The 46,735-nt window shown below is 59.5% G+C and carries 56 protein-coding genes, 1 tRNA gene and 4 pseudogenes; 27 read left to right on the top strand and 34 right to left on the bottom strand.

All coding sequences use genetic code 11. The annotated features are described in order from the left end of the window. Both AC0L3D_RS27095 and AC0L3D_RS27090 read right to left on the bottom strand, forming a co-directional pair. Window positions 1-257 (bottom strand): hypothetical protein (locus tag AC0L3D_RS27095; RefSeq protein ID WP_473630586.1); only part of this gene is annotated, 257 nt, incomplete at its 3' end. Between the two features lie 362 nt (window positions 258-619). Continuing rightward, window positions 620-1,413 (bottom strand): annotated as a pseudogene (locus tag AC0L3D_RS27090) (ATP-dependent DNA ligase). 517 nt (window positions 1,414-1,930) lie between these two features. Here AC0L3D_RS27090 and AC0L3D_RS27085 point away from each other — a divergent pair. After that, window positions 1,931-2,170: a hypothetical protein gene (locus tag AC0L3D_RS27085; RefSeq protein WP_473646359.1), complete on the top strand. Its 240-nt coding sequence runs from the start codon at window positions 1,931-1,933 to the stop codon at window positions 2,168-2,170. Window positions 2,171-2,227: 57 nt separating this feature from the next. Here AC0L3D_RS27085 and AC0L3D_RS27080 read toward each other — a convergent pair whose 3' ends face one another. From AC0L3D_RS27080 to AC0L3D_RS27065, 4 genes are all read right to left on the bottom strand, one after another. Then, a complete protein-coding gene (locus AC0L3D_RS27080; protein WP_473646357.1) occupies window positions 2,228-2,524 on the bottom strand; it encodes a DUF982 domain-containing protein in 297 nt (98 codons plus the stop codon). Window positions 2,525-2,608: 84 nt separating this feature from the next. Further along, window positions 2,609-2,800, bottom strand: coding sequence for a hypothetical protein (locus AC0L3D_RS27075; protein ID WP_353682799.1), 192 nt, complete (start codon window positions 2,798-2,800; stop codon window positions 2,609-2,611). 360 nt (window positions 2,801-3,160) lie between these two features. Next, complete coding sequence (locus AC0L3D_RS27070) at window positions 3,161-3,466, bottom strand: hypothetical protein (RefSeq protein ID WP_473646356.1); 306 nt, start codon at window positions 3,464-3,466, stop codon at window positions 3,161-3,163. A 217-nt stretch (window positions 3,467-3,683) separates the two neighbouring features. Continuing rightward, window positions 3,684-3,905, bottom strand: a complete 222-nt coding sequence (locus AC0L3D_RS27065; RefSeq protein WP_127206711.1) for a DUF768 domain-containing protein — start codon at window positions 3,903-3,905, stop codon at window positions 3,684-3,686. A gap of 1,162 nt (window positions 3,906-5,067) precedes the next feature. Between AC0L3D_RS27065 and AC0L3D_RS27060 the strand changes: the two genes are divergently transcribed. Both AC0L3D_RS27060 and AC0L3D_RS27055 read left to right on the top strand, forming a co-directional pair. After that, window positions 5,068-5,769 carry a Crp/Fnr family transcriptional regulator gene (locus tag AC0L3D_RS27060; RefSeq protein WP_473646354.1) on the top strand — a complete coding sequence of 234 codons (702 nt, stop codon included), beginning with the start codon at window positions 5,068-5,070 and terminating at the stop codon, window positions 5,767-5,769. Window positions 5,770-5,849: 80 nt separating this feature from the next. Further along, the gene (locus AC0L3D_RS27055; RefSeq protein ID WP_473646353.1) at window positions 5,850-6,095 is read left to right on the top strand and encodes a hypothetical protein; all 246 of its coding nucleotides are present in this window, start codon (window positions 5,850-5,852) and stop codon (window positions 6,093-6,095) included. Between the two features lie 244 nt (window positions 6,096-6,339). Here AC0L3D_RS27055 and AC0L3D_RS27050 read toward each other — a convergent pair. The 4 genes and pseudogenes from AC0L3D_RS27050 to AC0L3D_RS27035 form a co-directional block, all read right to left on the bottom strand. Next, window positions 6,340-6,567 (bottom strand): annotated as a pseudogene (locus tag AC0L3D_RS27050) (transposase); the annotation flags it as partial. 159 nt (window positions 6,568-6,726) lie between these two features. After that, a complete protein-coding gene (locus tag AC0L3D_RS27045) occupies window positions 6,727-6,942 on the bottom strand; it encodes a hypothetical protein (RefSeq protein WP_473646351.1) in 216 nt (71 codons plus the stop codon). Between the two features lie 674 nt (window positions 6,943-7,616). Beyond that, window positions 7,617-7,955: a hypothetical protein gene (locus AC0L3D_RS27040; protein ID WP_473630162.1), complete on the bottom strand. Its 339-nt coding sequence runs from the start codon at window positions 7,953-7,955 to the stop codon at window positions 7,617-7,619. 117 nt (window positions 7,956-8,072) lie between these two features. Next, on the bottom strand, window positions 8,073-8,420 hold the full coding sequence (locus AC0L3D_RS27035) for a cupin domain-containing protein (RefSeq protein WP_473646350.1): 348 nt from the start codon (window positions 8,418-8,420) through the stop codon (window positions 8,073-8,075). Window positions 8,421-8,524: 104 nt separating this feature from the next. On the opposite strand from AC0L3D_RS27035, the gene AC0L3D_RS27030 reads away from it, so the two are divergent. Continuing rightward, complete coding sequence (locus AC0L3D_RS27030) at window positions 8,525-9,022, top strand: SAM domain-containing protein (RefSeq protein ID WP_473630160.1); 498 nt, start codon at window positions 8,525-8,527, stop codon at window positions 9,020-9,022. A 136-nt stretch (window positions 9,023-9,158) separates the two neighbouring features. Further along, the gene (locus AC0L3D_RS27025) at window positions 9,159-9,395 is read left to right on the top strand and encodes a hypothetical protein (protein ID WP_473630159.1); all 237 of its coding nucleotides are present in this window, start codon (window positions 9,159-9,161) and stop codon (window positions 9,393-9,395) included. Between the two features lie 173 nt (window positions 9,396-9,568). Here AC0L3D_RS27025 and AC0L3D_RS27020 read toward each other — a convergent pair whose 3' ends face one another. Together AC0L3D_RS27020 and AC0L3D_RS27015 are read right to left on the bottom strand one after the other, a co-directional pair. Continuing rightward, entirely contained in the window at window positions 9,569-9,868 is a 300-nt protein-coding gene (locus AC0L3D_RS27020; protein WP_473630158.1) for a DUF1236 domain-containing protein, read from the bottom strand. Window positions 9,869-10,328: 460 nt separating this feature from the next. Further along, window positions 10,329-10,520 carry a hypothetical protein gene (locus AC0L3D_RS27015; protein WP_473630157.1) on the bottom strand — a complete coding sequence of 64 codons (192 nt, stop codon included), beginning with the start codon at window positions 10,518-10,520 and terminating at the stop codon, window positions 10,329-10,331. A 530-nt stretch (window positions 10,521-11,050) separates the two neighbouring features. Here AC0L3D_RS27015 and AC0L3D_RS27010 point away from each other — a divergent pair. Beyond that, a complete protein-coding gene (locus AC0L3D_RS27010) occupies window positions 11,051-11,281 on the top strand; it encodes a DUF3606 domain-containing protein (protein WP_473630156.1) in 231 nt (76 codons plus the stop codon). Window positions 11,282-11,350: 69 nt separating this feature from the next. Here AC0L3D_RS27010 and AC0L3D_RS27005 read toward each other — a convergent pair whose 3' ends face one another. Next, entirely contained in the window at window positions 11,351-11,560 is a 210-nt protein-coding gene (locus AC0L3D_RS27005; protein ID WP_473630155.1) for a hypothetical protein, read from the bottom strand. A gap of 213 nt (window positions 11,561-11,773) precedes the next feature. Beyond that, on the bottom strand, window positions 11,774-12,187 hold the full coding sequence (locus AC0L3D_RS27000) for a DUF982 domain-containing protein (RefSeq protein ID WP_473630154.1): 414 nt from the start codon (window positions 12,185-12,187) through the stop codon (window positions 11,774-11,776). A 413-nt stretch (window positions 12,188-12,600) separates the two neighbouring features. Here AC0L3D_RS27000 and AC0L3D_RS26995 point away from each other — a divergent pair, with 413 nt between their 5' ends. Next, window positions 12,601-13,263 (top strand): thermonuclease family protein, encoded by a 663-nt coding sequence (locus tag AC0L3D_RS26995; RefSeq protein WP_473646348.1) that lies wholly within the window; start codon window positions 12,601-12,603, stop codon window positions 13,261-13,263. Beyond that, a complete protein-coding gene (locus AC0L3D_RS26990; RefSeq protein ID WP_473630152.1) occupies window positions 13,200-13,361 on the top strand; it encodes an excalibur calcium-binding domain-containing protein in 162 nt (53 codons plus the stop codon). Before AC0L3D_RS26995 ends, AC0L3D_RS26990 begins: the two co-directional genes overlap by 64 nt. Window positions 13,362-13,395: 34 nt before the next feature. Here the strand turns inward: AC0L3D_RS26990 and AC0L3D_RS26985 are convergent, their stop codons facing one another. The 6 genes from AC0L3D_RS26985 to AC0L3D_RS26960 all read right to left on the bottom strand — a co-directional run bounded on the left by AC0L3D_RS26985 (window position 13,396) and on the right by AC0L3D_RS26960 (window position 16,415). After that, window positions 13,396-13,824: a hypothetical protein gene (locus tag AC0L3D_RS26985; protein WP_473630151.1), complete on the bottom strand. Its 429-nt coding sequence runs from the start codon at window positions 13,822-13,824 to the stop codon at window positions 13,396-13,398. A gap of 2 nt (window positions 13,825-13,826) precedes the next feature. Beyond that, window positions 13,827-14,042: a hypothetical protein gene (locus AC0L3D_RS26980; RefSeq protein ID WP_473646347.1), complete on the bottom strand. Its 216-nt coding sequence runs from the start codon at window positions 14,040-14,042 to the stop codon at window positions 13,827-13,829. A gap of 246 nt (window positions 14,043-14,288) precedes the next feature. Continuing rightward, on the bottom strand, window positions 14,289-14,963 hold the full coding sequence (locus AC0L3D_RS26975) for a recombinase family protein (protein WP_473646362.1): 675 nt from the start codon (window positions 14,961-14,963) through the stop codon (window positions 14,289-14,291). A 93-nt stretch (window positions 14,964-15,056) separates the two neighbouring features. Further along, window positions 15,057-15,305, bottom strand: a complete 249-nt coding sequence (locus AC0L3D_RS26970; protein ID WP_473630149.1) for a hypothetical protein — start codon at window positions 15,303-15,305, stop codon at window positions 15,057-15,059. 42 nt (window positions 15,306-15,347) lie between these two features. Then, window positions 15,348-15,521 carry a hypothetical protein gene (locus tag AC0L3D_RS26965; RefSeq protein ID WP_473630148.1) on the bottom strand — a complete coding sequence of 58 codons (174 nt, stop codon included), beginning with the start codon at window positions 15,519-15,521 and terminating at the stop codon, window positions 15,348-15,350. 504 nt (window positions 15,522-16,025) lie between these two features. Further along, window positions 16,026-16,415 carry a hypothetical protein gene (locus AC0L3D_RS26960; protein ID WP_143744454.1) on the bottom strand — a complete coding sequence of 130 codons (390 nt, stop codon included), beginning with the start codon at window positions 16,413-16,415 and terminating at the stop codon, window positions 16,026-16,028. A gap of 602 nt (window positions 16,416-17,017) precedes the next feature. Here AC0L3D_RS26960 and AC0L3D_RS26955 point away from each other — a divergent pair. The 3 genes from AC0L3D_RS26955 (at window position 17,018) to AC0L3D_RS26945 (ending at window position 17,929) form a co-directional block, all read left to right on the top strand. Beyond that, window positions 17,018-17,455, top strand: coding sequence for a GFA family protein (locus AC0L3D_RS26955; RefSeq protein ID WP_473630147.1), 438 nt, complete (start codon window positions 17,018-17,020; stop codon window positions 17,453-17,455). 80 nt (window positions 17,456-17,535) lie between these two features. Beyond that, complete coding sequence (locus AC0L3D_RS26950) at window positions 17,536-17,766, top strand: tyrosine-type recombinase/integrase (RefSeq protein WP_473630165.1); 231 nt, start codon at window positions 17,536-17,538, stop codon at window positions 17,764-17,766. Between the two features lie 73 nt (window positions 17,767-17,839). Beyond that, window positions 17,840-17,929: transfer RNA gene (locus AC0L3D_RS26945), tRNA-Ser, on the top strand. Between the two features lie 568 nt (window positions 17,930-18,497). Here AC0L3D_RS26945 and AC0L3D_RS26940 read toward each other — a convergent pair. The 3 genes and pseudogenes from AC0L3D_RS26940 to AC0L3D_RS26930 all read right to left on the bottom strand — a co-directional run. Next, window positions 18,498-18,872 (bottom strand): annotated as a pseudogene (locus tag AC0L3D_RS26940) (DUF3604 domain-containing protein); the annotation flags it as partial. A gap of 118 nt (window positions 18,873-18,990) precedes the next feature. After that, complete coding sequence (locus AC0L3D_RS26935; protein ID WP_473585981.1) at window positions 18,991-19,593, bottom strand: HdeD family acid-resistance protein; 603 nt, start codon at window positions 19,591-19,593, stop codon at window positions 18,991-18,993. Between the two features lie 225 nt (window positions 19,594-19,818). After that, a pseudogene (locus AC0L3D_RS26930) lies at window positions 19,819-20,197 on the bottom strand (transposase); the annotation flags it as partial. 35 nt (window positions 20,198-20,232) lie between these two features. Between AC0L3D_RS26930 and AC0L3D_RS26925 the strand changes: the two are divergent. Both AC0L3D_RS26925 and AC0L3D_RS26920 read left to right on the top strand, forming a co-directional pair. Beyond that, a complete protein-coding gene (locus tag AC0L3D_RS26925; protein WP_473630146.1) occupies window positions 20,233-20,838 on the top strand; it encodes a hypothetical protein in 606 nt (201 codons plus the stop codon). 48 nt (window positions 20,839-20,886) lie between these two features. Further along, the gene (locus tag AC0L3D_RS26920; protein WP_077376813.1) at window positions 20,887-21,087 is read left to right on the top strand and encodes a hypothetical protein; all 201 of its coding nucleotides are present in this window, start codon (window positions 20,887-20,889) and stop codon (window positions 21,085-21,087) included. Window positions 21,088-21,291: 204 nt separating this feature from the next. Here the strand turns inward: AC0L3D_RS26920 and AC0L3D_RS26915 are convergent, their stop codons facing one another. The 4 genes from AC0L3D_RS26915 to AC0L3D_RS26900 are packed head-to-tail and all read right to left on the bottom strand — an operon-like array spanning window position 21,292 to window position 23,541. Next, complete coding sequence (locus AC0L3D_RS26915; RefSeq protein ID WP_473630145.1) at window positions 21,292-21,696, bottom strand: hypothetical protein; 405 nt, start codon at window positions 21,694-21,696, stop codon at window positions 21,292-21,294. Further along, window positions 21,696-23,021, bottom strand: a complete 1,326-nt coding sequence (locus AC0L3D_RS26910; RefSeq protein WP_473630144.1) for a recombinase family protein — start codon at window positions 23,019-23,021, stop codon at window positions 21,696-21,698. Before AC0L3D_RS26910 ends, AC0L3D_RS26915 begins: the two co-directional genes overlap by 1 nt. Then, window positions 23,018-23,335: a DUF2924 domain-containing protein gene (locus AC0L3D_RS26905; RefSeq protein WP_473646360.1), complete on the bottom strand. Its 318-nt coding sequence runs from the start codon at window positions 23,333-23,335 to the stop codon at window positions 23,018-23,020. The genes AC0L3D_RS26910 and AC0L3D_RS26905 overlap by 4 nt, the downstream gene beginning before the upstream one ends. Further along, complete coding sequence (locus tag AC0L3D_RS26900; protein ID WP_473646345.1) at window positions 23,308-23,541, bottom strand: hypothetical protein; 234 nt, start codon at window positions 23,539-23,541, stop codon at window positions 23,308-23,310. The genes AC0L3D_RS26905 and AC0L3D_RS26900 overlap by 28 nt, the downstream gene beginning before the upstream one ends. 430 nt (window positions 23,542-23,971) lie before the next feature. Here AC0L3D_RS26900 and AC0L3D_RS26895 point away from each other — a divergent pair, with 430 nt between their 5' ends. From AC0L3D_RS26895 to AC0L3D_RS26875, 5 genes are all read left to right on the top strand, one after another. Then, window positions 23,972-24,763, top strand: coding sequence for a hypothetical protein (locus tag AC0L3D_RS26895; RefSeq protein ID WP_473630142.1), 792 nt, complete (start codon window positions 23,972-23,974; stop codon window positions 24,761-24,763). Beyond that, window positions 24,760-26,631: a 7-cyano-7-deazaguanine synthase gene (locus tag AC0L3D_RS26890; RefSeq protein WP_473646343.1), complete on the top strand. Its 1,872-nt coding sequence runs from the start codon at window positions 24,760-24,762 to the stop codon at window positions 26,629-26,631. The genes AC0L3D_RS26895 and AC0L3D_RS26890 overlap by 4 nt, the downstream gene beginning before the upstream one ends. A 597-nt stretch (window positions 26,632-27,228) precedes the next feature. Continuing rightward, a complete protein-coding gene (locus AC0L3D_RS26885; RefSeq protein WP_473630140.1) occupies window positions 27,229-27,537 on the top strand; it encodes a hypothetical protein in 309 nt (102 codons plus the stop codon). Next, window positions 27,534-28,448, top strand: coding sequence for a DUF7146 domain-containing protein (locus tag AC0L3D_RS26880; RefSeq protein WP_473630139.1), 915 nt, complete (start codon window positions 27,534-27,536; stop codon window positions 28,446-28,448). The genes AC0L3D_RS26885 and AC0L3D_RS26880 overlap by 4 nt, the downstream gene beginning before the upstream one ends. Continuing rightward, complete coding sequence (locus AC0L3D_RS26875; RefSeq protein WP_473630138.1) at window positions 28,445-29,413, top strand: AAA family ATPase; 969 nt, start codon at window positions 28,445-28,447, stop codon at window positions 29,411-29,413. Before AC0L3D_RS26880 ends, AC0L3D_RS26875 begins: the two co-directional genes overlap by 4 nt. A gap of 67 nt (window positions 29,414-29,480) precedes the next feature. Here the strand turns inward: AC0L3D_RS26875 and AC0L3D_RS26870 are convergent, their stop codons facing one another. The 3 genes from AC0L3D_RS26870 to AC0L3D_RS26860 all read right to left on the bottom strand — a co-directional run bounded on the left by AC0L3D_RS26870 (window position 29,481) and on the right by AC0L3D_RS26860 (window position 32,015). Continuing rightward, entirely contained in the window at window positions 29,481-29,771 is a 291-nt protein-coding gene (locus tag AC0L3D_RS26870; RefSeq protein ID WP_473630137.1) for a hypothetical protein, read from the bottom strand. A gap of 474 nt (window positions 29,772-30,245) precedes the next feature. Further along, entirely contained in the window at window positions 30,246-30,404 is a 159-nt protein-coding gene (locus tag AC0L3D_RS26865) for a hypothetical protein (RefSeq protein WP_473630136.1), read from the bottom strand. Window positions 30,405-30,737: 333 nt separating this feature from the next. Next, window positions 30,738-32,015: a phospholipase D-like domain-containing protein gene (locus tag AC0L3D_RS26860; protein WP_473630135.1), complete on the bottom strand. Its 1,278-nt coding sequence runs from the start codon at window positions 32,013-32,015 to the stop codon at window positions 30,738-30,740. A 328-nt stretch (window positions 32,016-32,343) separates the two neighbouring features. Between AC0L3D_RS26860 and AC0L3D_RS26855 the strand changes: the two genes are divergently transcribed. The 4 genes from AC0L3D_RS26855 to AC0L3D_RS26840 all read left to right on the top strand — a co-directional run bounded on the left by AC0L3D_RS26855 (window position 32,344) and on the right by AC0L3D_RS26840 (window position 35,185). After that, window positions 32,344-33,684: a site-specific DNA-methyltransferase gene (locus tag AC0L3D_RS26855; protein ID WP_473630134.1), complete on the top strand. Its 1,341-nt coding sequence runs from the start codon at window positions 32,344-32,346 to the stop codon at window positions 33,682-33,684. A gap of 1 nt (window position 33,685) precedes the next feature. Further along, on the top strand, window positions 33,686-34,132 hold the full coding sequence (locus tag AC0L3D_RS26850; protein WP_473646342.1) for a hypothetical protein: 447 nt from the start codon (window positions 33,686-33,688) through the stop codon (window positions 34,130-34,132). After that, window positions 34,129-34,485 carry a hypothetical protein gene (locus tag AC0L3D_RS26845; protein ID WP_473646341.1) on the top strand — a complete coding sequence of 119 codons (357 nt, stop codon included), beginning with the start codon at window positions 34,129-34,131 and terminating at the stop codon, window positions 34,483-34,485. Before AC0L3D_RS26850 ends, AC0L3D_RS26845 begins: the two co-directional genes overlap by 4 nt. Window positions 34,486-34,708: 223 nt before the next feature. Continuing rightward, window positions 34,709-35,185 carry a phage terminase small subunit P27 family gene (locus AC0L3D_RS26840; protein WP_473630131.1) on the top strand — a complete coding sequence of 159 codons (477 nt, stop codon included), beginning with the start codon at window positions 34,709-34,711 and terminating at the stop codon, window positions 35,183-35,185. 185 nt (window positions 35,186-35,370) lie between these two features. Here the strand turns inward: AC0L3D_RS26840 and AC0L3D_RS26835 are convergent, their stop codons facing one another. Beyond that, complete coding sequence (locus AC0L3D_RS26835; RefSeq protein ID WP_473646339.1) at window positions 35,371-37,290, bottom strand: adenylate/guanylate cyclase domain-containing protein; 1,920 nt, start codon at window positions 37,288-37,290, stop codon at window positions 35,371-35,373. Between the two features lie 474 nt (window positions 37,291-37,764). On the opposite strand from AC0L3D_RS26835, the gene AC0L3D_RS26830 reads away from it, so the two are divergent. Then, window positions 37,765-38,454, top strand: a complete 690-nt coding sequence (locus AC0L3D_RS26830; protein ID WP_473646338.1) for a recombinase family protein — start codon at window positions 37,765-37,767, stop codon at window positions 38,452-38,454. Between the two features lie 102 nt (window positions 38,455-38,556). Then, window positions 38,557-40,275 (top strand): monovalent cation:proton antiporter-2 (CPA2) family protein, encoded by a 1,719-nt coding sequence (locus AC0L3D_RS26825; protein ID WP_473630128.1) that lies wholly within the window; start codon window positions 38,557-38,559, stop codon window positions 40,273-40,275. Between the two features lie 148 nt (window positions 40,276-40,423). On the opposite strand, the gene AC0L3D_RS26820 is transcribed toward AC0L3D_RS26825, so the two are convergent. The 3 genes from AC0L3D_RS26820 to AC0L3D_RS26810 all read right to left on the bottom strand — a co-directional run bounded on the left by AC0L3D_RS26820 (window position 40,424) and on the right by AC0L3D_RS26810 (window position 43,345). Then, window positions 40,424-40,672, bottom strand: coding sequence for a hypothetical protein (locus tag AC0L3D_RS26820; RefSeq protein ID WP_473630127.1), 249 nt, complete (start codon window positions 40,670-40,672; stop codon window positions 40,424-40,426). Window positions 40,673-41,223: 551 nt separating this feature from the next. Further along, the gene (locus tag AC0L3D_RS26815; protein WP_473646337.1) at window positions 41,224-42,174 is read right to left on the bottom strand and encodes a cytochrome P450; all 951 of its coding nucleotides are present in this window, start codon (window positions 42,172-42,174) and stop codon (window positions 41,224-41,226) included. Window positions 42,175-42,580: 406 nt separating this feature from the next. Beyond that, complete coding sequence (locus AC0L3D_RS26810; RefSeq protein WP_473630125.1) at window positions 42,581-43,345, bottom strand: class I SAM-dependent methyltransferase; 765 nt, start codon at window positions 43,343-43,345, stop codon at window positions 42,581-42,583. A 348-nt stretch (window positions 43,346-43,693) separates the two neighbouring features. Here AC0L3D_RS26810 and nhaA point away from each other — a divergent pair, with 348 nt between their 5' ends. The 3 genes from nhaA (at window position 43,694) to AC0L3D_RS26795 (ending at window position 46,703) form a co-directional block, all read left to right on the top strand. Then, complete coding sequence (gene nhaA, locus AC0L3D_RS26805; RefSeq protein ID WP_473630164.1) at window positions 43,694-44,884, top strand: Na+/H+ antiporter NhaA; 1,191 nt, start codon at window positions 43,694-43,696, stop codon at window positions 44,882-44,884. A 265-nt stretch (window positions 44,885-45,149) separates the two neighbouring features. After that, the gene (locus AC0L3D_RS26800) at window positions 45,150-45,803 is read left to right on the top strand and encodes a gamma-glutamylcyclotransferase (protein ID WP_473646336.1); all 654 of its coding nucleotides are present in this window, start codon (window positions 45,150-45,152) and stop codon (window positions 45,801-45,803) included. Window positions 45,804-45,992: 189 nt separating this feature from the next. Further along, window positions 45,993-46,703 carry a cyclic nucleotide-binding domain-containing protein gene (locus AC0L3D_RS26795; protein ID WP_473646334.1) on the top strand — a complete coding sequence of 237 codons (711 nt, stop codon included), beginning with the start codon at window positions 45,993-45,995 and terminating at the stop codon, window positions 46,701-46,703. Window positions 46,704-46,735: the final 32 nt, after the last annotated feature.

Here is a 46,735-nt window from a genome sequence, read left to right as displayed (position 1 = left end):
ATGCTGCCGCTGCCGCCGACGCTGCCGGTGCCGTGGTCGCCGACGCTGCCGCTGCCGGCGATGGTGTCCCTACTAGCCGTGCCTGTCGGATGGCCCTCGCCATTGATGAGCGGCGGGCACAAGCGCCCGATCTCGGCGGGGAAGCAATGTCGCTCAATCGCCTGCGCAAATGCTGGAACGGTCGCCGTTGAGCCGAAAAATGCACTTGAAATCAGCACCATACCGGTGCCGGCGAGGAGATGATGGATGGTTTTCATCCCTAAGACTTTCACCTTGGGTTAACATTGAAACTCAGAGCTTGTTAAATCGGTTCCCTGCCGTGTCGTTCTTAGGCGGGCCGTGGCCGGAAACTGGCCGTTTGGCAAGCGGCCATGCCATCTAGGCGCTATAGCGGAATATTCAGACCTGATCTGGAGTTGCTCCAGCGAGTGTTTGACCAGTTGTGCGCCGAGCGCCGCCTAGCCCGAAAAGACAAGGACCAACGGAACATCTCGCCTGCGAAGTCATCGAGGCTTTCGAGAACGGGTTCAGCGACGAAGCGGAGTTGTGGCGGGCGCTTTCGAAGCGCCTCATGGCTCGGGGGTGAATAGAAAAGCCCGCCGCCTATTCGGAGCGCTGGCTAACTCTCATTCCAGAAATCCTGCAGCGAGGCGTGCCGAAGGTCTTCCTCGCCACGTAGGTGCTTGACGCGGGCTTTGATGCCCGGCTTGACCCACTGCGTTGCCGGCCGCTTTGGCATTTCCTTAGGCGGTGGCCCGGCGTGTTCCTGCACTCGTTTCCAAAGCCGCTCCCGCATCTCGCGATTGACGCTGACAAACGCGCTGCCGACATACTTGCGGGTGCCTGGCTCAGCCATCAGAGCAAACGCCGGCTTACCCCTCTCGCGTTCGACGCCAAGGAGCTCGAACTCGCTTTCGGTGAAGGACTTGGTTTTCAGCCAATTGGTGGTCGGGCCGCTGCGATATTTGCTGTCCCGACGCTTCGATACTATCCCTTCAAGGCCGGCGGCGTCGATCAGATGATAGATCGCGTTGGCTTCGCCTGGCATCGTCTCACTGAACTGAATGCGGCTGTCAGTCCCAATAAGGCCGGCCAGGATTTCCCGCCGATCCTCTAGCACCATGTCGCGCAAGTCGTGGCCGTTGAGATGCAGCAGATCAAACGCGACGAAATAGAGGTCGTGCTGGCGCCTCGTGATTGCCTTGCGCAGCGCGGCAAAATCCGAAAGGCCAGCGTCATTCAAGACGACGACTTCGCCGTCGATGATGGCATTCTCGACGTCCAGCGTCGCGCCGCCGCAGCTAGATCGCGGTACTTCGATGTCCAGTCTAGGCCGCGGCGGGTGAAGATCCGCACACCGCCGGCGTCGATGATGATTTGGGAGCGGTAGCCGTCGAATTTGGCTTCATGCATCCAGTCATCGCCTTGGGGCGGCTTGGATACCAAGGTCGGCATCATCGGAGGAATAAACTCAAGCCGGACGCCGGCACTCACTCTTTTAGGCACCAAATTGACTCTAGGCTCATCCGATTTGATGGCTAGGAGAACGGACCATGACCATTTTTGTAAATTAGCAATGATGCATGTAGTGCCATATAGTTCGCCAGCCGGCGACCCCAACGCCCCCCGCCCGCTGGCTAGGCCAGGCGGCCCGATAGTCACCCCGAACTGCTATCGGGCCGTCCCCCTAGAAATCGCACGGTAGCGGCCGACCTGAGCCGAGGTAGAACCAATAGGCGCGATGGCTTCGGCCGACGGAGTCCGCTCGACTTTGGAGGCCGCGCCACTAGCATCCTCCTTGACGGGATCTCGGGTCAAAAGTGTAGTAATACTGTTCCTGAAATGTACCTTGATGGCGCCTTGTTTTCACGAGACGCATATGTCAGCCTATGGCGTTAGAGTTGTTATTCACGGGCCAGGAGTATATTCGATGAGTAGCGGGAAGTCTTCGAAAGGAAAGACACAGAAACTTGTCCCGGAAGAACAGGCACGTCGTGAATTTCTAAAGAATGCCGGGCGTTTTGCTGTTATAACATCTCCATCCATTGCTCTGTTGCTTGGAACGAGCTTGAACTCGCAAGCTATTGCCGCATCGCATGGCGCACGTCGCGGACATGGATGGGGCGGCAAGAAGGGCATCCACTCTGGTCCTCCTGGCCGCAAGCGTTAGAATGTTCCTTTGGTCGTTCTGGCCGATCATAGATGACGCGTATAGCAGGCGGCCTCATCATGAGGAGCGTAGCAACCCTTCCTCCTCGGCAGCAGCCTCGAACGCTTTTCTTACATCGTCGGGCGTGCGCTCGCCTTTAATGAGAGCGACGCAGGCCTCGATGGCCTCCTTCCACTTAGGTCCCCGCTTGGTCCACTTCATGAGTTCCGCCGCGGCACCCTCGACATTGGTACATGCGTAGGTGAACCCAGGTCGGTCGGTTCCGATGTAGATCGGAGGGTGAAACCAATGGATACCCATGAGGGTGCCGCCGCTATTTTCGCCTGGGTTAAGAACGGTTGGATCGCCAGCCATGGCTGCCTCTCCTACCTCTGAATTATCATTGGCCGGCAAAGGGGACGGGGAGAATAGGTTGAGAGAGAGGGACATTGCAGCGCGTCACTTTCTGGAGAGATTGAAGCCGGGCTGGTTGTCCAGCGCCTCGACGACAAAGGATACGGCAATCAAATCATCGGCAGGGATTCTGCCCTTGCCGTCCTCCATGACGGCTGCGACCTTTTGAAAGGTCTTCAGTTCACTTTCGGTAATCCGGGCGCCGCGCATCCTCTCATTGAGGTCGGCCACGCGCATCCGCAGCGCCTGGGATGCTCCAATCTCACGGTTCGACATGATGATAACATTCCTCCCTTGATGGCTTCCCACAGCACCTTTCGGACCGCGGGCGAGACCTCGCTGAACCAGCACTGATGACCCCATCGCAACCTGTGTCGGTTCCTGAGCAATGTTCGGAATGGGGCCCAAAGCACCAATGGACATCGTGGCATGGCACAAACACCATCGGCGGAAACTGGGCCCTAAGGCATCATCTAAATGGCCGATGAACGCGCCAAACGCCGGCTTGCCGCCATCGCCGTCGCCGACGAGGTCGGCTACTCGCGCCTCATATTAGGAATCGCTCGGCTTGTTGCGGGCGGCTGGCGCAACGGAAACTCAAGCACGCCATAGAAAATACCAACGAGCAAGGGCGTACCCCGCCAAGCCCAACATTGAGAGCGCATACAGAACCAGGAAAAGCGGAACCACGGACGATTGGCTGTCGAGGGCGGCGTCAGCTTCTTCCCATTCCCCAACCAGATTGCGATCCCCCCTGGCCTCCGTGACCGCCAAACCGTCCGGCCCAATTTTACCGTCGATCTCTCTCGAAATTCTTTGCTTGATATCGGCTAGGATCACTGGATCCTCGGGCAGGTTGCCCGGAAACCCCTCAGGAAGATTGTCGCCATCGTTCTTGTCCACGGCGCCAACAATGTTCTCTGCCTCACTTATGTTCCAACTTCTAATGTAAAATTTTGACCAAGACCCGATCCAACGGCGCCGGGAAGGGAAAGCGCGGCTGTCGGGGACCAACACAATCGACCGTCAACCAGCCACCAAGACCAGCAGTGCGACGCCCGATGGCATAAGGAAAGCGCGACCCTCGCGCGCTTCAGGCGGGCGCTCGTGGATAAAACCATTACTCCGACAATCCCGGATCGAAATGCACAATGGCATTAAGGATGGTGCGGTAGAGACTGTCGACTTCCTCGTCGATCTCTTCACGCCTGATGCCCACTGACTTCGCGTCGGCAAACAGCTTGTGCGTCAGCTCATTGATCGAAATTACATCCGGCCGGGCCGTTTTAGGAACGCTGTTCGCAATCCACTTGTGCAGGAAAGTGATGCCGCGTGCGCTCATCTGGGCATAAGCTACCGAACGGACATTAGTTCCAGCTTGAACACGAACAACAAAGCGGACGAACGAATTTCGGAACAAGAGGAACAAGGCGCTATGTCGCAAGTTGGGTTCCGTAGTGGGAAGGAACATCTACTCATGGCGAAGATAGAAAAAGTGAACCCGAGCGGCAAAAGGAACTCCAGGCGCAGGCGCTCGCAAGTGAAACCGGGATCACCCGGGATCAGGCTCTCACGCTCATAGAATTGCTCGGAACGGACGATCATCACTGCTGCCCGAGGCCAACATACTGAAGAATCGAAAGCCCGGCAGTGCACCATGACGAACCACAAGACGGGCAGCTGCCCTCTGAATGACCTGCCAATCGTTTGCCGAAGAGCTTGAAAGCGCCGCCGACCGCACCGCCGATATGTCGCGCGCGGATCTGCAGATTATCCTAGGTCGCGCTGCATTGACCTGAGAGGTCTCACCGGACATGACCGGGCCGCTGCGAAGATGCGGCTGGATTTGGGCATCTAGGTCAGAGTTCCCGGGCGGGGCACCTCTAAGCCCTAAGCTCAGGCCCTGCCCGGGCCTTTCCGTCAAACACCACCGGAACACCCAGCGGTTTGACCGTGGGGCGGCTTCAGGCCCCTCCCCGGGAGAATCCACCTTCCGCGCTTCCACCATGCAAATACGGAGAATATGCAACAGATTGAATTGAGCGGGTCATACACTGCCGTCACAACGCTGTCGGGCGAGGAAATCAGGATCACCACCACGCGCAAGGACCTAGTTCCGGTCCCGTGTCGGGAATTGGTTAAGCGAGGGGTCGACCCTAGCGAGCCTGTCAGGGTCACCATCGGCGGCGTGCCAATGTGGAAGGCAGATCGGACCACTGGCGCTTGGGCGGGGATCGATGTCACGGAATACGACCTGAGAAGCACCGGTCGGTCGGATGAGGCATAGCCCGCAGAGGTTTGACCTTCGCAGGCGGTCGTCAACGGCTGAGATTGGTGGCGAGCCGTCATCCTGTAGCGCCAGAACCTGTCATAGCTCTGCGAACGGCGAGCGCCGGATTTGCCATTCGCGTATTTGAGCCTATGCTTCGATATCGGCTGCCACACATGTTCGGATGCAGCCGACAGTGAGAGGGTACGTGCTCTTGCCCGTCAGGGAGAGAGCCATGCCCCAATCTCTTTTTCGCAACCTTGTATTGAAAGCCCTCTCCTCAGAGGATTTTGCGCTTTTGCAGCCGGCAATGCGTCACGTCGAACTGGGCATCAAAGCCCAGCTGGAAGTCCCATATCAGCCGATTGAGCAAGTGTATTTTCCAGAGGCGGGTATCGCTTCGGTGGTCGCCACCATGACCGGAGGGCGACAAAGCGAGGTTGGCATCATCGGCTACGACGGCATGACCGGAGTTGCCGTCATTCTCGGCCAAGACAGGTCTTCCAATGAAACCTATATCCAGGTCGCCAGTAATGGCTGGAGCCTGCCTGTTGAAAGTCTTCGCTCTGCGATTAGAGAAAGCCCGTCCCTTCGCGAGTCACTGCTCCGGTATGCCCACGCCTTCCTTGTCCAGTCGTCCCGGACGGCACTGGTCAATGGCCATTCGAAAATCGAGGAGCGGCTGGCCCGCTGGTTGCTCATGGTCCACGACCGTGCTGAAGGAAATAAGATCTACCTGACACGTGAATTTCTAGCGACCATGCTTGGCTCTCGGCGCCCGGGGGTTACCACTGCCCTCCAAATGCTTGAATATCGGGGGCTGGTTCACGCCAAGCGCGGCGAGATCACCATCGTCGACCGTGCCGGAATGATAAAGCTCACGCATGGTGCCTACGGCGACGACGATCACCGTCACTTCGGCCTGGCCTCCGCCTGATTGTCCGGTATCGGACATATGCTTGAACGCCGCCGCATATAGCCCGAATGTCGTACTGGTTGAGCAGGGAGGCACTGTCGATGACCAACACTTTTCACACCATCACGGTTGAAAGTGCGGCAGAGGCCTATGTCCTCTCCAGGGGCAAGGCCCGGTTCCTCTCCATCTCACAGGCAATCCGCGCCATTCGAACACTAATGCCGGCTTGCAAGGCCACCGACGCCGAATTGGAGGCGATGCTGGCGGCGACATGCATCGTTCACAGTGTTCCCGTCGCTTTCGACGCAACAGCGGTCGACGGCTCAGAAATGCGGCTCCATTCGTAGGCCGGAAATGTCCGCGCCGCTGCAGAAGCCAAATTCATTGGATGTTCGGCAAGCGATTGTCTGCTACCTGATCGATAACGTCGACAGCCCGAGCGTTTCGATACTCGAAGTGATGAGCGCAGTGAGGAAAATGTTTCCACATTGCGAACTCACGGATTGGCAAATTGGCGATTTCATTGCGCGAAGCGCGATCGACGCGGGATTTGCCATTGAGTTCGACGCGACCAGTCGCTAGGCTAGCATCTTTCTTGTCCAAGGACAGATCGGCCACCAGCTTCCTGAGCTTGCCGTTCTCGTCCTCAAGCTGCTTCAGCCGCTTCATCTCGGTCGGCAGCAGTCCGTCGTACTTCTTCTTCCAGTTGAAGTACGTTGCTTGGCTGATCCCCGCCCGACGACAAATCTCCGCGACTGGGATTCCGTCCGCCCCCTGCTTCAGAATGAACGCCAGAGTGAACAGAACGTGATTCCGCACAGCGTGCTCTGCCGAGGCCTTCACACCTTCGCCTTGCGCCAGCCCGCCCACCAGGCCTCCCACTGGGAGCAGAACCAGCGCTCCCCTCGAGCCGGATTTATCTGCGTAGCCAGGTAATACTCCTGGCCCGGCACGTGAAAGATGTGCTCGCCCCGCTGGTTAGATGTTGCCCTTGATGTCGCAGCCTGCTTTGTGGAAAACAGCGTTGCCGGTCGACGAACGGTGAACGCGCGGCAGTTCGTGCCGCTCGTCAACAGCGACGTAAGCCGCGGAAGAGATCCCAAGTAATCCCAGAACCGTCAAAAGGCGGCTGCGGAGAAGCGAACGCCACCAGGGCCTTCGTCTCCAGGTTCCTGCATGAACAATCTTGCCCATGGCCCTTCCCCGGAGGAAGAATGCTTCCTTTGCGGGCGGGAGTCAAAGCTCGGCCGGCGGCAACGAATTCTGCTTGCCGGCGTTGCCGTTGATCCAAAGCTCATCAGGAGAACGACATGGCTGACGACAAGAGCAAGCGAGACTTTCGCGATCGCAATCGCGTGTCCGCCGACGAAGGTTATGAGGTGGAATAATTCGCCCGCGAAAATGGCGTGACGATCGACCGGGCCGCGAGCTCATCAAGGCCAACGGCAACGATCGTGAAGCCCTGATAAAAGCGGCGAGGGTATTGCGGGAGCGGAAATGAGATATCAGACCAACAACGAAGGCACCGGATTTCGGGCCTGGACCACGACCAGCCAATCAAGTCCGAGGCGGAGCATGCATTGTCCAGTGTGCGGGCAGGAGTTCGACATGCGCGATCTCGGCCAGGCGCTCCATCATGCGAAGGCGGAGCACCAGCCGCTGCAAGCTGTGAGTTAATGAGAGAAGCCCGCGCCTCCTGACAGACGCGGTCGATCGGTGCATCTCCCGATCTGCAGCCCATCGTCGGGAGGGACAAGATTGCTGCACTTCCCGAACTTTCATCTCAAGCATGTGTTCCAGAGAAAGCGAAATATGCCTGAAAGTTTGCGCCACTGATCGCAACAAAACCCTAGAACCGGCGTTCCGGTTCAATCTGAGGGCTGAAAAGGCTCACCATGGGCGAGGAAGAAAAGTCCGACCGCGATCGAATGACGGATTTCCAGGCGCAGTTCCTTGCCAAGGAAGCCGGAATAACTGAGCTCAAGCGCGCGAGCTGATCGAGTTGATCGGCACCGATCGGGCATCACTACTTCGGGAAGCTCGGCTGAAGGCCCGGCTGAAGCCGCCGGACGCTTAGGAGCATTCCCATGCAATCCACATGGGACAATTTTGATGTAGAAGCCGCTCGATTGAATGAGAGTCGCACGCGAGCAGATATTGATGATCTTCGCCAGACGATAAACGATACCCGCCGCTGATACTGGCATCCCGTAAGCTGTTGGAGCGCATTGCCGCGGACTATACGCTGAGCAAGTAGTCAACCGCCTAGGCACTGGGTCAGTTTGAAATCTCAGCCGAGCCAGCGCCGAACAGGCTCGCGATCATCAAACGTAGCCTCGAAAAATGATGACGCGAGCACCGCATATATATATATGCAGAGTTTCGGAGCCGATGTTTCGGAAACCGTGCTTTCGGTTCGCCGGAACAACAAGAGATTGCCCGCCGATCAAAACGGCTGACTCGTCATCGATCCAAATCTCGGCTTCGCCAGTGACGACAGAAAGCACTTCCTCGACCGAGTGACTGTGAGCAGGAGCGCCCATAGCCGGCGCTACCCATTGCCCGAAGATGCACAATTCAAGCGCACCGTTGGTGGCCGACACCAGCATACGGGTTTCTACTCCCGCTCGCCATTCTTCGCGCGGTTGTTGCGCATGTGAGATTGTCTTCATGATGCTCTCACTATCCATGTCTAGCCGGGCGCTAGCGCCCCAGGGGTAGTTTGGAAGTCGAGACGAGTTCTTCCTCGTCCGTGATACCAGCCGAGTAGTTTGCAATGATCCGGGATGCGAGCGCCTCGCGCCCCTTCGAGCAATACGAGCAGGCGTTTTGTGAGAACGCGATCGACGCTGACGTTCTGCCCGAGTTGACTGATGCCGACCTTGAGAAGCTCGGCATGCTGCTAGGTCATCGCAAGCGACTCCTGGCACTGTCGCACCCCGCGTGGAACAAGGAGGAGTGTGTCCATCACCTGGCAGGCCGGAACCGCTCCTCAATCTCGGGCGCCGTGGGTTTGGCCGGCGCTGTGTTTGCGGGTCCGACTGCGTCGCCCTTGGTGACGGCAAGGCAACGTGGAGACGCGGCAGGCGCCGATCAAATGCGAATTGAACGCGACAGGAGGCGTGATCGGGCTGACATAGCGGGCAAGCCCGCATCGGACCAGCCACCAAGGAAACCTTATCGAGAATATAGGCATGCCGAGGCAGCACTCGGATCGGCCTATGGTCCATGGTGCAGTAAGACTGAAGTCTTTGCGTTAAAGACAGAAGGCTGAGGCTGGCAACCAAGACCTTACCAACGGATTGGTATTGGGCCGCCGAGCAAAGTCCCTTCATCGGTGGTTCACCGGGTGCCCGCTGTACCCCTCATCGGCGGGCACCCGATGTGACACCCTAACGGCGGAAAGAACTGTGACCCTTATCCAGAGCAGACAGAATGTCGATGAGGTCGCAAGCCGACCCGCAAACGACAATCAAACTCCTGACCTGACAGATTTCTCGGTGCTTGATCTCATTTCGTCGAGCGACGATGAGGTCGCTGCCCTTGTCAGGCGAACAGAGAACCTGGCCCTTGCCGTTATTATAATAATGGCGATCTTCCTGATCCTTGCACCGGTGGTCTTCATTGCCCTGGTGTATGGGATCTGAGACGTCCCCGGTTAGCGCCGGTAAGTTCCGGCGGCGGCATGGCCGGCGCCGCGCATCCTCTCGCTGAGGTCAGCCACGCGCGTTCGCAGCGCCTGCGACGCTCCATGGTCATCATTCCTCCCTTGCTTGGCAGCTCGTTTTGGCACGGCGGGCTGTCCTCCCAGTCGCTTACGTCATTCGATGATCTTGATGATCTTGCGTGTGCCTGGGTCAACGACAACGGTCCGGTTGTCGACGACAACGGTGCGGTATTTGGTGTTGGGGACTTCATGAAGTTCGACAGTCTCGGGCAGGGTTGAGCCGATATTGAGCTCCACTCCAGGGATTTTCACCGATGCGAGCGGCTGCTTTTTCACGTATTCCCTAATGACCGTCTCCTGTTCAGGCTCGATGACTACGTCCTGAGCGGCAGCGGCACCGAGGCCCGCCAGCAGCAGAAATCCCGCGGCTGCAGTGGAAATATGCATTCTCATAAGTGCCTCCTTTGTTTAGCTCTGTTCCGCTGAACGCGTCTTCGCGCCAGGCTCACCAAACCTCAGGCAGCTGCAAATGTTCCTTGGGGGCTTCGGTCTGCTCAAAGGTAGGACGTAAGTCTGACCTTGCTGTCGCAAAGGACGACGCGGGGGTGCAGCCCGGAACCGCAACTGCCGGCCACTCGTTGCTCGCCATGTGCTCACAGGAGGAGACCATGGAGAATAGTGTCCACCAAGCTCGCTGGCTACTCGCCCCGGTGTTCGCGGTATCGATCACGTTCCTGGCGTTAGGAATCATCGTTAGCTAGGGACCACCCCCCCTTGAGATCTGCGCAGCTAAGTCCCTTCCTGCGCTGATAAGCGACCACCCGCCATTTCCTCCATTTGGCGGGTGCTCCGCAGAAAAGAACGGTTGACCAAGTCCGCCAACTGCTGAAGGGCTGACGCGGTAGCCGGACGGCTAGGAGGACGAGACGAGTTCTTCCTCGTCCGTAATACCAGCCCAGTAGTTTGCAATGATCCGGGATGCGAGCGCTTCGCGCCGCTGTTCGGAGTCGCCCTCACGCTTGAGCCGGTCGAACACACGGCCCAGAGTAGCTACTTCGGATGCACTGAAGACGCCAAATTCTTTAGCTTTTCGATAAATCGGCATACCACCCCCCCTCCGGCTAAAACATAATACGATTCAGGACATCTCGGACAACCAAAAAAACCGCCGCGCGTTTCGGCGGGCGAGACGCTTAGTCTTTCACTAGGGCGGCGATTACCCTACCGCTTGGCAGCTAGGGCCTTTGCTCCCCGGAGCAGCGATGCCCAATGGAGCCCGAGGAAGACGATAAGCTCTCGGGCTGTTCTTCGGTAATACCGGTTTCTTTGACCAACCGTCGAACGGCTATTTCAATGTTGTTCCGCGCTCTATCCTGTTCCTCAGCCATAGGAGAACTCCGTACGCTGCTAACATCTCTATCTGGCGCTTGTTCCCGAGCGCGTGACTAAAAAGACCGAGCTATCGGCGTGCTCCTCTCACTGTGCACGACGAAGCCAGCCCCATGAGGGGATTCGGTCTGATCCTCCACCGGACCTAAGTCTTATCTGTTCGCCACTCGGAACCGCGGCTGCGCGCAGTCGTTGCTATGGTCCTTTCAACGTGCCGTTCGCTTGAACCCTGGTAGGAATACGGAAATGGAAGACAATCAGAATCGTTTGTCGGTCGACGAATATTACGAGGTAGAACATTTTGCGCGAGAGAATGGCATCTCGCCAAGCCAGGTCAGCAGGCTGATCAAAAAGATCGGCAACGATCGGGAAGCCCTGACAAAAGCCGCGATGGCGCTCCGGGGAACTGAAGTGAGATACCGGACGAATAACGAAGCCACCGGTTGCAACGGCAAGGACCAAGCGAAGCCCTGCTAGAGATCCTGGCCGAGAATTTGGCCGAGGCCCCCCGCTCCCTCGATCGCGTGACGCGCAGTCATCACTAGCTCACCGCCCAAGTGGCAGTTTGGAAACCGAGACAAGCTCGTCCTCATCCGTGATACCAGCCGAGTAGTTTGCAATGATCCGGGATGCGAGCGATTCACGTTGCTGTTCGGATTGGCCCTCGATCTTGAGCCGATCGAACACGCGGCCAAGCAAGGCGACATCGGACGGATTGAAGACGCCAGCTTCTTTAGCTTTTCGATAGATCGGCATGGCACTCCCACCCTTCGCAAGCCGGTTGTGCGCCCAAGATAGGTTCACTTGAGGGGCTCCCCGGACAGAACCCAAGCGCCCATTTGTTGGTCGAATGAAGGAAATATCAAGAACGATCCGTGCGGAGATAATTGGCTCAGAATGCTTGGCATCTGAGCGGGGATCGGATCACAGGCACGCGCGGCAACCCGGTGTTGGGGTCCGATCCGCAACCTAATCAGAGGAACGAAGCACCCCTTCCTCCTCAGCAGCTGCCAGGAATGCCTTACGGGCCTCCTCAGCTTCCATCTTGTCGGCAATCACGACGAGGCAAACGCGCAGCGCGAGGTTCCACTTGGGGCCTCGCTCAGTCCAGTCCAGGAGTTCCTCAACTGCTACCTCAGCGGTGTCGACGCTGCGCGTCTCACCGGGCGGTTCGGTCCTCACGTTGACCGAGGAGCTGAACAAATGCGGTGCGGTGCTGTGAACTAGGGCAGCCGCAGTCTCATCAGCCCATTGTTGCTCTCGCCGCCCAAGCTCCTCCTGAAGCTCCCGCGCCAGCGCGGCAAGCTTCGGTGGCAGAGGTTGGTCATCCCCCAGACGCAGTTGCTTGAGCAACTTCCGACGATAGTCTTCCGAGCCGATCAACTCTCGGAATGCGCCATTCCTACCTCGGGTTACCATAACGGTCCACCTAGTTTCAGACGCAACTCTTCGCCTGATAAAGGGTTCCACGAGGGTCGGAATGTTTGGTAAATTTCTGAGCAACGGCCCGGTCAAACCCAACCGGATTGCTGCCCCCGCCAGCGTGCTGCCAAGCAAGGGCCGTTGTGCAGCTCTATGGTCCCGAGCCGATCCATGAGGGCGAAGCAATGGCCAAAGCCCTAACGGTGAACCGTTGTCCGCCGCGTTGATCCGCTGACGGCCGGCTACGGCAGCTTCTGGACTCTCGTCCGGAATGGCGGCATTCTCTATTTCGGGGAGAGCGGGCGTGGGCAAAGGCCACCGTTTATCAAGGCGCCAATCAGGCTGACCGCTGGCGAAGGCGCGCCGGCAGAAGAATGCCGGCCCGGCGGCTGTCGCGACCGCTCTTGGGGCTGATCTTCCTCAGCGTGGGTACGCTTGCCGCCACAATCACCCAATTCGTAATGCAGAGCACCGCAAGCATTCAGGGCAAGGTAACAAATTGGACCGAGCCGCTGCCCGGTTCGATGGAAGGCCGCGCCTCCATGATCGATGGCGACACCGTAGAGATTTCAGGCCAAAGGATTCGATTCAACGGCATCGACGCACCTGAGAGCCGGCAGTATTGCGATGACGCCAAGGGATTCGAATATCCCTGTGGGCGCCGCGCTGCCGCCGCGTTGGACATCTTCCTTGCCGCATCACGACCCCTGCACTGTACCTTTGTCGACCGGGATCGTTACGGTCGGCTCGTCGGTGATTGTGAGCGTGCTGACGGTCGCGGCGTCCAGCAGTGGCTTGTAGAGCAAGGTCTGGCACTCGACTGGCCGAATACAGCAGCGGCATCTATGCGAGCCTGCAGGCAGCGGCAAAGGCGGGCAAGCGCGGAATCTGGGCCGGATCCTTTCAGGAGCCTTGGGACTGGCGCGCAGAGCCCCATGGCCAAGGACATTCGACAGGCAAACCCCTTGGCCTGGTGTCGCCGAGTGCTCTTGTTCAAGGCTGGACCTGCCAGCCTCGCCGAACGTGCTCTCAGATAAACTCTTGCGACGAAGCCCGATGGTACCTCGGCAACTGCTCGTGGGGCGGCAGGCTGGACCGCGATGGCGACGGAAAGGCGTGCGAGACGCTGTGTTAGTGAAAAGCGCGGGCCACGAAGGATCTTGCGTGGTTCACTTTAGGCTTTCCGCCAGTTTTGTCAGACATACCAAAAAGCTATCTTTTGCTTTCTCGGAGCGCTTCCGCTCGCCGGTATTTGTCACAGCAACCACATCGAGTTCGAGGGGTAGCTGCATATCTGTTCCGCCATCGCGGCTATTGAAAGCGACAGTCAGGATATTCCGGGCGATGCCTTCCGTCACCATTTCGAAAGTAGGTGAGAACTGGAAGACCGAGAATAGCGCGCCAGGTGTGTCCGACTCCGCTGCCTGGACAAGAGATTCCAAATTCGTGGCCAAGGCATCGTTCACCAGATACGCGCGTGAAGGTGGCGAGAGAGTCATTCTGAGCTGCGGTATTGATGCGTCTATTTCGTGAACGACAACTTTGAGATTGGCACCGACGTTACCATCGAAAGCAGCAAAGCCGACGTTCCCGGCCACTTTCAGATACCGGCCTCCCCTGTAGGTCCAACCTGATAAAGCGCGTCATAGACAAGGGTGCAGCCTGTCAGTTTCCCTCCATTTAGGGTTGGTTGCGATGCCACACTCAGCGTTCCTCGCATTGAGGAAAGCAGCGCCTCGATTGGACTGGTTTCTTGCGCCGTCGCCGGCTCCACAAACACCGAAACCGCCAACACAGCAATCCAACTATGCTTCATCAACTGCCCCTCCCGCCAAAAGACTGAGGGACGGTATCACAGTTTAACCAAAAAACCCCGGCGCGGCGGTAAGATCTGCCGCTCCGCTAAGGCTGGGAAGCGTTCCGGGCCCGGAACGTATGTTGAACGCAGAACTAGGCAACTCGGCCATCGCGCTGTGCTTCGAGCCGCTCGATGCGCTCCCAGTAAATTCGCTCCTGTCCAATAGCTTTCCGCTGCGCTTCGGCATGAACTTGGCATGCGCCTTCAGACCACGCTACGCTTTAAAATATCGCTGATCTGCGTTGCCGCCCATGTGCCACCGCGAGCCGTCGGGATACCCCGCGCATTGAGGGCGGCGGCCGTTTTCCGCATGGATGCGCCCGTTGCCTGAATTTCTCTGATAATGGGCAGGACGTTGGATGCGAAGCCGTCGGCAATGGCCGTACGGCGCTCTGCAGCGGCTTCCTGAGCCTTGCGGATCTGCGGATTGCCGAGCTTTACGCCACGGGCCTTGACGGCTGCGAGCGCGTCTTTCGTGCGCTGTGAAATCATTGCGCGTTCCTGTTCCGCAACGGCTGCATAGATGTGCAGCATGAAAGGCGATACGTCCGCGCCCAGCTCTGCGACAATGAACGGCGTCCGCTTCGCCATAAGAGCCGAGATAAAGGCCACATCACGGGACAGCCGATCGAGCTTGGCGACGACGACCGCGCAATCGTTGCGCTTGGCATCAGACAAGGCAGCTGCGAGTTGGGGGCGCTTATTCAAAGCATCCGCGCCTTTGCCTGTCTCGACTTCCTGAAATTCGGCGATCAGCTCTAAGCCTTCGGCTTCAGCAAATTTCGCAATCGCAGCCCGCTGCGCTTCGAGGCCAAGACCCGACTTGCCCTGCTGTGCTGTCGAAACGCGGATGTAAGCGACGGCCCGTTTGCAGTCAATCAGCGATTTGACCAGCGCGGCGTCGGCTGTGTCCCATCGTTTCGCCTGCACAATGCGCTGCGCAGTCTCTCGGTTGACGGGCTGCCTTCCGCCTCATGCTTCAGGATCAGCCGGTAGAGCTCGCCCTTCCGAAAGGGAGGGTTTACGCTTCAATGCCGGTATCAGCGCCGGGTCGCCCTTGTAGCCAAGAATGAGCAGCACGGCGTCAATGTGCTGAAGCTCGTCGGCCAGGTCCGCTCCCTTGAAGCGGATAGCACCGGAAACCTCCGTACGCTTCGCGACCAGCGTGTTTATCGCGTGTTCGTATCGGCTGGAACGGACGATGGGGGCAACTCTCGGCATCCCCGGATTTTATGGGAGAGTGTCGATATTTTCACCTTCCTCCTAGGGACGCAGCCACAACGCCAGAATGAAGGCGGCGGCGAGCAGCATGGCGACTAGTCCCCAGTTAATCCGATAGATCATCGATCGTCTGCCGACATATCCGCGCCATTGGCTGGACAACCGCCAAGGCTGCCATTGTGCGTTTGGTCCTGCCTCCGTTGCGATAGTGGCCATTCCGGTTGCCTTCAGGTGCGCCGCCGCCGGCACCGTGCATGCGACAGACTGCGCTGCCCCTCACCGCTGGCGATCGACACTGGCAACCCGTCCACTTCGACCGAGCATGACACCGAGGCGCCATAGGGAGGTCCATTAATGCAGCGTCGAAACTCAGTGCGTCTACATGAGCGTCAACAGCTTTCGTACCCGCTGCATATTGTCTGACCTATGGTGGACGAAACTCACTGCAAGCAGCACCAGCATTTGCCCGAGCTGCCGGCAAAGTCGCAACACGACCACGCGGCGACCAGTTCTCGTCCAGGTTTTCCGCTCAAGGCTCGGGGCTCTGCAGGTCCCGTCCTCGACAACAGCACCAATCCTGGTGCTAAATGTCTGCTAATGATCCGTCCCGCCAATAACCGGAAATGGCGCGACCAAGACCGGTTCTGGCAACTGGGCCAAACGGTGTGAAAGCCACGTGCGCCGCGAGTAGGACATCAATTCGTGCCAGTCGTTTTGCGGTCATTGTCCTATTCTCAACACCACTTTGCGCCCGTCGGAAAGGGTTCCCGTTCCTGTGCCAACCGGGGGTTGTCTGCTGGTCAGCGAGAACACGAATCGGGTTGAGAGTTGCCCGCAAACCATCGTTCCTTCTCCACGCGAGAAGGTAAGATTGGCAGTGGTCGTGCCTCGGCATTCGACCCCAGTGTTGGTCTGTCCGCGAATAGTACCGCGCCGTGTAATACTGTTGACGAAAGCCGTCCCGGAAAAGGAGAGCGTCCCATCAACAGTCTGACCGGAGACTGGTGCGGTGATGGTGAGCAGATTTTGCGCCTGCGCGTAGCCGGCAGCGTCTGCGACACCACAGGCAATCAACATTGTCGCCAAGATTCCCCGGAAAGTACGGTGCATATGGACGGTTCCTTTGAGACCGCTCCTGCGAGGCTAAAGCAAATCCGCCTTCAAATCCGCAAATGCCGTTCAAAAATTGCAGACTGCTGCAGCGCCTTGCGAGCGTTCGGCATTAGGCATGAACGGTAGTGGTTTTCTGCCCTTTTTCACGGCGGTAACAGGGGTTCGATTCCCTTGGGCGTACCAGAAAATCAAGCACTCAGCTGAAAGCCTCCCCTCCCTGTCCAACATTTGGACGGGAGCGGTAGCCGTCGAGCTTGATTTCGTGAATCCAGTCCTCGCCACCGGGCGGCTTGGCGACCAGCTTGGGCTCCATCGGCGGAATGAACTCGAGCCGGCGGGCGCCGGTACTTACAATTTTACGCACTCATTCGATGTGGAGACGTTCCAGGACCAGCGCATCGGCCAAACAGATGAAGCCGGCGTTGGGTTCGCTCCGCCAACGCAAACGCTTGCAAATTCCTGGACTTGCCGATGTCTTGATCAGCGTTCGCAATAAGCGCCGACGGAAGGAGCCGGGTTGAGAGACCGGTCGGCGGCCCCTTTGGGGAAGGTGGAACGTTTTCGCCCTCCTTGCCGTTGAAGCGGTCGGGAGAACGCTCGTGGTGGACCAAGTCGCGCAAGTTCGAACTGGTAGCTGCATTTGCCGCGGCGTAACGTTTCGCGTGACCGGCGATCCGCTTCGGGTTGGCATTTGCCACTGCAGCGACTGCCGCAAAGCCAGCGGGTCGATTTTCTCTGCGTTTGCAGTGTGGCCCCGAGGGGCATTTGAGCAAATGACGGGTTTCACCAGTACGTACGCGGGCAGAAGCTTCTGCTCGACTTGCGGCGGACGCGTGCCGTCGATCCGCGACGACGAAGTGGAGGTTATGATCGGGGCCCTCGACGAGGTACCATCGGACCTGACACCCGAATTAGAACTCTGGACCGTACGTCGCGAAAGCTGGCTTAGTCCTCTGCCATCCGCAACGCAGTTCGAAAAGGACGCAGAACCCCCCGGCAATGAAGCCGAGATAGAACCACCTGAGCCCGCAAGCTAAGGACGCAGGCACAACGCCAGAATGAAAGCCGCGGCGAGCAGCCATGGCGACTACTTCCCAGTTAATCCGGTAGATCATCGATCGTCTGCCGACATATCCGCGCCTTTCATGACCTTCGGCACACCCACGCCACGCAGATGCTATCGGCCGGCGTTCATCCAAAGGTCGCCAGCGAACGCCTCGGGCATTCGACCATCGGAATCACGCTCGACCTTTATTCGCATGTCATGCCGGGGATGCAGGCCGATGCCGCCGAGCAAGTTGACGCGGCGTTGCAGCACGCTATAAGCGCAAGTCGAAAAACAATATAGTTGCAAAGTGCGTAGCAAACGACCTTTTGAGCAAACCACAAAGAGGCAGAAAGCACTTTAAAGACAATTACTTGGAGGGATGGCCGAGCGGTTTAAGGCACCGGTCTTGAAAACCGGCGTGGGTGCAAGCCCACCGTGGGTTCGAATCCCACTCCCTCCGCCAATGCACCCTTCCCCAACATTCTCTGTGTCCATTTAGAGCTGCAGGAAACCCGCAGAACTGCGGGCTTTCAAGGAAAGCTGGCAACCGCACCGCCGGCTATCCCCGTTGAATGAGCGCTCTCTCGGCCGATATTCTCCGGACCTGGCAACCTCGCTCTTTTGGTTCACAGATTTCGATACCAATAGTCTCAACAGGTTACCGGTTTCGTGATCGTGCGAAGTTGGGCGGATCGCTCGCTAGGCGAATGCAATTGAGTTCCAGCCTGTATGTCGTAAGCGTCGCATGACGCGAACTGAACGCCAGTAGCGGCCGTCAGAGCGAGTGGCATTAAAAGACCGAAATGGGCCGGAAGCGGAATGGCGGCTTTTGGCGTCCGAAGAACGATAGCGGACGTTCAGCCCAGTGGGACCAAGGTCTGAAGCTGACCCTGACCGGACCTTCCTGCCGCCAATAAGCATCTCGGAAACGAACGTTCAGCCGAACCAGCACTCATGACCCAAGCCAGGCCTTCCTGTTTTGTTGGAAGAAGGTCTGGAAAGGGGTGAATTGCGACACCGCGCGAGGTCAGCGGCGTGTACCAGATCGGCGATGTGTAGGCTCGCTCGGTGATCGTCATTGCTGTCCCCGGCAAAGAGTCGACCCCATATCGCTTGGCATCGTAGGCAGTCCGGCGCGGCGTCGGAATCTCGATCACTCGGTCGCAGTAGAGGGCGGGCAACCTCGGTTCGAACTCCGGGTCTTTCCACACCTTGATGAGCTCGGGCGCGCCGATCGTATTCGTCCAGGTCGCATTCTCCACATCGACGGTGCTGCCTACCGAACGAAATTTGCCGTCGCCGCCTGGCTTGCGGTCGCCCGACCATGCGACGTCGTAGATTTTCTCGTGCAGATTGCCATTCTTGTCGAGCCAACCTTTGACGATCTGGTAGCGGTCAAGGTTGGCGCGATGCGTTCGGCCGGCGGCACGCAGTCCGGGCCGCCGTCCTTCGTCACCCTCGCGACAAAGTCGCGGACGGCCGACTTCGCCACGCCTTCGTTCCGGGAGGGAAGCGGGTCCGGCATTATGCGGCCGCCCCATGGGCGTGGCCCTCATGGCTGTGCCTGCGCAGCCGGAACGCCAGCCCGACCAGCATCACGCCGAAGACGATGGCATAGGCGCCGATGACCCAGAGCAGACCGAGCGCCCCGGCGCCCGGAGCTATCGCGATGATCGCGCCGACCAGCACGGATAGCGCTCCCGCCGCGACCAGCCACCACTCGTTGTCGATCTCCTTCCTGAGCCGGATCGCGCCGATGATCTGCATGACGCCGGTGGCGATCATCCAGCCGGCTATAAACAAGACAAGCACGATCGCGGTCATGCCCGGCAAGGCCATCGCGACCAGACCCGCAAGGATGCCGAGCACGCCGACCAGCGCCATCCACCATCGCGGCGCCGGCGCCCCGCCCTTGATGGCTGCAATGAGCGCCAGCACGCCGTCGACGAGCGCATAGGCGCCGTAGAGCAGGACGAGCGTCACAAGCGAGATACCCGGCCAGATGAAGGTCAGCACGCCGAACAGAATCCCACAGATGCCGCGCAGCAGGATCAGCCACCAGTTCCGCGCCAGCGCATGAAGCATCATTCTGCCGGCTATTGGCCCGGCTGGACGTGTCGTGCTCATTGTTCACCTCCGTTCAGTTGCGATCGGTCGATGCGCCGGCGTAGCGAGGTATGCTCGTCGCCCGCAGCGTGGTTTAGTGCTCGCTTGTGCTGGCCTCTGCCAGTGCCTTCAACGCGTCGTGACCTGACGTTGACTATCTGGGCGGCTTTCCCCCGCCGCGATCAAGCCACGCGGAGACGACGAACAATCCTGCGCTTGGTCACGGACTTTTTCAACGGTATCGGCGACGGTTTCGAACAGTTCGCGCAGCAGATCGGCATCGCGGAAGCGTCCGTGGCGGGTCTTGGAGAAGGTTGAGTGGTCCGGCACATCACCCTCGAGGCCAAGCCGGCAGAACCACCGATAGGCCAGGTTCAGATGTACCTCCTCGCACAGCCGGCGCTCCGAGCGGATGCCGAAGCAATAGCCGACGATCAGCATGCGGATCAGCAGCTCAGGGTCGATCGAGGGACGGCCGATCGGGCTGTAGCGCCAGATGCTGGCGGATGGCGGACAGATCGACGAAGCGGTCGATCGCTCTGAGCAGGTGGTCCGCCGGCACATGCCGCTGCAGGCTGAAGCCATAGAACAGCTCCTCCTGCATCACACTTTGCTCGCCCATCATCGACTCAATCTCCTCTTACAACGAAGATTGAATCAGTGCTTCAGGACCGCTGCAACCCGGACTTTTTCAACACTATCGACCCAATCCCGACCTTCCTGCGTTGGAATCTTTCTCAAAAGCCGACGTTGGGTGCGACCGGCGCTCATGACGCGATCCGCATCTTGCCACACGCGCCCGGCCTCGTTTTTGAATTTGCCACGCGTGTGAGAATTCTCACAGACGAACCTACCCACTCCTCATATGCTTTGCGCACCGATCTTGTTCTGACCTGTTCGGTTGGGGAGGAAAATATCATGTACAGATACACGGTCCTTGCAGCGCTTTGCGTGACGACGGGCTACGCCTCTGCAGGTGAACTGGACCCCCTACAAGGAGGGAGTATCGATCTCGGCGGTTTTCAAGGCGTCGTCTATTATACGGAAGCCGATAACAGCTTCCGGGTGGTCACCACGATCGCTGAAGGAGAGGCGGGCTTGCCTGTGCGCTTCGAGGCAACCCTCGATGAAGGCCAAAGCCTCACGATCTCGGTTCCAGGCAGGTTGGACGAGCGCAGCCAAACCGTCGAGATTTCGCGGGCCGGCGGCAAACTCTTCGTGGCAGGAGCCGAGCCCCCTCCCGAACTCGTTCGTGCCGGCCATTGAATCTGTCGCCTCCGAGGACGAACTCGATCTCCGCGAAGGAACAAGACAATGCTTTATACGCTCGTCATTCTGGCTTGCCTGACATCCGCTCCGGAGGCCTGCGAGTCGCGCGAGTTGATCGTCGGCGATTTGGCCATCCATCCCGGGGCCGCTTTTATACAGGCGCAACCACTTGTCGCCCAGTGGACCGAAACGCATCCCGCCTTTTTCGTACAACGTTGGCGACTGCTACCTGGTCGTGGGACATGAATGCTGCACTCGTCTGCAGTTCCGTGCCGGCACAGGGCACGACCGCACAGCCGATTCGGCGGTCGGGCGTAGGTCGGGATTGCCAACGCTCCGTGAATGTCGGCAAATGGCGCAATCGCGACTTCCAGAGTGGTCCCCGGCTATGTCCGATTCCAGGCGGTGGCAAAGCTGACCTTAACGGCCGAAACGCGGCGCAAAGCGGCCCTAGCCGCGCAACGTATGCTGCTGTGCGCGCCACTCAATCGGCACCGGCTGAAGCAGTTCAGCGGTGGTCATCGTCGCGGGTTGGTGTCCGTTAAGGACCATCTCGACGATTGCCGGAGAAAGCAGCGTCAGTTGCAAGAGACGATTGACGTATGAGGCGCTGATTTTCTCTGCCTTGGCGATATCCTCGGCGCTCGCGTAGGCGCCCTGCTTCAGCATCTGATGCCAGCGATAGGCGCGGGCAATTGCTTTAACGAGCGTGTTGTCAACGCGGGGCCGAGCAGAGGCCCATTGCTCCTGGCCAATCGGCGCGACGATCAGATTGCGCCCTCCCCGCTTGCGAAGCGTCAGCGGAACGTCAATGGTGATGATGCTTGCGTTGCCGCTGACCTCTGCATCGGACATCACGCGGCGCTCCTGACATCCTGACGCTGGTTGAGATCGGCCGCAAGACCCGCCAATCCCTCGGTGCGCAGGCGGATGGAAAGGCTGTCCATTGTCACGTCCACGCGTTCGACCAGCAGCTGGACAATGCGCGCTTGCTCCGCCGGGAAGAGTTCGTTCCAGAGCGGATCGAGGTCGAGCAATGCTGACCTCACCTCGCCTTCACCGATGTGAGCATCCGTGAGGCGCGCTGCCTTCCAGGTGGCGACGATGATTTCTGGCGAGCGGATAAGGACACGCAGCTGATCGATGACGGCGGCCTCGATCTCGGCTGCTGGCAGGCGCCCGACCGGGCATGTGTTCGGTCCGCGCTTCAGTACCGATTGGCTGACATAGTAGCGGTAGAGCTTGCCTGCCTTGCGCGTATGTGTCGGCGACATCGCACATCCCGTCGGCCCAAATAGGAGACCCTTCAAAAGAGCCGGTGTCTGCGCTCTTGTTTTAGCGCCACGCTGCCTTGAACCATCGGACAGGATAGCCTGCGCCTTGTCCCAGATGGCGCGAGTGATGATGGCCTCATGCTCGCCAGCATAGGAGGTACCCTTGTGCACGGCTTCGCCGACATAGACAGGGTTGTTGAGCAGCTTGTAGATCACGCCCTTGTCCAATGGCCGGCCGCGGCGGGTCAAAATCCCTTCGGCCGTCAGAATCCTGGACAGGGTTGTTGCCGAGCCTGTCGAGATAAACCGCTCGAATACCATGCGGACATTTGCAGCCTCGGCTTCGTTGATGACCAGCTTGCGGTCCTTGATGTCATAGCCGAGCGGCGTCCAGCCACCCATCCACATGCCGCGCTTCCGCGAGGCTGCGAACTTGTCGCGGATGCGCTCGCCAATCACCTCGCGTTCGAACTGGGCGAAGGACAACAGGATGTTGAGCGTCAGCCGGCCCATCGAGGTGGTGGTGTTAAAACTCTGGGTCACCGAGACGAATGTGACTTCGTTGGCATCAAAGGCCTCGACCAGCCGCGAGAAATCCATGAGCGAGCGTGACAGGCGGTCGATCTTGTAGACCACCACCACGTCGACTAGGCCGACTTCCATGTCGGTCAGCAGGCGCTTCAAGGCAGGGCGTTCCAGCGTTGCGCCAGAGATCCCGCCATCGTCGTAGCGATCGGGCACCAGAACCCACCCAAGGGCCTTCTGACTGGCCACAAAGGCCTCACAGGCCTCGCGCTGGGCATCGAGCGAGTTGAACTCCATGTCGAGCCCCTCCTCGCTGGATTTGCGCGTGTAGACCGCGCAGCGCAGCTTGCGGACGATAGTCTTTGCATCAGCAATGTTCATGACCGTCCCCTCGCCTTGCTGCGATGGTTCTTCAGCCCGAAAAACAGCCAGCCATTCCAGCGCGTACCGGTGATCGCGCGCGCGACTGAGGACAGCGACTGGTATGGCCTGCCCTGCCATTCATATCCATCGGCCAGCACCGTCACGCTCTGCTCTATGCCCTGCCATTCTCGGAGGAGCTGTGTGCCGGCAATCGGACGATCTTCACCGCGGATGCGTCGCACCGCGATGTTGCCGCCGTCGAAGTCTTCTCCCAATGCTTTCAACCGTTCGACTGTTTCCGGCTTCAGGCCACCGAAGGCGAGTTCCTGGATGCGATAGGCCAGCCGGCTTTCGAGGAACGTCGGTTGTATGGCGGCGCCTCGCGGTCGAAGAGGTCGCGCCAGTGCGCCTTCAACTCCGGTGTAGGCATCGTCTTCAAAGCTGCCACACGAGCGAGCACGTTCGGATCGTCGTATCGATCGGGTGCGAGCGCCCTGCCCGCGACCTTGATGCTGTCTTCAGTAGAGAATTTTGTCATCGGAACTCCCCTTGCGAGTGGTCCCGACACACGCTCTCCGTGGTCGCGAAGTCGACTGAAGTCTTTTCTCGCTGCGCAAATAGTCTGCTTGACTGTCGCGCCCGAAGACGCACCAGACCCGCGGACAGGATCGAGGCGATTTCGGCAAGGCGCTCGGCTGTCGAGAGCCGGTCGGGAGATAGCGCGCTCGGGCCGAACCGCGATAATGAATGTGTCGGTCGTGCTTGCATCCACAAGCGTATAGGCCAGCGGAAAACGCGGCTCCATGGGGGCCGGAAATCAAAGGAGACGGGTCGAAGAAGAAGTGATCAACGCGCAGGAAAGCGAAAACTGCACGACCTCCGGCAAGTAAGCCTTAACTACGCCGGCAAGGTACCTTTCGGCCAGGCGACCGAAGCGCATAGTGCGCTTGAATGCAAGGGTCGCAGACATGGGTCATATTCGTCTCGGGAACCTGCCCACCACCAAGAAGTGGAAAGAAGTCGTAGCGCTCCTCGACGAAAGCGACTTCCGCATCGCCCGTATTGCCCAGGCCGTGGAGCGAGCGGCCGACAGGTCACTTGCGGAAGCAGTGAAGGACCCTGCTTTTGTTGAAGGCTTCTGGCTCCTGCTCAAAATTCCGCAGGCAGCCAAGGACGCAGATTTCCAGGCCGCCCTCGCGGAGATCGGTATTCAGGTTCCTCCTGATCCGTCCCTGACAGATATCCTTTCAGGGTTTAACGACGCGGTGGAGCGGGCGCGTCGCAAAAACGGGCGAGACATTACCGATTTCAGTCTTATTGCCCGCAATGCTGCGATCTCCGCACTGAATAGCCTCACACTCGACAGGTCCCCTTCGCTGTGGAAGGCTTCGCTGGAAGATGAGCGGGTTACAATCGCGACCTTCGCCTCAACCGAGCGATTTGGCGAGCTTGCGCAGCGCTTCTTCACCAATCTGCTCGAGGGCCATATTCAATATTTTCTGGAGAGGGAAATATCACGACACATCGGACCTGGCAGCCCGATGCGGTCCGTCGCTGACGTACGCCACTTCGAGGGCGCCATCCACCGCCATTGCAAGGAGACCACGATAATCATGCGGGCCTTCGCCAAAGACTGGCTCGGCAACAATCGTTTCCATCTCGATAAGGATCTCACCCGACATGACGCGACTGGGTTCGCGGCTCATGCCTTTACCAAAGTCCGCAACGAACTGTCTCGCCGCAGTGGACTGGCCGCATGAGGCAGTTCGAGTTTCTTTGCGGCGCGACTGAAGCTTCTCCAGCGCCGCCGGAGACACGCCGCTTCGAGATGGACGTCCAGGGCAAGCGGACCGTCAATCTGCGTATTTCCGACATCAGTCAGGCGATGGTGAGCAACCTTCCCGAGCTGCTGCTCGATCTTCTGGAAATAGCCGCATACGTCTACTGCGGGGATCAGCGGGCCACTCGCGGCAGCGAAAAACTTGCGCAAGCTGGCCGCCTCTGGACGCGCGGCATGCGTTTCATAATTCCAGTGCGCTGCCCCGAGGTCTGGTCGGGCTTCCAACTGCGCGACCTGCTGGAGAGCACGCTCGGCTTCCTTTCCGACGACACTTACGAGTTCGAGTTCGTCGAAGCTGTGAACCCGCTTGGCGAGCCGGCCATGTACTTTCCCGACATGTCCGAGGGTTCGTTCACCCCAGACGAGGTGGCGCTCTTTTCCGGCGGAATTGACTCATTCGCCGGCGCCCTGGACAGCATCGTCGGCGAAGGACGACGCACAGCGCTGGTTGGGCATCACTCCGCATCCAAAGTGTTCGCGGTCCAGAAGGAATTGGTTGCTGCACTAAGGGGGGCTGGCTACGGCGCGCGGCTCTTTTACGTCCCGGTCAACGTCACCAACGCGAATGTCGACCCGGCGGAACCCACGCAGCGCTCACGATCGTTCCTCTTCGCCAGCTTGGCGTTTGTCCTAGCGCAGATGTTCGGCAAGGACCGGTTCACCTTCTATGAGAATGGCGTTGTCAGCTTGAACCTGCCTATCGCCAAAGATGTGTTGGGCTCGCGGGCGACTAAGACGACGCATCCGAAGGTCATTCGCGGCTTCGAGCGCATCTTCTCTCATCTTGCCGACCGGCAGGTGGAAATCAACACTCCGTATCTATGGCTTACCAAGAAGGAGGTCGTTGAGCGGATCCTCTTCCACGATTTCGGACCCCTCCTGCCGCGGACGGTGAGTTGCGTCCATCCCATGGTCTGGAGCACGGACGTGCGGCATTGCGGTCGCTGCTCCCAGTGCATCGACCGCCGCTTTGCCGTGCTCGCCGCTGGCGCAGGGGAGCTTGAGCCTGCAGACGGGTACGGTATCGATCTCCTCTTCGGGCGAAGGGATGCCGACGATGACGTTCGACTGGCCGTCAGCTATGTAAAATTCAACAGCGGGATTCTGAACTCGACGCGTCAGCGGTTTCCGATAGACAACCCAGACGTCTACTCGGCCGTGCAGCACATTTCTGACCTCTCTTCCGAGCAGGCGCTTGACCAGATGTGGGAGTTGTACAGGCGGCATGCGGACGCCGTATTCGCAGTCCTGGAAGGCGGCTTGAGGGATCATACGTCTCCCCTGGTTCACGGCACACTTCCCCGCGGCGCTCTGCTCAATTTATGCGTCAGCCGCGATCGGATCGAAGCGCCTCCTATAGCCGATCACCTTGTTGAGGTGGCCGCTTTCATGGACCAGCTGCAGCAACCTGTCTGCGATTTTGCTGTAGACGCAAAGGAGCGTCGGATCTTGTTTCGGGGCGGCTACCACCTTGAAGGCGCAGATTATTGCGTCGTTGAGGCACTGCTGCCTTTTCATCGGCTGGCAAAATCAAATGGGGAAGATGTGCCGTACTTCCCGTCCAGCGATCTCGCCCTTAAGCTTGGAGTGCAGGAGCCGACTATGCGCGCGCGGATAATGCGCATCAGAGAAGCAGTGGCCGAGCGGCTCGCTGTCGATCAGGGAATCGTTCTCCCGGAAAGCCTCATCGAGAACCTGCACGGGCAAGGCTATCGCCTCGCACCCGTGCTTCGGGAGGTAACCCGAGCTGATTTGAAATCGGCATATGCCGACGTGTCACGATCTTAATAATGGAATGTCACAATCGGCTTTGTCCCGGCCGCAACTTGCCTAGCCATTTATGTCCTGCCCGTCACAAAAGAAATCCTCAGCCAACATATAAACTGCAGCGCCCGGCGGCGATCCTGCTCACGGTCTTCTTAAGACTGAACGAGCAACAAAAGGATGCGTTATGGTCGTCAGGCACCTCAATCAAGTTGAACTTTCTCGCCGCTGGAGCCTGAGCCCCCGCACTCTCGAAAGGTGGCGATGGCTGCAACAAGGTCCCCATTACCTCAAGGTTGGCGGGCGCGTTGTTTACCGCCTGGAGGACGTGGAGGCCTTTGAGGCTCGCGGACTTCATCGAATCGAAAAGACCGGGTGCCGCTGATGGGCCGCATCGGAGGGCGGACTACTGAGCAAGCATGTATTCCTTCGCGCCGCTGCTCGCGGTCACGCACCGCTCATTTTGTTTGCGATGACCTTCGCACCACCTCGCTATCGTGGCGGAGCGCAGGAGTTCGTAATGCCGGTCCGGACTCGCTCCGGTACTCAATCCCGAAAGGACTTTCGTCCGCGAAAGTCGAAAGGAGCGAGAGGCACGCGATGAGAAATTATCCCACTTCTGTGTTCACCGCCGGCGACGATGCCGAGTTCACCACCTGGCTAAGCAATGCGGCCGCCGGCCAGATAGCCGAATATCACTGCGGCTTTCTCATCCTGGACATTGATCCTCAGATCTCCGAACTGGCCAAAACTGAGCGCCTGGAGCTGGCGCGTCTTGCCCGGCGGGCTTATCGGGCGGCGCAACAGCGGCTCGTCCATCTCGTACAGCGCAGGCTGGCGTGTGGTCAGTTTTCTTATCTGGCGATCATGCGCCCCGGCGCCCGTGTGCCGGCTGAGCATTTGCCGGCGCTGCTCGAGCGCGCAGCATGAACACGCCGCCAACCATAAACGTCGAGTTGGCAGCCAAGTTGCTCGGCGGCGAAGTCGCCGGCCGGTCGAAGATCGTGGCGCCTGGCCCCGGCCATTCCGCCCGGGACCGATCGATGTCCATCCTCCTGACGCCAGCCGCACCCGACGGATTCGCGGTCACCAGCTTTGCCAATGATGACTGGCGCGACTGTCGGGATCATATCCGGCGAGTCCTTGGCTTACACAGCGGCAGGAGACCCTCCAACCAACGGCAGGCCACGCTCAAGGCGCCGAGCGGCGATCGGGTCCGCATCGCTGCCCGACTATGGGAAGAAACCACGCCGATCCGCATGACGGTTGCCGAGGCTTATCTAACCAATCGTGGGCTCGAATTGCATTCAGAGGCTTATGACGCGGACGCGCTTCGTTTTCACGAAACCTGCCCGTTCCGGCTTGCCGACCGCGTGGTGATGCGCCTGCCAGCGCTGGTAGCAAAGATGGTCGACATCCACTCCGGCCAATTCCGCGGTATCCACCGTACCGCGCTGGCGCCCAATGGCTTCGGCAAGGCTGACATACCCGGCCTCGGCAATCAGAAGAAAATGCTCGGACCGGTCTCGGGTGCCTGCGTCAAGCTCTCGCCCGACGAGGAGGTGACCTCCGGCCTGCATATCGCCGAAGGGATCGAGACTGCCCTCGCCTGTATCGCGATGGGCTTCCGCCCGACCTGGGCAGCCTTGTCGGCCGGCGGCATAGCGAACTTCCCCGTTCTGGCCGGCATTGAGGCGCTGACGATCTTCACCGATCATGACGACGCCGGCCGAGGTGCAGCGCGAGCATGCGGTGAGCGTTGGACGTCGGCTGGACGTGAAGTCACAACAGTATTGCCAAGGCTCGCGCACACAGATTTTGCAGATAGAGGCCGGCCATGATCCTGTCTCCCGAGCAAGCACTCGACGCCATAGGGGCCAGCCGCTCGGTATCGCCTGGAACTGACCTGGCGCGGGCGGCAGCTTTGAAATGCTTTTCGTCCAACGAATTTACATCGATGAGGCTCAGGCCTCGGGAGCACATCCTTGAACCGATCCTTCGCACGCGCAGTCTCGTGATGCTCTCGGCGTTTCGTGGCGTCGGCAAAACTCAGGTCGCAATCGGCATTGCTCACGCGGTTGCAACGGGGGGGACCTTCTTGCGTTGGACAGCACCGGTTGCTCGCCATGTCCTCTACGTGGATGGCGAAATGCCTGGTGCCGATCTTCAGGAGCGGTTGCGCATGTTCAGCCCGGTAACATCTGGACGACTGCGAATCCTGTCGATGGACGAGCAGGAGATTGGCGTCGGCCTCAATCTCGCGCAGAAGGAATCGCAAGAGCGCCTGGAGGCCCTGCTCGGCGCAACTGAGCTGTTGATCCTCGACAACCGTTCGACGCTAGTCACCGGCGGTCGCGAGAATGAGGCTGAGAGTTGGGACACGATGCAGAGCTGGCTACTCAGGCTGCGCCGTCAAGGCGTAAGCGTTCTGTTGGTCGAACATGAAGGCCGCGGAGGCAACCCCAGAGGGACCAGCAAACGTGAGGACGTGCTGGACACGCTCGTCACGTTGAAGCACCCCGGCGACTACCAGGTCGAAGACGGCGCGCGTTTCGAAGTTCACTTGGCGAAGGCACGTGGCGTGTTTGGCGAGGCCGCAGCACCGTTCGAAGCCAAACTGGAGGTCCGTGATGCCCACGCTCATTGGACAGTCATGCCGATTAACGATCTTGAGGCCGACCTCGTCCTGAGCATGTCGCTCACCGGGGATAGCGTCCGGGACATCGCCAAGAAGACAGGCCTCAGCAAATCCAAAGTGAATCGCATTCAGAGCAAATTGCGGGCCGAAGGAAAATTGCCCGGATGACCTGAGCGCCTGTCCTACTGTCCCACGCCCTTAAGAGTCGGACTGTGGGACAGCAGAATTCGGTGCGTCAAACCAGCTCCGAGATATCGGGATAGATATGAATGATGTACCGGCTTAGCTCATGCCGCTTGCGCACGCCCATAGCATGTTCGACGACTTGATAGGCGGCCTGCCACTCCCGTTCGCCTCCTGGCCCTCCCATCTCAGTGTCGCCCGTGAAATTGATCAGCACCAGCCAGGCGTCCACCCCGTTCCTTCGCAGAAAATGGAGATGGGCTATCCTGTTGGCGAGTTGGTAGAATGCCTGTCGCCAAGGGGCTTTTGGTTCCGCGCCAATGAACGCAATGGTTTCGGCCAAAGCGAGGTCTATCTGCGCCGCTGATCTCGCGCCTGCCTGAGACGCTGGCGAGCAAATCTCTCCAACATGGGCTTTAGCTTCCACAAGAAGGATACTACCGGTGTCGGAACGACCGAGGGCGTCCCATTGGGGGCCTCGCTTGGCCAGAATTCAGCGAGCGGACCAATGAAACGTTCGAGCCCGAGACGCTGGAGGAAATCGGAGTCTCGATATTCGGCGAATTCGTCAGTGCGTAATGGAGACAGCCAATTCAGTGACCCCTTGATCTGGCTTGCCTCGAGAATGAGCCTGTCAAGAACCTGCGGACACGTGTTCACAGCTTGTTGGATCCAGCGCAAGCTGCCGCGACTTCCAGTTGGCTGAATAAATCTGCCCATCGTCCCCCCATTCCAAGAACTCCCGTCCCACTGTCCCACACTCCTAAGGAATGGGACAGTGGGACGCCTTCTGGACCTTGCCTGGACAAAGATTCTTTCAGCGGACCTCGTCCGCGCCTCCGTGGAAGAAGGATTGAATTTCCTCTATGTCGACGCTGTCATCGCCGCTCTCGTCAACGGCGTTGAAGATCCCGCCAATCAAATCCTGAACCTCGGTCAGCGAAAGCGCACCATCGCAGTGGGCGAGTTCGAGCAAGCCATAGCCGTCCTCCTGGAACAAAACGAACTTGCCGTCGAGAATTTCGGGCCACCGTCAAAGCGCCGGCAGACTCATTGTCATTTCTGCGAAAAAGGCGGCCGGTCAATGATTTCCATCGGTGCTTCCAACGGGTGTGCGCCAACGGTTTTCCAACGGGTGCCGACCCAGCAATTCCGCCTTCCAACGGGTGTGTTGCTCCAACCTAATCTAAAGATATGGCCGCGGCGGGCGGCCAATCCCGATAACCGGAGGAAAAGGGCTGCGGAATACCGTGGCTTTCCCGCCGATGACTCTATGCGGCGTTGGACGCATGTCCCGACGCGGGTCGTCCTAGAGTTGAGCTCTCAACCAGCTCGCGATCCAGTCGGTGAATTTTTCACTTGGCGGCCGGCTTTGCCATTCCTGAAGACTGATCTGCCGCGACCGTTTCAGGTCGTCCTGAAAGATCGCAATCTGCTCGGCGGCGAACTCCTCTCCGTAAATGTTGAGGTTCGCCTCGTCGTTGAGCCGCAGCGAACGCTCGTCAAGATTGGCCGATCCCATTGTTACCCAAGCATCGTCTACGATCAGGAGCTTGGGGTGATACATGGTCTGCTGGAATTCATGTATCCGCACTCCAGATCGCAGAAGGTCGCCCCAAAAATAACGTGAGCTCTTTCGCACGATTGGCACATCGGTATTCTCGCTGGGAACTATGATGTCGATCTCGACGCCGCGTGCCCGAGCCGCAAGCAACTGGGCGAGAGCAACATCGTCGGGCACGAAATAGGCCATGCCGATCCGTATATGGCGTTTAGCCGCCGCCAAGGCCATCAGCATCATCTGATGCATGGATACCGAACCTTCGGGCGGCGACGAAATAACGACCTGGGCGCCCAGAGGGCCGCTCTCGTCCTCGGCTGGGTAGAATGGGCTGCCACTCAAGACCTCACCCGTCCCCTCCAGCCAGTTATCGGCAAACGCTGCCTGCATTGCAGACACTGCCGGGCCGGTGACGCGATAGTGAGTATCACGCCATTCGTCGGCGTTGCGTGCGTCGCCCAGCCACTCGTCGCCTATCCCAACACCGCCGGTAAATCCGACTGATCCATCAACGATGAGGAGCTTGCGGTGGGTGCGATTGTTCACCCGGTCCAGGGTGTACCAGTGCAGCGGCCGAAAGCGGTGAAACGAAACCCCGGCCTGCTGCATGATGTCGATGAGGCGCTGGTCGAAGGGAATGCTCCCAACCCAATCGACGAGGACGCGGACTGGTACTCCCTCCCGCGCCTTATCGGCGAGAGTGTTGGCGAAGCGCAGAGCGATCTCTCCGGACCAATAGATGTAGGTTTCAAAATTTACCGAAGACCGCGCTTCCCTGATTGCGCCAAGCATGGCCGGGTATATTTCAACGCCGTTTACAAGGGTTTCAACGACATGTCCCCGGCGTACTTCGCCGCCGTAAACGGCCTCCATGGTCTCAAGGAACTGCGGGTCGGAAATACCATAGGCGTGTGGAATGGCTTGGCGTACTGCATGCTGCTCGGGAATGAGGTTGAGCGTGACGACCAGCAACACGAAACCCAGGACGACCCCTATGTGAAGGCGGATGTCGAGCAGCCGTTTCACCTATCCCCCTTGGCTGCACGTGCGCCCGCCGAGGAGCGCGGTGAGGCGCGCCTGCCTGCCATTTGGTCGACCTCTCCTGTCCTGCAAAATTCCCCGCTTCGAGCAACAATTGATGCCGGGGTGAGAATGTAGAAGAGGCGACTTCGTTCCCCGGCCCTCTATTCGCCAATCGCAAGCACTGCCAGTACGGAACCAGCGAAGCAGCTCGCAAACAATCGTAGCCAAGCGAAAAACAGAAGCGACTACAATCACATAAGGCCATGTTATAATCAATACTGAAGCAGGCGGACATTCACCACCCACTCCGCCTGTGCGGAAAGGAACTCTGATGCAGGCGGAGCAAGAAGCGGTTCTCGGTTGGGCAACTGCGGCTGATACGGACGATGCCATTCCGGCCGTCGCTGGTCAGAACGGCAGCATCGAAAATCCTGCTCCTCGCCTTGCTGTGGAGTACCGTCCTGCCGCGGCTCTGATCCCATACGCAAAGAATGCCAGGACGCACTCGGATGCCCAGGTGGCGCAGATCGCCTCCTCGATCCGGGAATTCGGCTGGACGAACCCGGTCATGGTGGATGGCAAGAACGGCATCATCGCTGGCCACGGCCGCCTGCTGGCGGCGCGCAAGCTTGGTATGTGCACCGTGCCGGTGATCGAGCTCTCCGGGCTGAGTGACGCGCAGAAGCGGGCTTACATCATCGCCGACAACAAGATGGCGTTGAACGCCGGCTGGGACAATGAACTGCTCGGGCTCGAACTCGGTGACCTTGCCGCCCTCGGCTTCGATCTCTCGCTGACCGGCTTTGACGACCTGGAAATCGCCACGCTCACCAGCCTCGGCACGGCGGGCCTGACTGATCCGGACGACATTCCTGAAACACCGGAGCAGCCAGCCACCCTCCCCGGCGATGTCTGGCTCCTCGGCAGACACCGGCTGATTTGCGGCGACAGCACCAACCCAGCCGACGTGGAGCGAGTGCTGAATGGGGTGAAGCCGCATCTGCTTGTTTCGGATCCCCCATATGGCGTCGCCTACGATCCTGAGTGGCGCGTCATGCGGGGCATTGGAGGCTCCGGGACTGCCAGCGGGAAGGTACTGAATGACGACCGCGCCGACTGGCGGGAAGCATGGGCGCTGTTTCCAGGCGACGTGGTGTACGTGTGGCACGCCAGTCTCTTCGCGCCCGTGGTGGCTGACAGCCTGGAAGCGGCAGGCTTTAACCTTCGCTATCAGATCATCTGGGACAAGACCCGGCTGGTCATCGGCCGCGGCGACTACCACTGGCAGCACGAGCCGGCTTGGTATGCCGTCAGGAAGGGCAGGAAGGGCCACTGGGCGGGAGATCGCAAGCAGACCACCGTCTGGGCCATCCCGCACAGGAAGTCGGCCTCGGGCCACGGCACCGAAAAGCCGGTGGAATGCATGAAGCGGCCGATCGAGAACAACTCCTCGCCCGGACAAGCGGTCTATGAGCCGTTCAGCGGGTCGGGCACCACGATCATCGCCGCCGAGATGACCGGCCGCTGCTGCCACGCCATCGAGCTCAACCCCGCCCATGTCGACGTCGCCGTGAAACGCTGGCAGGAGTTCACCGGTCAGGCGGCAACGCTGGAGGGCAATGGCCGTACATTCGCTGAACTCGGGGCCGAGCGGCTGGCGGAGGCTGCCTGAGATGCGGCCCTCGCATCAGCCCGATGCTTTTCATCGCCGCCAGGTAGAGGCGCTGGCAGGCCTGGCAGGCTATGGTGTTCCGGAGGCCGAGATTGCCGGCATGGTCGGTGTCGATCCAAAGACGCTGCGCAAGCACTATAAACACGAACTGGCCTTTGGCCACACCAAGGCCAATGCCAAGGTGGCGGAGAACCTCTTCCGCAAGGCAACGGGCGAAGGTCGTGAAGCGGTCATCGCCGCGATCTTCTGGCTCAAGGCACGCGGCCGCTGGAAGGAGACCTCGGTCAACGAGCACTCCGGCCTGAACGGCAAGCCGATCGAGCAGGTGCATGAGATCCGCCGCATCATCCTTCGCGCTCCGGATCCTGCAAGCTTGGGCAAGTCTCCTGCCGGCACGCCGCCAGCGAACAATCTCGTCACCTTCTGGGACGCGGACCGGGCCAAATGAACCCCGATATCGAAGCTCCTCTGGAAAACCGGCCACTGAACTCCCGGGTGGAGGCGCTGGCCGGCTTCGGGCTTAGCACGGCCGACATCGCCTGCGTGCTCGCTACAGACGAGCAAAACCTCAAGGCGACCTACGCTCATGAGCTCGAGAGCGGCGCCATCAAGGCCAACGCACGGGTCGCCGAAAGCCTCTACCGCAAGGCGACCGGTGAAGGTCGGGAGGCCGTCACTGCAGCAATCTTCTGGCTGAAGACCAGGGCGCGCTGGAAGGAGACCTCCATCCATGAGCTAGAGGGAAAACTGGATACACCAGTGACCTTCGTGACCACCTATGAAGACATGAAGCCGCTATAGTGCCTCGCGGGGGGCGGTCATATCTCTACAGCTTTTCACCCTGCGACCGGTGCCTCCCCTTTCTTCGAAGAACCGCGAAATTGGCAGGGGGTAGCAGCGTAACGGCTGGATTAGGAATGGCCAAATACCGGGCCTTTCGGCCTTCCGGCAGCATGATTGCAGCCGCGAAATGGTCGACAAACTCCGGAGCCCATAGCGGCGGTGCGACGGACTGAAAGGAAGCATGATGCGAGGACGCAAGCCAACGCCGACGGCACTGAAGATTGCGCTCGGCAATCCAGGCAAGCGGCCCCTCAACAAGCGTGAGCCAAAGCCGGTGACGGCGATGCCGACCTGCCCGGCCCATCTGATGCCCACGGCAAAGGCCGAGTGGAAGCGGCTTGCGCATTACCTCCACGAGCTCGGCATCATCAGCGAACTGGATCGGGCCGCACTCGCTGCCTACTGTCAGGCCTATGGCCGCTGGGTGGAGGCCGAGAAGAAGCTCAAGGAAACCCCTCCCCTTCTACGGACGCCGGCCGGCTATGTGCAGCCCTCGCCCTGGCTTGCCATCTCCAACAAGAATGTCGAGCTGATGCACAAGTTCATGAGCGAGCTCGGCCTCTCGCCCGTGTCACGCAGTCGGGTGGCGACGACGAACCATATCGGACCCAAGCCATGGGAGTTCACCGGCGAGGACGAGGACGAGTTCTTTACTTGAGCGAGCGCGAGGTCTGGATCGCGCCACTTGCCGCCATTCATCGTCCGGCCAGCGAACTGGCGCTTGCGATGCACAGCGGTCATTCGGCAAGTCGGTAATTCTTGCAACGTGATTCATTATCGTGGTGACGCTTGCAACGCGCGCGGCTTCGCGCTCCACTAGCTCGCGGCCTTTGCCGAGCTGTTCTATGGCGACCGCTTAATCTGCCCCGCCTCGCATTCCGGCAGCCGCACCGGCTTGGCAAATTTCGCCACCTCTTCCGGCTTGGCACAGGGCGGGAAGCCAGCTAGCCGCATTGTCTCGATATGCCGCGGCGTTTCGGCGGCACTGAACGCTTCGTCATTGGCGATCATTTCGATGGTGAGGTCCGGGTAACGCCGCAAGGTTTCCTTGACCGTCGCCTCGGCCTCCGTCGTTCGACCCAGAGCCGCGAAGCTTCCAGCGCGTTCGACCCATCCGTATTTGCTGTAGTTGTCAGGCGTCTGGCGCTCCATCACTTTGAGCGCATCCTCGTAACGGCCCACCATGAAATAGGCATAGCGAAGGCCGCTGCTCGCCCAAGGCTTGTAGTTCGGGTTTAGGCGAATAGCACGGTCGGCCAACTCTGCACCTAGCTCCGGCTCACCGAAGGCGCTCGCCCAGCCAAGGTAATAGGCAAGGATCGAGAAAGAACCGGGGTTGAGACGCAGCGCCATGTCAAGTTCAGTCTTGGCCCGGGCGAACTCCCCTCTGGAGGCGAGCACCTCACCCAGCACGGCATGCGCCTCGGCATCATTCGGGTCGAGCGCCACGGCGCGTTCGGCGGCTTCCGTTGCTGCCCGGTTCGAGTCTTCCCAGTCGGCGCCATAATGTGCAGCCATGGTGTGCGCCCAGGCGAGATTGATCCATGCCCGTGCGTAGCCTGGATCTGCGGCAACCGCCTTCTTGAGAATCTCCATCGACTCCGCGATGCTCTCGCGGGTTGGGCTCAGTTGCTTCTCGACTCCCAGGAGAGTGAGTTCGTAAGCCGTCAGGCTCTTTGGCCGCTTTCGCCTTGCAGCGCCGAGATCGACGCTCTTGATGGGGCCCGTAGTCATTTCGAATTGGCTGATGATATGGTTCGCGATCTCGGTCTGGACGGCGAACAGGTCTTGCACCGGTCGGTCCCAGCTGTCCGACCAAATGTGGACGCCAGTCTCCGAATCGATGAGCTGTGCCGTGACGCGGATGCGTTCGCCTTGCCGCTGGATCGATCCTTCAAGCACGTAGCGGACTTTCAGATCGCGCCCGATCTGCCGCACGTCCGCTGACTTGCCCTTGTAGACGTCAGTCGAATTGCGAGCGATCACGTCGAACTCGCTCATACGGGAGAGATCAGTGATGATATCCTCTGTAAGGCCGTCTGCCAGCCGCCCGGTCGCCTCGTCGCCTCCGTAATTGTTCAAGGGCAACACCGCAATCGAAGGCTTGGCGCTCGCCATCTCGACCGGCCAGAATTGCCAAGCGCTGGCAAGGATCGCAAGCGCGGCAAGCGCGACCGCCACCGGTATGGCCCAGCGCGACATCGATTTGCGCAACATCCAGCGAGCCCGTTTGCCGTCGAGCCTCAGGCGATAGGCGCGCACCGGCCGTGCTATATTCTTAACCCGCTGCTCGCCGACGAAATCGAGCGGGCAATCGAGTTTGCCCTGCAGGTGGTCGAACGCCGTGCCCGACACCAATACGCCTCCTGGCTCGGCGAGCTGTTCCAGCCGCGCTGCGACGTTGACGCCATCTCCATAGAAATCGCCGTCCACTAGCGCCACATCGCCCAGATTGACGCCGATGCGAAACACCATGCGCTCAGATTCAGGCAATGCGGCATTGCGTGCGGCCATGGCTTTCTGGATTTCCTCTGCGCAGGCAACCGCATCAACAATGCTATCAAAGGCAACGAGCGCGCCATCGCCCATCAGCTTGACGATTCGGCCGTGGTGCCGGGCTATGGCAGGATCGGTCAGGTCGGCGCGGATGGCTCTTAGTCGCGCAATGGTACCAGCCTCATCGGCCTCCATCGCCTTCGAATAACCGACCACGTCTGCCGCCAGTATCGCCAGCAGCTTCCGATCGAGTGGGGGAACCGTCATGCCGCGCCACTTTCAAGGATATGGCTAAGAACCTTACACCCATCGACGTGCCGCAGCCAGCGCGCCGCCTTGACCCCATGGTACGGATGCGGCCCTCAATCCGCGGTTGGCATCGGAGATAGGTTTGTTTCTGTCGGACATTGTGGCGCAAGTTGCCGAGTCGACAATGGTCCGGGCCTACGAACGTAAGGGACCGAAGGGAATGACCGCTTTGTCAAGCCGTTAGGAACTTTCGACTGGCGCGAATGAACGGCAGAAATGGTCAATTTACGTCGTAGAACGCTTGTGATGGCTTCTCATCCCGGTCGCCTAGTCGGGAGTGTGTCTGATGGAGGAAACCGGCTGGTGCGCCATGCCTACGCTCGCCGGTGAGCGAAAGATTTGCATAATCAACCACTTAGAAGTTGCTTCTCATTCGCCGGCGAGCACACTGCAAACGGTGGTTTGCAGTTTGAACACCCCGGAAACAGCAGCATGACGAGAGCAGTCGCCTACTATCGGGTCTCGACACAGCGGCAAGGACGTTCTGGGTTGGGCATCGAGGCCCAGCGTGCTGCGGTCGCCCGCTTTGCCGAGGCCGAGGGAATGATCATCCTCCAGGAGTTCACCGAGATCGAAACCGGAAAGGGCGCGGATGCACTTGATCGACGACCGCAACTGACCGCTGCCCTCGCCCTTGCCCGGCAGGTCAAATGCCCAGTCGTTGTGGCGAAGCTTGACCGCCTGTCGCGCGATGTTGCCTTCATTGCCGGCCTGATGGTTCAGCGGGTCCCGTTTATCGTCGCCGAACTTGGCGCCGATGCCGATCCATTCATGCTGCACCTTTACGCCGCGTTGGCAGAGAAAGAACGGCGGTTGATCTCGGAACGGACCAAGGCCGCCCTCGCCTCTCGCAAGACCACTGGAATGAAGCTCGGCAATCCGACCAACACAGCGGAAGCTGCAGCGAGAGGTCGGAAGATCTCGATCCGGGAGGCTGACAGATTTGCCCAAACCGTGCTGCCGATCATCGCCTCCATCCAGCAGTCCGGCATCACTAGCCTACGTGGACTGGCAATCGCTCTAAACAACCGCGGCGTTCGCACAGCGCGCAATGGCCGATGGCAGGTCTCGAATGTGCGAAACATCTTGGCGCGGCAAGCTTCTGCGAACTTGCTGTTATAGGCGGGAAATTCACTCTCTCCTCCTAATGTTAGCAAAGCCGTGGGCGACAGCCGAACAGGACCAGGTTGCGCGGATGATGAAACTGTAGCAGACCGAAGCATCATGCCCGAAAGCGTCCCTCACGATTATTCTATCCTGCGCGACGCCGTCGTCTTCCTTGTGGCTTCTATCTTGGTCGTGCCCCTGGTGCGCAGGCTCGGCATTGATGCGGTCATCGGTTACTTGATCGCGGGCCTTGTTATTGGACCGTATGGTTTTGGGCTGGTGAGCGAGGTTGAGGGAACGCACCGCCTCGCCGAGCTCGGCATTGTTTTCATGCTATTTGCGATCGGGCTGGAGCTGTCGTTCGATCGCCTTCGCACCATGGCGCAATATGTGTTCGGACTTGGCGTGGCGCAGGTTGCCATCACGGGTGCTGTCATCGGAGCGGGAGTATTAGCGTTCGAAGGCACCATCGAACAGGCAGCGATAATCGGCGGCGCCCTCGCTCTCTCATCAACGGCTTTCGTATTGCGCCTGCTGTCGGAACGCGGTGAGCTGTCCAGTCATCTCGGGCGGGTAGCTCTTTCCGTTCTGCTCTTGCAGGATCTCACGCTCGTTCCCGGCTTGGCCGTTGTCACAGCGCTGGGCCAAGAGCCTGAAGAACTGGCTTGGACGCTCGCCGAGGCGGGCCTAAAGGCCACCGTGGCGCTAGTCATCTTGCTTGCCGCCGGGCGTCTGCTGCTTCGACCGCTTTACCGCGTCATCGCCGGCACGGGGAACGCGGAGCTTTTCATTGCTGCTACCCTGCTGGTGGTGCTCGGCACGGCCTGGGGTACCGCACTGGCCGGTCTCCCCATGGCCCTTGGCGCCTTTCTAGCCGGTCTCATGCTTGCCGGCACCGAGTACCGCCACCAGATCGAAGCCGATATCCGGCCTGTCAGAGGCGTCTTGTTGGGCTTGTTTTTCATCTCGATCGGCATGCTGGTCGACGTGGGCGTCGTCTTCCCTCAGCTCCACTGGATCCTGTTGGTCGCAGTTGCACTCATAGCCGTGAAGGCGCTGCTAATCCTCGGCCTATGTACGGCCTTCGGGTTGCCGCTGCCGCTCGCTGCAAGCGCTGGCCTGCACCTTGCCCAAGGCGGCGAGTTGGCTTTTGTGCTGTTCAGCCTCGCGATGGGCACCGAGGCGCTATCGGTCGAGACCGGTCAGTTCCTGCTTGCCGTCGTGGCCGTCAGCATGGTTACCACGCCACTTCTGGCCCGCGCCGGTCGAGCGGCCCAGAGCCAGCTTGAGCGACGGGGGCTACCCAGCAGAACTCAGTTACAGACAGAGACCGAAGCTTACTCGGGCCATGTTGTCATTGCCGGGTTCGGGCGGGTCGGCCAGGTGATCGGCAGATTGCTCGACGAGCGTGGATACAGGTGGGTTGCAGTCGACCTCGACGCCAAAAATGTAGAGCGGTCCCGGAAGGAACGTCTACCGGTCTTTTTTGGCGACGCTTCTCAGGAGGAGATGGTGGCCGCAGCGAGAATCGATAGCGCAAAGGCCATGGTGATCACTCTGGACGACCCCGAGGCAGCCAAATCGGCTCTTGCGGCGCTGAGACGCAAACTGCCCGACTTACCGGTGATTGTCCGGGCGCGTCACCACGTGCATGTGCAAGAGCTGCTTGAGAAAGGCGCGACAACCGTGATGCCCGAAACGACCGAATCCAGCCTTCTCCTGGGTGCAGCTGTCCTTCAAGAACTCGGGGACAGCAAAACGGATGTGGATGCGGCCGTCAGGACCGTCCGCAATCGTTCTTACCCCACGTCCCCAAGCGGCTCCGGCCTTCTCTGAGTCTGCGTGCTTGGCATTTACCGCTTCGCGGCTGGCGGATGAGCCGAATAGCTAATGCCCGGAGTGCACTCCTCGTGGCCGCTGACCTGCCGTTACCAGCCGTTTTGCAGGCAGCGCAAGCGACAGCCACATGCCATAATCCCGGTTTCTACCGCCTCGGCCGCCGGGCGACATAGATGATGGCAGCGCCAGAGCCGTCGAATTCAACGGCGAGCACCTGGGTGGGCAGTATTTGCCGCGAATCGATAGCGTGGAAGAGCATCGCGTTTCCTTCGAGCTCCTTCCGAAGCTGCGAAATCTCGGCCCAATATTCCTCGACCTTGGCGTCGAGTTCCAGCGGAATCCCTGCTTGGCTTGCTTCCGCGTGGGGTAGCAAGACGATGTCGACCTTGCTCAAATTGGACACTTTCCTGATTGTGCCGATGTTTTCGCTGGTCTTCTCGATCGCGGCAACGATCTTGCCGATATGAATATCGGCCGATGCCGCCCACCATCACCTCCGAACCGATGATTTTGCCGATCGCCTCCTGGCTGTCGATTCCTTGCGCATTGAGCTGTATGATTGAACCAGTCGCAGCGATTAAACCTCCCACGACCGCGGCAAAAAACCGTTTGGATTCCTCAGTCATCCTAGTGATAAGCAATATCTCCCGCGGTTGCAGGCTTTAAACCGGATCACGGCAATGCAACTGATGCCCCTATTTTCGCTTTTGAACATTTGCCGCGGTATCCCGCGATAGAAGGCCTCGCCAGGGCCGGGTGGCACGATCTGGTCATACACCGACGGATTCTCGTATATCGAAGATGCCGTCATGACTCTGATCGGGCTTTCGAAGCCAAGCAAAACCCAGCTCCAGGTCACAATCAACTGAAAACGAGAGCTCCTCCTGACTTTGTGTTTGGAGTGCATCAGCGAGGTGCAAGAAACTCTGCGCCCGGCACCCTATTTCACGTCACGAGTTGTACACGCAACTGCGCTAAGGCGCGAATTCCAAGGCGCTTGCGCCACTCGATCTTCTGCGCCTCGATGGCGAGGCGCATAGCCGGAAAGCGCGTGAGGATCCGTTCGAACGCGATCGCGGCCTCCGCCCGGGCGAGCTGGAAACCGAGGCAGAAATGCACGCCCGTGCCGAAGGAGAGGTGCGGGTTCGGGTGGCGCGCGATGTCGAAACGGTGCGGATCCTCAAACTTGGCGGGATCGCTGTTTGCCGCCGCCAGGAATCCGGCGAACATCTCGCCGCGGCGGAATTGGCGTCCCTGCCAGACCATGTCGCGGGTCGCGAAGCGCGGCTTGGTCATTTGCACTGGCGATACATAGCGCAGGCACTCCTCGACGCAGGTGGGCATTAGGCTGGGGTCGCTCTGCAGCCTGCGGCGTTGGTCCTCGTGAGACAACAATGCAAAGAGCCCGCCGGAGATCAAATGAGTCGTGGTTTCCTGCCCCGCGCCGAAGAGCAGAAAGATCATCGAGACGAGTTCATCGTCGCTGAGCTTCTGCCCATCGGTTTCAGCATCGCGCAGCGCCACGATCAATCCATCGGGTAGCGCTCCGCCTCCCTGCCGTGACACGCGGCGAAGATGGCGGACTGCACGGATCACACCGGGAATGGCGTGGAGCACGGCGCCGATATTGGCCGTGTCCTTCAGCCCACCCAGCCAGTTCTTGAATCGATCGTGTTCCTGCTCCGGCAGTCCGAGCAGCGCACAGATGACCGAAAGCGGAAGATCGCGACAGAACTCGGCCATGAGATCGACCTCCGGCCTTCCCTCCAGCTTGTCGAGAAGCCGATCGGCTATTTGCGTGATCATCGGCTTCATGGCCTCAACGGTTCGGCGCTGGAACGCCTGGTCGACAAGGCCACGCAGGCGACGGTGCTCCGGGTCGTCATGGCCGAGCATATTCAGCGCCAGAAGACCGAGCGACCTCGGCAGAACTCTCAGTATCCGCGCCTGTGTCCTGCTCCCCGCGTTGGCAGGGTCGCGCGCGAAGCTCTCGTGATCCTTCAACAAGGTTGCGCAGGCGTCGTGTGTCACGGCGAGCCAGGTGCGGCCAACAATCGGCAGCCTCATGGGAACCACTGGTCCTTCGGTGCGCATGCGGTCGAGTGTAAGGAAGGGGTTTGCGTGGAAGCCCGGCGATAAGATGTCGAAATCGCGCGTCTCGACCATACCCTCACTCCAATGTCGTCAGTCCTTTATGAGGCGCTGCGCTTCGCCGGAATCCGCCTCAACCCTTCGAACGCACCGGAACGCTAGCATAAAAGATGACCGAGGGGTCGACTGATCCGAAACGGATGAAACCATATCAGCTGGCGTTCCTTGCTGTTCCAGCTACATAAATCTGGTTGGGACTGGAGCCGGTGAATTGGCGGCCGTCGAAGTCACCGTATCGGGCGGCAAGTTCCAGACCTGCTAATGCTAGGCGCAGCGGCATCTCTTGCGGAAAATAGGCGCGCAGCCGCATCGGCGCGACAGGCGGTATTTTTCGCCCCAACCCTTCGAAGCGCCATTTTAAGATCTGGACCTGCTGGACCGGGTCATAGGCAATCAGTTCCTTGTTGCCCGAGACATATGAGCGATCAGGCTCGGTTTCGCTCCGTTCAGCTGTATGGCCGCATTGCGCAAGATCGCGCATGTTTGGGTTCACGACATCGAAGGCCAACAATCCCCCCGGGACGAGATGTCTGGCAATCCTGCTTAGGCATTCAACGATGTCTTCGTTGGCTGTAATGTGAGCCAACGAATTGCAGGAGACGATCACCAAGGCGAAATACCTGCCAAGATCGAACCTGCGCATATCGCCGAGCACAAATTCCACTTTGGCGCGCTTCGCCTCAGCCTTGGCGCGAGCAGCGCGTAGCATGCGATACGAAGCATCAAGCCCGACCACCTCGTGGCCTTCAAGCGCCAGCGGTATCGTTAGTCGGCCAGTACCGCAGGCAAGCTCCAGGATCGGGTCGCCGGTGGAACATGCAAGCTTGCGGTAGAATGATTCGCACGGGCCGGGCACAACCACCGCATCGTACAATGATGGCAGGTCGTAGAGCGTCGCGCAGTGTTCTCGGCTCATTCCAAACTTCCGGTGACGATTTGGCGGCAGAAGGGAAGAAAAAACAGGTCCAGAGCTCACTCAAGCCCTTTCGTGAGTTGCACCTGTAATTGCGGACATGCCGGCTGCACGTGAGGTGCCTGCCAAAATCGGAAGACAACTTCAACCGGTACGCCGCGTCGCCTGTTGAGCACGGCGGCGATCTGTCATTTTTTCAGGATCAGCCGTTTTAAGCCAAGAGGATGGCCAAGAGTACGCGCCCTAGTTTATTGCTTTCAAGTTGCGGGGTCAGGCCTCGGCTGGCATGCCCCGGATAGTGAACTAATGTCGTGGGTTGAACCGGTCCGCCAACCGTGGAAAAGAGCGCGGATGCTAAATCAACCCCGCGTTCGTCCCCCCTCAATTGCCCGGTCCTTCTTCAGCAATGAAGCCGCGGGTGGCCTCACGCTTATGTTTGTCGCCGCTTTGGCCCTGCTGATCGCGAACTCCCCACTCGCTCCCGTCTATTTCGATGTGCTGCACCGATATGTTTTTGGGCTGTCGGTTTTGCACTGGATCAATGACGCACTGATGGCCGTCTTCTTCCTTCTGGTGGGCCTCGAAATCAAACGCGAGCTCCTGGACGGGCAATTGGCGACATGGTCGCGGCGCGCACTGCCAGGGATAGCCGCGCTTGGCGGCATGATCGTGCCGGCCGTGATCTTCGCCGCGATCAACTGGAATGAGCCGCTGAACCTCAGGGGCTGGGCCATTCCCTCCGCGACGGACATTGCCTTCGCGCTTGGGGTCCTCGCGCTCCTCGGTCCGCGTGTACCAGTTTCGCTAAAGATATTCCTCACGGCACTAGCGATTCTGGATGACTTGGGAGCAGTCGCGATAATCGCGCTCTTCTACACCGCCGAACTCTCGCCACTAATGCTAGGGCTTGCGGTCGCGACGTTGTTGGCTCTGGCGGCCCTCAACCGGTCCGGCGTGAAGCACCTTGCGCCGTATCTAATCCTTGGCTGCGCGCTCTGGTTTTTCATGCTGCAGTCGGGCGTTCACGCGACGATCGCGGGAGTCGCACTGGCGCTAACAATCCCGTTGAAAGTCTCGTCCGGAGATAGCCCGGAATCACCGCTTCACCGACTTGAACACGCCCTCAGCCCGTGGGTGGCATTTCTCATTGTTCCGATCTTCGGATTTGCCAATGCAGGGGTTTCCTTCGCCGGGGTAACTCCCGCCGCGTTGCTCGATCCGGCGCCGCTGGGTATTGCACTCGGACTCTTTGTCGGCAAACAGGTCGGCGTTTTCGGCTTCGCCTGGTTGGCCATTCGATTAGATCTGGCGGACATGCCACGCCGTGCTTCGTGGGCGCAACTCTACGGAGTGGCGGTGCTGTGCGGAATAGGCTTCACGATGAGCCTCTTTGTGGGGCTCCTTGCCTATCCGGGCTCTGCACTCCTTCAGGACCAAACGAAGATTGGAGTGCTTTTGGGATCGACGCTTGCGGGCATCGTCGGATGGCTGGTTCTGCGCGTGGCGAAGGCGAAGTTTCCAAAGGAATCTACGCACGACTGAGCCATTTTCGACGGGGGCCGCTGCGGGTGCTTGCTGTCGGCTCGTGGGAAAGCCGGGGCCTCCTTTGCCGATCCAACTTTTGCCGCAACCCGGCATGATCTGCGGCCAGCGCGGCCATGGACCGGCAAGCGCCGACCCTGGTGTGACTAGTGGTGCGAATCTGACACTTGATGCCTTGGTCGACTGCTGCGAATGTTAGCGAGCGATGGCCCCGAAACCAAGTCGAATGCGGCTAACGCCCGAGCTGGTCGCCAGAGTCCTCAGTGTGGACGATTCTCTGCCACTGCCCTTCACCGCGCCGTCCGACGCCGACCATGATGACACCGTCCGGGCGATACTGGCCGCCGCACCATCAGCTGATGAGGTCTGGCTCTTTGCCTATGGATCTCTGATGTGGAACCCGGCCTGTGATTTCGTGGAGCAGCGGGTAGGCTTCGTGACCGGGTGGCACCGCTCCTTCTGCCTCGGTTGGGACCGGTGGTTTCGTGGATCGGACAGCAAACCCGGTCTCATGTTGTCGCTCGACCGTGGCGGGCAGTGCAAGGGCGCGGTCTATCGCCTGCCGCCGGAAGCTATCGAGGCCAATCTCGGCAGGCTCTTTCGTCGTGAGATGCGCGCCAAGCCGTCCGCTCATTCGCCGCGCTGGGTGAATGTTCGCACCGAGAACGGACCGCTCCAAGCGATCACCTTTGTGATTAACCGGAACAGCGGACGCTGTGTCCGCGGGCTGTCGCTGGAACAGATCGCCGACGCGCTCGCGGTCGCGTGCGGTCCGTGGGGTTCCATGGCCGACTATCTTCACAGCACTGTCAGTCACCTTGAAGGTATGGGGATTCACGACAGCCAATTGTGGCGTTTGCAGGAGCTGGTAGCCGAACGCATCGAAGCGTCGACGGCCGAAGATCTTCCCGCGAAATGAGCCAACGGGACTCAACCCTCAGACCATGACCACTAGCGCCGGTATTTTTCCGTCTCGGCAATGAAGCGCGTGAACTCGCGCTCGAGCTCGAAGACCGCCTCGTCTTTTGTGGCGGCGTTACCGCGCTGCCCGCCATGGCGACGGAAGCGCGGATCGGAGGTCGAGATCGACCAGAACCATTAGCGGATCGTGCGTGAATCCCACGATTTGAGATGCCCGCGGTCACAGCACGTTGTAACCTCAACCGGCGCGGTGTGTTCGTACAAGCATACAGGTGAAGGAAAGCGGCAGATCACCAGCTTCTTTATCGGGGGCGACATTCCCGATCTGCACGGCATGCATCTCGCGGTGATGGATTGCAGCTTCTCGAGCATGACGCCAGGTAGATTGGGCTTTATCCGCCACAGCGCTCTTCGCTCGATTTGCGAACAGCGCCCGCGTGTTGCAACCGCGTTCTGGCGATCGACCCCGATTGACGCTGCGATCTACCGGGAATGGGTCACGCATCGCAAAATCGGCCAACTTGACCGCGCCTGCGAGATTGAACTTGCGGATGCCGAGATGAGCGACGATCGCGCGAAAATTGAAGACCGGCGTCACCGGGAAACTTCGTTGTACGTTGACAAGATCGAGGCGATCAAGACGCGGAGGCTTTTGCGGAAAGCGAACAGCCTGGACGTTCCCTATGAATACCCGAGCGAGGACAGCCCGGTTTGGGAGCGGTCCGATCAACTACATACATGGCATCTGACGACGATCGGCTATTCCCAGCTTCGAAAAGCGATCAGGCAAGAGCGCAGGGACCGGCGCGAATGGGTGATCACGTGGGCCGGCGTTATAATCGGCATCATCGGTTCGCTCACCGGCATGATGGCGGTGTGGTTAGCTGCGAGATCCTAGATTGCGGCTACGCTGCCTGCGCATTCTGTTGC

It is taken from the genome of Mesorhizobium sp. WSM4837 (assembly GCF_055811435.1).
The sequence above is the reverse complement of the archived record's forward strand: the minus strand, read 5'-3'. Positions and strand labels throughout refer to the sequence as shown.

Excerpts from the sequence above, each read along its gene's own strand:
- AC0L3D_RS26965 (WP_473630148.1), bottom strand. The coding sequence starts at position 15,521 with ATGGCCACTATCGCAACGGAGGCAGGACCAAACGCACAATGGCAGCCT.
- AC0L3D_RS26855 (WP_473630134.1), top strand. The coding sequence starts at position 32,344 with ATGCAGGCGGAGCAAGAAGCGGTTCTCGGTTGGGCAACTGCGGCTGAT.
- AC0L3D_RS26835 (WP_473646339.1), bottom strand. The coding sequence starts at position 37,290 with ATGACGGTTCCCCCACTCGATCGGAAGCTGCTGGCGATACTGGCGGCA.
- AC0L3D_RS26875 (WP_473630138.1), top strand. The coding sequence starts at position 28,445 with ATGATCCTGTCTCCCGAGCAAGCACTCGACGCCATAGGGGCCAGCCGC.
- AC0L3D_RS27045 (WP_473646351.1), bottom strand. The coding sequence starts at position 6,942 with ATGGGCAAGATTGTTCATGCAGGAACCTGGAGACGAAGGCCCTGGTGG.
- AC0L3D_RS27020 (WP_473630158.1), bottom strand. The coding sequence starts at position 9,868 with ATGAGAATGCATATTTCCACTGCAGCCGCGGGATTTCTGCTGCTGGCG.
- AC0L3D_RS26815 (WP_473646337.1), bottom strand. The coding sequence starts at position 42,174 with ATGCTCGGCCATGACGACCCGGAGCACCGTCGCCTGCGTGGCCTTGTC.
- AC0L3D_RS26850 (WP_473646342.1), top strand. The coding sequence starts at position 33,686 with ATGCGGCCCTCGCATCAGCCCGATGCTTTTCATCGCCGCCAGGTAGAG.
- AC0L3D_RS26825 (WP_473630128.1), top strand. The coding sequence starts at position 38,557 with ATGCCCGAAAGCGTCCCTCACGATTATTCTATCCTGCGCGACGCCGTC.
- AC0L3D_RS26915 (WP_473630145.1), bottom strand. The coding sequence starts at position 21,696 with ATGTCCGATGCAGAGGTCAGCGGCAACGCAAGCATCATCACCATTGAC.
- AC0L3D_RS26900 (WP_473646345.1), bottom strand. The coding sequence starts at position 23,541 with ATGACAAAATTCTCTACTGAAGACAGCATCAAGGTCGCGGGCAGGGCG.
- AC0L3D_RS26970 (WP_473630149.1), bottom strand. The coding sequence starts at position 15,305 with ATGCCGAGAGTTGCCCCCATCGTCCGTTCCAGCCGATACGAACACGCG.
- AC0L3D_RS27085 (WP_473646359.1), top strand. The coding sequence starts at position 1,931 with ATGAGTAGCGGGAAGTCTTCGAAAGGAAAGACACAGAAACTTGTCCCG.
- AC0L3D_RS26830 (WP_473646338.1), top strand. The coding sequence starts at position 37,765 with ATGACGAGAGCAGTCGCCTACTATCGGGTCTCGACACAGCGGCAAGGA.
- AC0L3D_RS27075 (WP_353682799.1), bottom strand. The coding sequence starts at position 2,800 with ATGCGCGTGGCCGACCTCAATGAGAGGATGCGCGGCGCCCGGATTACC.
- AC0L3D_RS26840 (WP_473630131.1), top strand. The coding sequence starts at position 34,709 with ATGATGCGAGGACGCAAGCCAACGCCGACGGCACTGAAGATTGCGCTC.
- AC0L3D_RS27010 (WP_473630156.1), top strand. The coding sequence starts at position 11,051 with ATGGAAGACAATCAGAATCGTTTGTCGGTCGACGAATATTACGAGGTA.
- AC0L3D_RS26935 (WP_473585981.1), bottom strand. The coding sequence starts at position 19,593 with ATGAGCACGACACGTCCAGCCGGGCCAATAGCCGGCAGAATGATGCTT.
- AC0L3D_RS27040 (WP_473630162.1), bottom strand. The coding sequence starts at position 7,955 with ATGCCAGTATCAGCGGCGGGTATCGTTTATCGTCTGGCGAAGATCATC.
- AC0L3D_RS26960 (WP_143744454.1), bottom strand. The coding sequence starts at position 16,415 with ATGCACCGTACTTTCCGGGGAATCTTGGCGACAATGTTGATTGCCTGT.
- AC0L3D_RS27030 (WP_473630160.1), top strand. The coding sequence starts at position 8,525 with ATGATCCGGGATGCGAGCGCCTCGCGCCCCTTCGAGCAATACGAGCAG.
- AC0L3D_RS26810 (WP_473630125.1), bottom strand. The coding sequence starts at position 43,345 with ATGAGCCGAGAACACTGCGCGACGCTCTACGACCTGCCATCATTGTAC.
- AC0L3D_RS26895 (WP_473630142.1), top strand. The coding sequence starts at position 23,972 with ATGGGTCATATTCGTCTCGGGAACCTGCCCACCACCAAGAAGTGGAAA.
- AC0L3D_RS27005 (WP_473630155.1), bottom strand. The coding sequence starts at position 11,560 with ATGCCGATCTATCGAAAAGCTAAAGAAGCTGGCGTCTTCAATCCGTCC.
- AC0L3D_RS26845 (WP_473646341.1), top strand. The coding sequence starts at position 34,129 with ATGAACCCCGATATCGAAGCTCCTCTGGAAAACCGGCCACTGAACTCC.
- AC0L3D_RS27055 (WP_473646353.1), top strand. The coding sequence starts at position 5,850 with ATGACCAACACTTTTCACACCATCACGGTTGAAAGTGCGGCAGAGGCC.
- AC0L3D_RS26920 (WP_077376813.1), top strand. The coding sequence starts at position 20,887 with ATGCTTTATACGCTCGTCATTCTGGCTTGCCTGACATCCGCTCCGGAG.
- AC0L3D_RS27080 (WP_473646357.1), bottom strand. The coding sequence starts at position 2,524 with ATGGCTGGCGATCCAACCGTTCTTAACCCAGGCGAAAATAGCGGCGGC.
- AC0L3D_RS26995 (WP_473646348.1), top strand. The coding sequence starts at position 12,601 with ATGCCGGCCCGGCGGCTGTCGCGACCGCTCTTGGGGCTGATCTTCCTC.
- nhaA (WP_473630164.1), top strand. The coding sequence starts at position 43,694 with ATGCTAAATCAACCCCGCGTTCGTCCCCCCTCAATTGCCCGGTCCTTC.
- AC0L3D_RS27015 (WP_473630157.1), bottom strand. The coding sequence starts at position 10,520 with ATGCCGATTTATCGAAAAGCTAAAGAATTTGGCGTCTTCAGTGCATCC.
- AC0L3D_RS26910 (WP_473630144.1), bottom strand. The coding sequence starts at position 23,021 with ATGAACATTGCTGATGCAAAGACTATCGTCCGCAAGCTGCGCTGCGCG.
- AC0L3D_RS27035 (WP_473646350.1), bottom strand. The coding sequence starts at position 8,420 with ATGAAGACAATCTCACATGCGCAACAACCGCGCGAAGAATGGCGAGCG.
- AC0L3D_RS27060 (WP_473646354.1), top strand. The coding sequence starts at position 5,068 with ATGCCCCAATCTCTTTTTCGCAACCTTGTATTGAAAGCCCTCTCCTCA.
- AC0L3D_RS26890 (WP_473646343.1), top strand. The coding sequence starts at position 24,760 with ATGAGGCAGTTCGAGTTTCTTTGCGGCGCGACTGAAGCTTCTCCAGCG.
- AC0L3D_RS26880 (WP_473630139.1), top strand. The coding sequence starts at position 27,534 with ATGAACACGCCGCCAACCATAAACGTCGAGTTGGCAGCCAAGTTGCTC.
- AC0L3D_RS26980 (WP_473646347.1), bottom strand. The coding sequence starts at position 14,042 with ATGAAGCATAGTTGGATTGCTGTGTTGGCGGTTTCGGTGTTTGTGGAG.
- AC0L3D_RS27065 (WP_127206711.1), bottom strand. The coding sequence starts at position 3,905 with ATGAGCGCACGCGGCATCACTTTCCTGCACAAGTGGATTGCGAACAGC.